Below are 57,671 nucleotides of genomic sequence, written 5' to 3'. Positions count from 1 at the left end.
CCAGGATGCGGAGCGGAACTATGCCGCGATCGCCCGGGAGCTGGAAGGCATCATCGCGGGTGCCGCCTCGGCCCTACTGGGCGAGGGAGAGACCATGTTCCTGCTCAATGCGGCGCCGCACGAGCGTACCGGCGTACCGGCGCTCGCCGCTGCAGAGGCGGTCCACGAGGATCGTCCAGTCAATGTCACAGAACGCGCCGGCGGCTATGTTCTGGACAACGGCATCATCCGCGCGGTGCTGGACGCCGACGGATTGCTGACCTCGCTCTCGGATTACGCAACCGGCCGCGAAGCGATTGCGCCCGGGATGTTCGGAAACCACCTTGAGCTCCACCGGGACACACCCAATGAATGGGATGCCTGGGACATCGACGAGTTTTACCGCCGGAACGTCGTCTCGGTAGTCGAGGCGCGATCGGTGACGCTGGAAAGCGCGGGCTGGGACGCCGTCGTCGTCGTGGAGCGGATTGTGGGCTCCTCCACCATCACGCAGCGCATTTCCCTCGAAGCGGGAGCGGAGTCCCTCGGCATTTCCACCACGGTGGACTGGCAGGAACACGAGAAACTCCTGAAGATCGGTTTCCCGCTGGATGTCCGTGCTGACCGTTCCGCCTCGGAGACCCAGTTCGGGCACGTGTTCCGGGCCACGCACACCAACACGTCCTGGGAAGCTGCCAAGTTCGAATTCTGCGCCCACCGCTGGATCCACGTGGCGGAGCCGGGTTACGGCGTCGCCATTTCCAATGCGTCAAGCTACGGGCATGACGTCACCCGGACCATCCGCGACGACGGCGGAACCACCACTAACGTGCGTGTGTCGCTGCTGCGGGCGCCCAAGTTCCCGGACCCCCGGGCCGACCTTGGTGTGCACGTCCTGGATCTGAGCATCCGGCCCGGCGCCAGCATCGGCGGCGCCGTGGAGGAGGGCTACCGGACCAACCTCAAACCGAGGCTGCTGGCGGGCGCGAATCCTGTGGAGCCGCTCTTCACCGTGTTCAACCAGGCGCTGGTCATCGAAGCCGTCAAGCTTGCCGAGGACGGCTCCGGAGATGTCATTGTGAGGCTTTATGAATCGCTGGGAGAACGCTCCACGGGCCTCATCACAGCCAACTTCGAATCCCGGATGGTGCAATCCGTGGACCTCCTGGAGCGCCCCGTTGAGGCTCCCGGAGTGACGCCCGGAGCGGGCGCCGCCGAATTGACCCTGCGCCCGTTCCAGTTGGTGACCTTGCGTTTCAGCCGCTGAGTTTTTGCACTCCGGTCCACCCAACTGACTCGCAGTTAACGTCGCTTAGAGTGCCCAAAACGACAACAAATGCGAGCTAGTTGGGCCTCAGACGTCGTGCTGGAGGCGCTTGACGAATTGCTTGGTGCGTTCCTCCCGCGGCTCCCGCAAGACCTCCGCGGCCGGCCCGCGTTCCACCACCACGCCGCCGTCCATGAAGATGACTTCATTGGCGACCTGGCGGGCGAAGGCGAGCTCGTGCGTCACGATCACCATGGTCCACCCTTCGTCGGCAAGTTCCTTGATGACACCCAGCACTTCACCCACGAGTTCCGGGTCCAGGGCAGAGGTGGGCTCGTCGAAGAGCAGCAGTTGGGGTTTGAGGGCCAAGGCGCGCACGATTCCCACGCGTTGTTGCTGGCCGCCCGACAATTCGAAGGGGTAGGCATCGCGTTTGTCCGCGAGGCCCACCCGGGCGAGGAGCCGCTCGGCCTCTGCCACTACTTCCGCCCGGGGGCGCTTCTGGACCTGAAGCGGTCCCTCGATGATGTTCTTGAGCACCGTCATGTGGGGGAACAGGTTGTAGTGCTGGAACACCATGGCGCTGCGGTCCCGGAGGGCGGCGATCTCGCGCTTGCCCACGGTGCCGGCGAAATCGAGGGTCAGTCCTGCGCCGGATCCGCGGACTGTACCGGCGTCGGCGTCCCCGAAGGTGACCGTGCCGGCGTCGGGCACTTCGAGACCGTTGAGCGAGCGCAGGACCGTCGTCTTTCCCGAACCGGAGGGCCCGACCAAGGCAACCACCTGGCCGCGCAGGACATCGATGTCGATGCCGCGCAGCACCTCGTTGCTGCCGAAGGCTTTGGCGAGGTCCCGGGCGGACAACACCAGCCCGGTGTTCCCCTGGGAGGCGTTGCTGGGCTCAGTGGGCGACATAGCGGTCCAATCTACGCTCCAGGGCGGACTGGCCCGTGGAGAGGACGAGGCAAATGACCCAGTAGACCAAAGCGGATTCGAGGTACAGGATCATGAATTCCTGGCTGAACGCGGCGATCTGCTGGGCGTTGCGGAAAAGCTCGGTGACCAGGATGAGTGAAGCCAGCGAGGTGTCCTTCACGAGGGAAATGAAGGTGTTGGACAGCGGGGGCACCGAGACCCTGGCCGCTTGCGGGAGGATGATCCGCACGAGTGTTTGCGCCCGCGACATTCCGATGGTGTGCCCGGCCTCCCATTGGCCCTTGGGCACGGACAGGATCGCGGCGCGGATGACCTCGGCCGCGTAGCCGCCCACATTGAGCGAAAACGCGATGATGGCGCTCGGCCATGGCTCCAGCTTCACGCCGAGGCTCGGGAGGCCATAGAAGATCACGAACAACTGCACCAGGAGGGGCGTCCCCCGGATCACGGAGACGTAGAAGCGCGCGACGGCCGAGAGCAGCCTGTTGGGGCTCAGGCGCAAGAGGGCAACGAGCAGCGCCAACGCCAGGCCAAAGGCAAATGAGGCCAGGGTCAGGGGGATGGTTCCTGTGACGGCGCCGCCGATGATTGGCCCGAAGGAACTCCAGACGAGGTCCCAGTTGAAGGTCATCTGTTTGGCCGCCGGCTACTTGGTGACGTCTGCGCCGAAGTACTTCTGGGAGATCTTGGCGAGGGTGCCGTCGGCTCGAAGGTCTGTGAGCGCTTTGTCGACTGAGGCCTTGAGTTCGGTGGATCCCTTGCGGAAGACCAGGGCGCTTTGCGTCTTGTCCGTCGTCTCCGCGGCGATCTTCAATCCGGAGTCCGGGGTGCTCTTGGCGTAGTCGAGGTAGGTCAGTTTGTCGTTGACGGTTGCGTCGACGCGGCCTTGGCGGACCAAGGTGGCGGCTTGCGCCCAGCCTTCGACGGACTGGACGTTGGCGCCTGCGTCAACTGCCATCTTGTAGAAGTTGCTGGTCAATGACTGGGCGGTGGTCTTGCCTTTGAGATCGGCGAAGCTGTTGATGGAGTTGTTGTCCGACTTGGTCACGACGACGCCATTGGAGATCGTGTACGGGGCCGAGAAGTCATACTTGGCCGTGCGCTCGGGGTTGATGGAGATCTGGTTGGCGATAGTGTCGAAGCGCTTGGAATCAAGGCCCGCGAAGATGCCATCGAACTGGGTTTCCTGGAAGGTTGCCTTTACTCCGAGCTTGCCGGCCACGGCCTGGGCGATTTCGACGTCGAAGCCCGTGAGGGGACCGGCCCCGTTCTCGTGGAAGCTGAACGGCCGGTACGTGCCTTCGGTGGCGATGACGATCTCGCCCTTGGACTTGATGGCGGACAGCGAAGTGTCTCCACCCGACGTCGACGACGGCGAGGAACCGCCGCCGCAAGCGGACAGTGCGAGCGCGACGGCGGCAAGTGTTGCGGACAGTGCGATGCGGCGAGTGGGCAGGCTCTTCATGAAAGCCATCTTAGTCACGGGACCGTACCCGGTTGCTGCGGTCGTACACGGAAGGACGCTTAAAAAGGCTGAGTGGGGGCGGTCCCCAACAGCCCGCCACCACTCATCCCCCCAAAAGTGCTCCCGCACGCGCCACGAACCTTGGAAACCCGTTCATTGATTCAAAGGTCAGGCTGCGTCGCCTTCACACATTCATAATTATGGCACGATATAATGGATTTATGAAAGAGGTTACGCGGTATGTTTTTACATTACCGTGCGCCGAGTCCGGCTGGCAACGATTTTGGACAGCCAGATGCCTCCCAATCCAATCGCAGTCGCCAAAGCGGCAGAGTAGTTGATGAGCGGCCGCAGCCACGTATTGGATAGCGGGATGAGCGGAAAGACCTGCGAAACGATCAGCAAACCGAGGCCCAGGAGCAATGTCGCGGAGGCGGCCCGGAGCAGAACCGGACCCGAGCCTCGAACGGACCGCCACATGCCCGGAATGAGGCATACGGCAACGTAGCCCGGGTAGAACCTGCCTAAGGCCGCATAAGTATCCAGGGCTGGCCCCGGGTCCAGGTCATTCAGGCCAACAGTGGAGTCCGAGGTATCCATCGAGAAGAAAAAGAAGGCTGTGAGGACCGCGGTTGCCCCCAAAACGGCCAAGCCGATGGGTCCCCGGATGGCATGTTCCCCGCCGGGTGATGCAAAGGCCCTCGCCACCTTGATGCCCATGAGCAGGAATGTTCCGTAGAGCATGAACCGAAGCAGCAGGTTACAGAGGTTGAAGTTGCCCAGCCAGGCGTCGATCAACATGTAAGGACCCTCGATGCTGAGCAGGATGTCGAGGGAAATCAGTGCGAACAGGACGAACATCATCCGGTTCTCGCCCCGGACGGCGCTGGGAATGCGAATGGCCGTCAAAATGAGGCAAATGAAGAGCGTGGCCCACGCCAACACGGTGGTCATCCCAGGTTCTCCCAGATTCTGTTGCTGTGGTCGAGCTCGTGCTCATGGCGGCGCAGGGCCTTGCCCAGGGCCTGCAGCCGCTCGCCGGCCAACAGGGCCAGTTCGCCTTCTGTCATCCTGTCCAAGGCCTCCCGCCGCGCTCCGGGGGACCATCCGGCCTCGGCCTCGGTGACAAGGCCGCTGGCCACGAGGCCTCCGGCCGGTCCGACGCCGGCCGCCCGGGACGTTGCCAAGGCCAGCTCCGGGGGCAGGCGGTTGGCTGTCAGGTGCGCCGAGAAGTTCTGCGGCGCGATCCCCGTGGCGCCGCTCACCCGGTGGCGCAGCTCGCCGTCGTCGATCGCGTCGACCCAGTTCCTGACTGAACCCGGGTGCGGGGTTTCCGCCAGGACCAAGGTCGGGACGCCGTCCCGGGGGTCTGAGCGCTCAACGACTGCACGCAGCAGATCCATGGTGGAGACCTGGCTGACGAGTTCCGCATCAGTGGGGGGAACCGGGGTCCCGCGAAGCGCCGCGTAGGCCTCGAATTGTGCCAACGCGTCGAAGGGATTCATGTCGAAGGCCCGGCTGATGCTCACGAGGGAACTCTCGGCCACCTTGCCGCGGACCAATTGCTGGGCCAGCGTGGTGCGTTTCACTCCCGAAAAGCGGCAGACATCGGCCGTGCTGGTGTTCGGGGCGATCCCGTGCAGCCAGCGTTGGAACGCCTTGGAAGGGAGGGACATGAACCACTTTCTGATAGACGGTTTCCTGCGGCAGGATTCTGGAAGACGGTTCCGGCAAGGACTGCGAGGTCGATTTTACGATGCGGGCACTTTGAATTATGCTTGATTCTCGAACCCGCTGGTCCGCACACCCCCCAAGTACGGACCAGCGGGTTCTTCCATGCCCCGGTCTTTTCGGTCAGGAGCGGAGCAGTGAGAGGATAGACCAATGACTGCAACGCTTGTCGCCAAAGAGCTCTCCGGCGGCCACGGTCACCGTACCTTGTTCTCGAAGCTCTCCCTCACCGTCGCGCCAGGAGATGTCGTGGGTGTCGTCGGTGCCAACGGCGCCGGGAAATCCACCCTGCTGCGCATCCTCGCAGGAGCTGACCGCCCCCAAGAGGGCACGGTCAGCCTCGCTCCCAGCGACGCCTTTGTGGGCTGGCTGCCCCAGGAACACGAGCGCACCCCCGGCGAAACTGTTGCCGCCTACATTGCCCGCCGCACGGGTTGCGCCCAGGCCACGGCCGAGATGGAAGCCGGCGCCGAGGGGCTCGCAGCCGGGACCGCGGATGCCGACGACGCCTACTCCTTGGCTTTTGACCGCTGGATGGCATCGGGTGCGGCGGACCTGGAGGACCGGATCCCCGCGGTGTTGGCGGAACTTGGCCTGGAATCCGGTCCGGATGCGCTCATGACGGGCCTGTCCGGCGGACAGGCCGCCCGCGTTGCCTTGGCGGCGCTCCTGCTGAGCCGCTTCGACGTCGTGCTCCTCGACGAACCCACCAACGACCTGGACCTCGACGGACTCGCCCGCCTTGAATCATTCGTCCAGGGCCTTCGCGGCGGCGCCGTGTTGGTCTCGCATGACCGCGAGTTCCTCGCACGCTGCATCACCAAGGTGCTGGAACTGGACCTGGCCCAGAACAGCGTGGCGGTCTACGACGGCGGTTACGATTCCTTCCTCGAAGAGCGGGCGGTGGCAAAGCGGCACGCGCGCGAACGCTATGAGGAATTCGCCAACACCAAGGCGGATCTCGTGTCCCGGGCCCGGACGCAGCGCGAATGGAGCTCACAGGGCGTCCGCAATGCCATGAAAAAGAGCCCGGACAACGACAAAATCCGCAGGGCGGCGAGCGTTGAGTCCTCGGAAAAGCAGGCCCAGAAAGTCCGGCAGATGGAGTCCCGCATCGCCCGGCTTGACGAAGTGGAAGAGCCGCGAAAGGAATGGCAGCTGCAGTTCAGCATCGGCCAGGCTCCGCGCTCGAGCTCCGTCGTCGCAACCTTGCGCGACGTCGTGGCCTATCAAGGCGACTTCACTCTGGGACCCGTCAATCTCCAGCTCAACGCCGGCGAACGCATTGGCATCACCGGACCCAACGGCGCAGGAAAGTCCACCCTCCTGCGGCTGCTGCTGGGGCTCCAACAGCCCGACGCCGGAGACGCCTCCATGGGTGCATCCGTGGCGATCGGCGAGATCGACCAAGCCCGCGGACTGCTGGCGGGGCACCTCACCCTGGCAGACGCCGTCGAATCCGTCCTGATCGAATGGAACTCCGCGGATGTCCGCACCCTGCTGGCCAAATTCGGCCTCAAGGCGGACCATACCTCCCGGACCGTGGATTCCTTGTCCCCGGGCGAACGCACCCGCGCGGCGCTCGCGCTGCTGCAGGCCCGCGGCGTTAACCTGCTGGTCCTGGACGAACCCACCAACCACCTCGACCTGCCGGCGATCGAGCAGCTTGAGGAAGCGCTCGACGGCTACGAAGGCGCGCTCCTGCTCGTCACGCACGACCGCCGCCTGCTCGAAAACGTCCGGCTCGATTCCCGCTGGCACCTTGACAACGGCACCGTGACCGAACTGCACCACACTTCCGGAATGGGGAATCACAAGCCATGAGCATGGATGGCGTCGCCTGGCGCTCGCTCTACAACATCACCCGCGCCAAGAGCGGCTCCCAGCCGTTCTCGCGGGAAACCATCAAGCGCGTGCTCGCTTTCGCGAAACCGTACCGCAACAAGCTGATCGCCTTCGTACTGGCCTCTATCGCCGGCGCGTTCCTTGCCGTGGCCACCCCGGTGCTGGCCGGCAAGGTGGTGAACGCGCTCATCGCCCATGCAGGCGTGGATGTCGTGATCGGGCTGGCCGCGCTCATCGCTGCGGTGGCCGTCGCCGACGCCGGGGTGGGACTGCTGACCCGGTGGCTGTCTTCCGTGATCGGCGAAGGCGTGATCGTTGATCTGCGGACGCGGGTGTTCGATCATGTGCAGCGCATGCCCATCGCCTTCTTCACCCGGACCCGTACGGGAGCCCTCGTCAGCCGGCTCAACAACGACGTCATCGGAGCCCAATCGGCCTTCGCGGGCACCCTCTCCGGAGTGGTCAGCAACGTCGTGTCCTTGGCCTTGACCCTCATTGTCATGCTCAACACCTCCTGGCTGGTCACCGTCCTGGCGATGGTTCTGCTGCCGATCTTCCTCATCCCCGCACGCAGCATGGGCTCCAAGCTGGCCGACCTCCGTCGTGAAGCCGCGTCCCACAACGCGGCCATGGGAACCCAAATGACGGAGCGTTTCTCCGCACCCGGCGCCACGCTCGTCAAACTGTTCGGCCGCCCGGACGAGGAATCCGCCGAGTTCGCCCTGCGGGCCGGCCGCGTGCGGGACATCGGTGTCCGCACCGCCATGTTGCAGTTCACGTTCATCACTGCGCTGACCCTCGTTTCCGCCCTCGCCCTCTCGCTCGTTTACGGACTGGGCGGTTGGCTTGCGCTGAGCGGGCAGCTGGCGGCGGGCGACGTCGTCGTGCTGGCGCTGCTGCTCACCCGCCTCTACGCGCCGCTCACCGCGCTGTCCAGTGCCCACGTTGAGGTCATGAGCGCGTTGGTCAGCTTCGAGCGGGTCTTCGAGATCCTGGACCTTAAGCCGCTCATCCAGGAGAAGCCAGACGCCGTCGCGGTGCCTTCGGGACCCGTTGCGGTGGAGTTCGACGACGTCCGCTTCGCCTATCCGTCCGCGGACAAGGTGTCCCTTGCGTCGCTCGAGGAAGTGGCGACGCTTGATACCCGCGGCGGTGAGGAGGTCCTGCACGGAATCAGCTTCCGTGTGGAGCCCGGTCAAACCGTGGCGCTCGTAGGGTCCTCGGGTGCGGGCAAGTCCACTGTGGCCCAGCTACTGTCCCGCCTGTACGACGTCGACTCCGGCGCCGTGCGCTTGGGCGGCCGCGATCAAGGTACCGGCCTCGATGTCCGGGACGTCACGTTCGATTCCCTCCGGGCGACCCTGGGCATGGTCACGCAGGACGGCCACCTCTTCCATGAAAGCATCGCCTCCAACTTGCGGCTGGCCCGGCCCGGAGCGACGGACGAGGAAATGTGGGACGTGCTCCGGCGAGCCAGGCTCGAAGCCATGGTCCGCTCCTTGCCGGATGGCCTGGAAACCGTGGTGGGGGAGCGCGGCTACCGCCTTTCCGGCGGGGAACGCCAACGGCTCACCATCGCACGCCTCCTCATCGCCCAACCGAGGGTCGTCATCCTCGACGAAGCCACGGCGGCCTTGGATTCCACGAGTGAAGCCGCCGTCCAGGCGGCCTTGGGCGAGGCACTCGAGGGACGCACCGCCGTCGTGATCGCCCACCGCCTCTCCACCATCAGGGCCGCCGATGTCATCCTGGTGGTGGAGGACGGATCGATCGTTGAGCGCGGCACGCACGCCGAGCTCCTCGCCGCGGACGGTCGCTACGCGGAGCTGTACAACACGCAGTTCGCGGAGGCGACGGCTGTGGCCCAGGAAGCTGTTCCGGAGCTGTAGACGCGGGGCGGGGTTTCAGCTCCGGGTGTGTTGACGAACTTCCGGCGCGACTTCCACGCGGTTCCGGCCGGCGGACTTGGCCGTGTACAACGCCATGTCGGCTTCTTTGAGGAGGCGTTCGCTGCTGACCCGGTGGTCGGGCACAAAGGCCGAGAGACCGGCGCTCAAGGTCAGGGTGCCCGAGGGGTTTCCGGAATGCGCAATGCCCAGGTCCCGCACGGCTTCCAGCGCCCTTGTGAGCCTTGTTTCAGCGCCGGATACCGTCTGGCCGGGCAGCAGGAAGAGGAACTCCTCCCCGCCGAAGCGGTAGATTCCGTCGCTTTCCCGCCCTTCGCCGGCAAGGGAGGCCGCAACCGACTGCAAGGCGAGGTCACCGGCCTGGTGGCCGTAAAGATCGTTGTATCTCTTGAAATTGTCCACGTCGCAGATCGCCAGGCTGTAGTCGGTTCCGTAGCGGGCGCTTGTGTGGTGCAGCTGTTCCAGGTCCTCCGAGAGCTTCAGCCGGTTATGGAGTTTTGTCAGGGGATCGGTCCGCGCTTGCTCCGCGAGCGCGGCACGGTAGCGCGCAAGATCCGTATGCAGCGAAGTCACCCTTTGCGCCACCAGCAGCCGGGTATGCAAAGCGAACGGGTCAAGCGGCTTAGCCACGTAGTCATCAGCACCGGCCTTCATGCCCGCGACGACGTCCTCACGTGAATCCTTCGAGGTGACAAGGACAAGATAGGTGTAGGAGTCTTCTTCCGCGCTGCGGATGGCGCGGCAGAGCTCCAGCCCGTTGAGCCCGGGCATCATCAGGTCAGTCACGACGACTTGCGGCCGGTGTCGCTTGTACAGCTCCCAGGCGGAGCTGCCGTCCGCGGCCACGATGCATTCGTGGCCGGACTGCTCTACTGCCGCCTTCGCCACCAGGCGCGAACCGAAGTCGTCGTCCGCCACCAGGACCTTCACGAGGCCACCGACAGGGCGTGGTCCAACGCTTTGTCAACGAGGGCAAGTTCGGCTTCAAGGTCGGCCAGGAGCGCGGGATCGACAGGTTTGCCGCTTGATGAGCTACGTTCCAATTCCTCGCACATCCTGGCCGCGCGGGCAGCTCCGATGTTGGCTGCGGCGCCTTTCAATTTGTGGGCCACTTGCCTGAAAGCGTCTCCGTTTCCGTTGTCCAGAGCCCGCCGGAGTGCCTCCAGGCTCGGTTGGATGTCTTGCCTGAAGGCTTGGGCCGCGGCGGGCAGCAACCCCAGTCCGTCTGCCGGGCCGAGGTCACGCAACGTTTCCAGCCTCGCGGGGTCGAGTGCGGGTCCGGCACTTTCCTTCGGTGTTTCGGGTATCCATCGCGAGAGAACCTGGTCCAATTTTTCCACGTCAACCGGTTTGGTCAGATAGTCGTCCATGCCGGCCGCAAGGCAGCGCTCACGGTCCTCATCCAGGGCGCCTGCGGTCATGGCAATGACGGGGAGCCTTCTGCGGCCATCGTGCCGGGCCCGGATGGCCTTGGTGGCCTCGAATCCGTCCATGACGGGCATATGGCAGTCCATCAGGACCGCGGCATACTCGGTTGCCGCAGTCGCGGCGACTGCTTCGCTGCCGTCAGCTACGACGTCGGCCTCGTACCCGAGCTTCGCAACCATGCTCCGGGCGACGAGCTGATTGACCTCGTTGTCCTCGACGACCAAAATCAGGCCGCGCGAAGGTTGGCTCATGGTCACTGGGATTGCAGCAGAAACCATGGGAGCCGCGATCGGGCGTGTCGCGACGAGACGCATGAGGCGGTCGTAGAACTCGGAGCTGCGCACGGGCTTCGTCAACCATTCTTGGACCCCGGCGGCCACGAGTTCGGCTTTGTCCACATTCATGGTGGACGTGAGCATGATGATCCGCGTGGATGCGAGCGCGACGTCGGTGCTCAGTTTGTATGCCAGCTCCAAGCCGTTCATGTCGGGCATGCACATGTCCAGCACCGCAATGTCGAAGGGACGTCCGGCGGCGGCTTCTTCGCGGCAGCGGTCCAAGCCCTGTTGGGCGTCTCCGACAGCCTCCGGATTCATCCGCCAGCCCGCCAATTGCGCCTGCAGCACCAGCCGGTTGGTCGAGTTGTCGTCCACCACGAGCACACGGAGTCCGGTGAGTTGCTCGGGCGAGATCGACGGCGGAGCAGCTGCAGACTCGCTCACTGCCAGGGGAAGGGTTGCCCAGAAAGTGCTGCCGTTGCCCAAAGAGCTGTCCACCCCTATCTCGCCGCCCATCACCTCGGTAAGCCTCCGCGAGATCGCCAGTCCAAGGCCGGTTCCACCGTACCGCCGGGTGGTTGAGGCATCGGCCTGCGAGAACGACTCGAAGAGCCTGAGATGGTCTGCCGCCTCGACCCCGATCCCGGTGTCACGGACTTCGAAGCGTACCCGCGCGTTCGCGGATTCCTGCTCCACGAGCTTCACGCTAATGACGACTTCCCCTGAGGGGGTGAACTTCACTGCGTTTGAGGCCAGATTGAGCAGGATCTGCCTGATGCGGCCGGCGTCGCCCACCAGCATCGCCGGAACCTCCGGCCGGCAGTATGCAATCAGCTCCAGGCCTTTGGCTTGGGCGGCTTCGGCCAGGAGGACTGCGAGTTCCTCCACCAGGGTGCGTGGATTGAAGGGCGCAGGGTCCAGATCGACCTTGCCCGCTTCGAGTTTCGAGAAGTCCAGAATGTCATTGATCAGGGTCAGCAGGGCTTCGCCCGCCCCCTTGACGCCCTCGGCATATTGGCGCTGGGTTTCCTCCAAGGGGGTGTCCAGCAACAGGCCGGTTAATCCAATGACGCCGTTCATCGGTGTGCGGATCTCATGGCTCATCGTCGCGAGGAACTCCGACTTCAAGCGGCTGGCTTCCTCGGCGGCTTCCCGGGCCGTGACCAGCTCAGCTTGCGCGAGCCGACGTTCTGTGATGTCACGGGATATCGTGGCAACTCCGTGGATGCCGCCAGCACCGCGGATGGGGGACATCGTCAGGGAGATGGGCACAATGGAGCCGTCGCCTCGTAGTCGTTCCGTCTCGTAGCTGCGAGTTTCTCCGCCGGCTCCGATAGCCGCCATGAGGCTTTCTTCCTCGACCCGGAGATGATCCGGAATCAGGAAGGAAACATGCCTGCCAATTGCCTCAGCGGCGCTGTACCCGTAGATCCGTTCAGCCCCGGGATTCCAGCTGGTGATGACGCCGTCCGGAGTCTTGCCCATGATGGCATCGGCCGATGAGTTGACAATGGCGCCCAGACCTTCGAGTTCGGCAGTCCGCTGGGCCACCTTGGATTCGAGGTCCCGAGTCAGGGTGATGTTTTCAAGAACCATCAGCACCTGACGCACAATGGCCAGAGCCAGCACTATGAGTCCCACGGTCTGAAGGAAAGGGTCGCTGGGGCGCCCGACGCGTATGGGGGCCACCATGACCGCACCGAAGACCGGGACATAGGGCAGTAGTTCCAAGGCCAGCGTATATATCCGGCGGTCCGTCTGGGGGCGCGCAGAGTGTGGGACCAACGGTGCGAGGGCGATCAGCAGGAACGCCGCGATCCAGCCGGCCGCCAGGGGTGTTCCGGTGAGCCCCGTGACGCCGTCGGAGGTCAGTTTCACGTAGGTACTGTCAGTGATCGCCAAGACGAGGAGCCCGCCACCCAGGCAGACCCACCTGAGGCGCTCACCTGGTGCCCTCCGCATGGTGAGCATGAGGACTATGGAGACCATCACGATGTCGGCAACAGGGTAGGCAAGGCCGGTGAGATAGACAAGGGTTTCCTGCCCTCCGGCCCTGTACATGGAACCGAGGACGGTGGCCCAGCTCATGAACAGCACGGCGGCGGCGATCACGGCCGCATCCAATAGTGCACGCACGAAGGCAACGCGGGATACCGGCGGGCGCGGAAACAAGAAGAGGGCGATGGCGGCCGGTATCGAATAACCGACGAAACCGGCGTCGGCTATCGAGGGGTAGGGATAGTCGTGGTCCAGGGTGAGTCCGAAGAACGTCCAGATTGATTGGGCCACGGCCCAGACGAGCGTGGCCAGGGCCATGAACCACCAGGCGCGGGCACTTTCGTCCTGCCGCAGGGCAGCGCCCGCGCAACTGGCTGAAGCGAGCAGCACGGCTGCCAGGATAGCGAAATCGCCGACGGTCTGTGCCGCCGACGACCCTTGGTTGGCTCCGAGGATCATCCCAAGGATGACCACTGCGATGCCGGCAGCGGCGATCATCCAAAGCAGCTTGGGCTTGCGCATTTTGTCTCCCCTCATGCCGACTCGCGGATTGCGATGGCGGGGACACTAGGGGGCAAGCCGGGCAGGGCGTCATCGGGAGTGTGGAACAGCCAGAGTGAGAGCCTGCGATACGCTTCCCAGTCCCGGTCGCGAACCCGCAGCGAAGCAGTGTGCTCTCCCTTCGAACTCGACCAGACCCGGACGATATCCAGGGGGATCTGTGCGGCTCCCGGGAGCTCCAAGAGGACGCGACCGGATTCCGGCAGCGCATCGGCCCCTACGCGAACAGCGGCGCCTCCCATGGAGATGTCCACCAGTTGGCCGGGGATCCCGGCAACCGTGACAGGCACCTTGACGGTGACCCTGTGGGCGCTCCTGCGTGATGAGGCGAATTCGGCGGCTCTGATCCGGAGCGTCCCCAGCACCAAGACAACCCCGGCAAGAACCAGCCAGACGCCGGCGGCAATCGTGGAGCCCGGACTTGTCCGCCAAGGCACCCAACCGAAGACTCCGGCGGTCGCATAGAGAATAATTGCGGCCACGATCACGATCAGCACAATGAGGATCCGCGGGGCCCGTCCGCGGAGCCGAAGTTCCGCAGCCCCTTTCGGGGTGACTTGAAACTCCGGGGACTTCCGGGAAACGAGCCACCAAAGGCAAGCCATCCCAACGGGAACCCGGAAAATCCGCAGGGCGAACGCCGTCGGCCAGTGGATCTGGTGGCGCATGAGTCTCTTTGCGCCCCACAACCTGACCCAGAACATGGCTGCGAAGGCTAGGGTGAACTCCACGGGCCCGGCGGTGGAGGTCTGGGCGCCTGAGACCATGACCGCCATGGGAATGATGAAGGCAATCAAAGTGGCAATTCCCTCCAGCCACCATAAAGTTCCGTTGATGTATTCGTGGAAGTTCCGCCAGGTCATCCAGCTCTTGGCGGCCCAAAGGCGCTCGTGGGTCAGGATCTGCATCGCGCCCATGCCCCAGCGTCGGCGCTGCAGCAGGTACTGATCCGCTGTCGCCGGGGCAAGTCCCACAGCCAGCGTCTGGTGGTGGTAGACGGTCTTCCATCCGCGCCGGATGAGTTTGAGGGTCGTGTGCATGTCCTCGGTGATCGTCTCGGTGGCCACTCCGCCTACCTCGCGAAGCGCCTTGATCCGGAGCAGCGAGGTTGAGCCGCACCAGAACGGCCCTGCGCCGGGAACGTTGCGCGAAGGCATCAGGACATTGAAGAACAAACCCTGTTCCCCTGAGATGCCGTCGTCGTCGAAGGCTCCGGAGTTGTAGAACGCCTGCGGCCCCTGGATGAGGGCGACTTCCTCGTCGGCGAACCATCCCAAGGTGGCTGTCAGGAATGTCGGAAGCGGTACGTGGTCGCAGTCCAGCACGGCAATGATGTCTATTGCGTCCTTGCCGGCCGCTTCCTCTGCGGCCATGAGCTCCAACGCGTGGTTCATGTTGCCCGCCTTGGCATGGTCATGCTCGGTGCGGGTGACCACTCGCGCACCGAAGGATGCGCACATCTCCGCAACCCACGGGCGGCTTCCGTCATCCAGCACCCACGTTTCGTGGCCCGGCTGAAGGGCGCAGGCCGCAGCGATGGTGGGGGCAAGGACCTCAACGGGTTCGTTGTACGTGGGGATCAACACTGCGACCCGATGTTCCACAGCGTGATGGATTTCAGAACCAGCCCCGTCAGAGGAAGGGCCTCAAACGTCACCAGCGTCCAAGCGATGACAAGATCGCCGCCTCCAAGCGGCATGGTGAATGCGATCCGCCACGTCAGGTAGAGCAACAACGCTGCGATCGCAGCTATCCCACCGGTCCTGGCCATTCTGCGGGAACGCGGAGCCTCGGGCGCGGGAGAACCCAGTTGCGCCGCCCAGCCGGCCATTCCCGCCGTCGAGTAGGCCTTGACCTCCATAGGAGTGTCACGGAACCGCGGCGGCTCCCGGCGGACTTCCACGCCGGATTCCGCGCCGACGTCTCCCCAGGCGCGTCGACGCTGTTCAAGAGATTGCATGCGATCCCCCAGCTGGATCTGACAATGCAGCCTGTATCAAATTAAAACAAACTGTGCGATCACTATAGCCAGTTCTCACCGGATTTTCATGGGAAAACCGGGAAGTTCAGGCACTGATACGCGCAGCATTGTCCCGGTGCGGGCAGGCCTACTTTTTCGCGAGCAGGGGCAGGACGTGATCCGTCAGGAGTGGAGCCAAATCGTCCGGAAGTTCAGCAGAGAGATCCAGCCACCGGATCTCTGCGATCTCGGCCGAAGGATGGGCCTCCCACGTGCCTGGTGCGGTGAAGACGGTAGCCTCGATATCCGTGGCGGCCTCGTTGGCGGCGACGGCGAGCCAACTCCCCAAGGGCTCCAGATCGGCCGGGTCGACGTCGATTCCGACTTCCTCGGCCAGCTCGCGGGATGCCGTCTCCGCCGCGGTTTCACCTGGTTCGGGCTTGCCCCCGGGGTGCATGAACTTGTCCGTGCCACGCTTGCGCACCGTCAGCAGCCGTCCGGCGTCGTCGTACACGCAGACCGCGCTGACGACGATCAGGTCCTTGGCTGGATTGTTGTGGGTCATTGCTCTCTCCTTAGCCGGGATTCGAGCAGCAAATCCTTGGCCGGTCCGTGGACGTCCCAGGCGTAGCTGAAAGCATCCGGCCCGTCCCAGAGGTAATTGACTTTGTAGTCATCGGGATCGCACCAGTGGCTGTCTTCGTTGGCGTGGTCGCGGAAGCTCATGCGATGGAACGGCTTCCCATCCGGGAAGTAGACGTCCATGGCGGCAGGGGAGTCAGAAGGGCGCAGGAGGTATTCGCGGAATGCCGGTCCCGTGTGGGTGGGCCAGGTCATGGTGCCGTTTTCGCGAAGGAGGAGCCCGCCGTCGGGGGTTCCTGAATAGCGCACGACGCCGGTGAACGTACCGCGGGTGCCGCTCGCCCGGTCCCACAGCGACCGTTCCACGGTCCAGCTGCCCAGCAGGTAGGCCCGCAGGTCTTGCGTCGGAGACGAATCGCGCAGCTGGTCTTTCAAGTGCCCTCGATTGGAATCGAACCAACGACACCGGCTTTAGGAGAGCCGTGCTCTATCCACTGAGCTACGAGGGCCTGTGCGAGTGCTGGAAGCTCCGGGGAGCCGCTGGCCGGGCACGCATACAAGCATACAAGCTGCCGGGGCAGCCCTCGAACACCGAGGCCGGCAACACAGGCGGCGGCGACAAAGAGGGCGCGGCACGTGGGTGCGCTGGCGCTAGGCTGGCCCCCATGAGAGAGCAGATGACGGCGCCGGCCGCCTTCGGCGACCACCTCCCGGACCTGGGCACGGTCCGCTCAAACATCGGCGGCTGGGCCCAGTTGAGCGTGGTGCAGTATTTCGTCGCCGAATCGGCGGTGATCGAAGCCTGGCGGGGTCCTGAGCCCTACGATCGCCGGACCGGGTTCATCAGCGATCTTGGCGCGTTCAAGTGCGGGATCTACGAGCACCGTGACGTCTGTTCGCCCCTGCATCTGCTCATGAATGCCTCCTTTGTGGTGCAGGGCCTCGGGATGCTTCTCGGGGCGTTGCTGCTCAGTTCGGCGCTCCTGTGCATTGCAGCCCGTCCCGGCGTGCGCATCCTGCAAGGTGCCGCCTACCGCAAAGCTCGGCCCACCGCCGTCGCGGTCCGGGTCCTGGCGGGTATCTCCGGGCTGGGAACTGTGGTTGTTGGTTTCGTGCCGGAAGACCTTGGATCTCCCTTCCACCTTGTGGGCGCCCTCATGTTCTTCATCGGTGGAGCATTCGCACTGTTGCTCCTCGGGGTGCTCTGGCTGCCGCATACCGCCATGAGCTGGTTCATCGTGGCGTGCGGGACGTTGACGCTGGGCGCCCTTGTGGTCGGTGGCCTGACAAGGATGGATGTCCCCGAGCCTGGAACCCTGGAACGCCTGATGGCTTATCCGGTCACGATCGGATTTTCCGCCGCTGGGCTAGTGGTGGCGCAAAGGGTTCGGGAAGTACGGCGAACGGCGGCGCGGCTTGCAAAACGCTGAGTTTTCGCGGGTAGCCTCATGTCAGCGGGAAGGCAATCTTTGCATTATCATGAGTGCACTCACCGGAATGGCGCCGGGCCGAGGGTTCCACGCAGTCTTGGCGCAGACCAGATTGACCGACACGGCAGAACATAGGACCCATGACTCATCAGCTTGTTCTGCGTCGTCCGGGACACGCAGGCGATATATTCCCCATAAGGGCAGCTTCCGAGCTCTCGGGTTGTGCCCTTCGGGACCCTCAGGGGCCGATCGTCCGACGTCGGCAGGCCACGTAGCGATGAGTGCCCAGACACTGCCCGCCCGGGACTCCCGGCTTCCCGATGATGCCCTGGATGCTTCATCCGAAGACACGACGGCCCCTGCCGCTCAGATCACCGTTGACTTGGCGGATGACGGGATTGTCGAGGTCACCTTGCCGCCCAACACTGTTGTCCGTTCGCGGGAAGCCCAGGCTGCCGCCGCGGCCGTCCGTGCTTTCGCGGATGGACGGAGGCTCCCGCTGCTGCTCACCGTGACCGGCGTACTGTCAGTCACGAACGACGCACGGCTGACCTACACGAATTCCGTGGTTGTCTCTGCATGTGCCTTGCTGGGGGAGAGTCCGGTGGATCGGGTGATCGCACATTACCTCCTGCGTGCAAGGTCGGACTCAGTTCCGGCACGGTTCTTCACCTCCGAGGCGGAAGCCCGCGAGTGGTTGAGAGAGCACCACCGTGAATCATGAGCCCCAGGACCCGCGGCTCCTTGCCCTTGTTGAAGGGGTGGTCCGGATTGCGGACGGCGACCTCAGCACGAGGATCCCGGTCTCCGGTCCGCGGGACGAAGTTGCTGCTGTCATTACCGGGATCAACCTCATGGCGGACGATCTTCAAGCCATCTACCAGGAGCTCGAGGAACGGGTCGAAAGCCGAACTGCCATGCTGCGCGAGGCCCAGATCGAACTCGAAAGGATGGCGCTCACTGATCCGCTGACCCAGTTGGCCAACCGCACGGCACTCGAAAGGGCGCTGAGCCATGAACTCGTCGAATCAGAGCGCGGTGAGCTCCCACCTGCGTTGCTCGTTTTGGACTTGAACTCATTCAAGGGGATCAACGACACCTTGGGGCACGGCGCAGGAGACACCGTCTTGAAGGTCACCGCCAGGCGCCTGCTCGCCGCGGTCCGGGACACTGACATGGTGGCGAGGCTCGGTGGGGACGAATTTGCCGTCATGATGCCCAAATCCAATGCGGCGCACGCGCGGGGCGTTGCCAAGCGGATCCTCCGGGCCGTCGGTGAGAGCATCGACATTGGCGAAGTCCGGATCATCTGTGGAACCAGCATCGGGCTCCGGGTCGCCGAGCCGGGACAGTCTGTGGACGACCTCGTGATGGAAGCGGATACGGCCATGTACGCGGCAAAGGCCGAGCAGGGGAGCAGTGTCAGGGTTTTCGAGCCGGCTTTGTTGTACGCGCGCCGGCTCCAAGGACTCATGATCTCGGAACTGCGTGAAGCCATCCGGACAGATCAGCTGGTCCTCCATTTCCAGCCTGTTGTCGAGTTGGCCTCGGGCCGGATTGAAGGCGCTGAAGCGCTGGTGCGGTGGAACCACCCCGACAGGGGATTGTTGATGCCGGATGCATTCATCCCCCTGGCCGAGGAAACCGGCATCATCATCGATCTCGGCTATTGGGTTCTTCGACGGGCGATGCAGCAATTGCGCGAGTGGCAGGACGGCCCGGGCGTGGACGAAGACTTCAGTATGCGAGTCAATATTTCGACAACCGAACTGCAAAGCCTGGAATTGATCGAGCATGTGCGGGAAGTGCTCGCCGAAACCGGGGTGGAGGCATCCAAACTGGTCATCGAGCTGACGGAGTCAATGGCGGTGAACGGCAGCGACATCGATAAATACTCTCTGACCGGGCTCCGGCGTCTGGGTATCCGCTTGGAAATCGACGACTTCGGCACCGGCTATTCATCCATCAGCTATCTGCGGAGCCTTCCCGTCAACGTGGTCAAGATTGACCGCTCCCTCATCCAAGGACTGGGCGCAGACGACAAGGAACGGAACTTTGTGGCGGCGGTTCTCCAGCTCATTCATGCGTGCGGAATGCAGGCCGTTGCCGAGGGCATCGAAACGGCAGAGCAGGCTGCTGAGCTTGCCCGCCTGGGCTGCGCCAGTGGCCAGGGGTATTACTTTGGCCGGCCCATGGCAGCAGAAAAATTCGCGGAACTGCTGCGCGGGACCTGAACGGAGTTCCGGAGGCAACAGAAAGGCACCGGACCGTGGCCCGGTGCCTTTCAGGTGTGGCTAGTTGGAAGGGGTGGAGTTGGTGGTGGAGTTCGGCCACCAACCAGTGGCCTGAGGCGAACCCTGAGTGGTGGAGTTCGGCCACCAGCCAGTGGCCTCTGCCGAGTTCTGGGCGAAGTTCGGCCACCAACCAGTGGCCTCTGCCGAGTTCTGGGCGAAGTTCGGCCACCAGCCAGTGGCCTCTGCCGAGTTCTGGGCGAAGTTCGGCCACCAGCCAGTGGCGATGGACGAGTCGTGTGAGGGGCTCTGGCTGCTGGCGGACACAGCTGCCGAGCCGGTAATTCCTGCGAGCAAGATTGCTGCTGCCGCGAGGAGGGCGGCGAGAGTTCTTTTCATGCGAAAGCTCCTGATGTTTTGGGACTGATGCGACTGGAGTGAACGAAGTGAAGCATGCTCATTATAAGAGCAGCGACACGCCGTGTCATCAGTGTTCGTCCACACGGTGCAGAAACATGCTAAACGCTCGCCTGAACCATCGGCGGAGTGTCTCAGAGACATAATGGAGCTATGGGAGAAAAGAAGGTTGCGCCGTCGTACGCCGTTGCGGAACTGCAGGCGAGAGGGCACCGGGCCAGCCACGACTTCGCCAAGGCTGCCGATGGTGCGCGCTCGGCCGCCGATATTGCCCTTGATGAGGGCGATTCCGCCGGATGGTGGAACATGACTTTCCTTCAAGCAGAGAATCTTCTCGACGCAGGTGATTTCGCTGCGGGCACTGCGCTGGCGAGGTCCCTTTCCGAGGCACCATTGGCTGTGGCTTCACCCCAACACCGGGCCCGCGCACTCATATTGATGGCGAACTCCCTGCGGGGTGAAGGGCTCCTGGAGATGGCCACCTCGGCTGCGGCGTCGGCAGTTGGATTGGTCGATGATGACGCAGACATGGAAATCGACGTCCATGCCCGGCAGGCACTGATTGCCGCGTTTGGCGAGTCCGGCAAGCTGGAGGAGGCCTGGGAGGAGTGTCTTTCCCTCTCGGCGAGAATCTCCGACGAAATGGATGACCAGCTGGCCGGCAAGGCGTACTGGGTCATCGGTAATGTGGCCTTCCTTTGCGACAAGGTCGATGAGGGCCTCCACTACCATGAGCTTGCAGCGGAGACCTTTTCCCCTTCACGGAACCTTGATGTCTGGGCCAAATTCAACAAGGCATCGGCAGCGATGAGGCTGGCGGCGGAAGTGGCAGATGCGGCCACCCTTCGGTGCATTGAACGGGCGGAGCTTGCCACGGATGTCGTCGGGGGCACCGAAGAGGAAATTCTCCTGCTTCGGCTCAACCGCGCGCATTGGAACTATCTGGCGGGAGACGCCGGGGCGGCGCTTGTGTTGCTGGACGAAATCGTGGGCCGCGCTGACCAGTTGCCCCCGCAGATGGCAGGCGAGGTCTACCTCTTGATGGCGCGGGCCCAAGCCGGTACCGGGAACAAGCAGGCAGCGAAGGAAAGCCTTGTCGAAGCGGCCGATCGCTTCGACAAAGCCGGTGCGCACCAGCGTGCCCTCCAAGCCCGGGAGATGCTTGAGCCGGGGGCCGGTTCGGAAGCCTGATTAGGACCAGGAGTGGCGCCGGCGGGCGGAATAGCGCCCGCGGGGGGAGGCCTTGCTAGGCGCTCTTGGAACGCCGCCGCCCCAGGAACACAGCCGCGCCGCCAGCCACAAGGCTCAGCAGGAACAGCACCCAGCCCACAACGGTGAGCGTGGAAGCCAAAGCCACCTGGCCGGCGTCGGGCGTTGCAGATCCCAGCGCGGCGTCAACCGCCACGTTGCTCCACAAGCGGACCACCGCGAACAGCAGGGGAGCAGCCCACAGTGCCCAGCGCAGTGCTTTTCCGGCCACGTTGGTGCCAATGAGCAAAAGCCAGGTGAAGCCGAAGATCAGCGGAAACAGGGTTCCGGCGGTCTTGTGGATATAGCTGAGCTGGCCGCGGGCGTCGTCCGTCATGGCGCCATGCAATTGATGGACATAGTCGGTGGAGAACCCGCCGATGAGGGAATCGGGCATGGCCATGCCGCCGGACAACTGGGTCATCTGGTTCAGGGTCAGCAGGTGCACGTACCAGAACAGGAAAAGGCTGGCCACGACCCCGGCGATCACTATGAGGCGGCCGTTGTTCTGCGCCTTCCCGGGGGACCGCTGGGTGGTGGGATTGATCGCCGACGGCAAGTGGTGCCGGGGGACGGCGGCATTGGCGCCATGCTTCTTGATGCGTTGGGCTGGGGTCTTGGCCATGTGATTCATTATCCCGCCACATAAGCTGGACCCATGACCACCGGCAGGCACTCCGCCACAGAACTTGATCCTTCGCTCGACGACTACGAACTCGCTGCGGCCCTGGTCCGGGAAGCTGGGCAGCTTGCCCTGCTGATGCGGATGGGCGGGTTGCAGGGAGAACGGAAGACCTCGGTTTCGGACGTGGTGACCGCCGCGGACCATGCGGCTGAGGCCTACGTCCTTGAGCAACTGCGCCGTTGCCGCCCGGACGACGGCATCCTGGGTGAAGAAGGAAGCTCGGTGGCGGGAAGCAGCGGCCGCACCTGGGTGATCGATCCCGTGGACGGTACCTACAATTTCCTGCACGGCTCCACGTATTGGTGCTCGGCGATTGCCTTGAAGCACGACCGTCCGGCCTCACATGGGGTCGCCTCGGATGCCGACGTGATCCTCGGGGCCATCTATCAACCGGAGCTGGACAAGCTCTGGACCGGCGGCGAAGGCCACCCCGCCACCCTCAACGACGAACGGATCCCGGGACCGTCGGGGGCTGCCCTCAGTCAACTCGGTGCCGCGACCTACATCCACCCAACCTGGCTTGCAGATCCCCGGGCCGCCATGCCCTGGCACGCTGCAGCGGTGTCCGCAGCGTCACTGCGAATGTTCGGTTCCGGCTCCTGCGATCTCGGCCGCGTGGCCGACGGCGAGCTGGGATGCTGGTTCCAACACAGCTGCCCCGAGTGGGACTGGCTCCCCGGCAAGGCGATCGTCCGCGCGGCAGGCGGGGACACCGACGTCGTGCGGGTCAACGGCCTGGACTGGTTCCTCGCGGGAGGCCCGACGGCGGTCCGCGAGTTGCGTGCGGCGCTCACCTCGGTGCCCCAACTCGCCTGAGCATGCGCTCTCCTTGGTGTGAGGGGTGGACATAGTGCTGTTATGTCCAGTGGTTCATGCAAGCAGGGGACATGTCCCTTGGGGGCCGCGCGGAGTTTGTGCTGCCGTGGTCATTTCACGCTGCGGTTCCTGTGAGCATGCGCTCTCCTTGGCGTGAGGAGTGGACATGGTGCTACGGTCCCCATGAGCATGCCCCTTCCTCGGCTCGGGGAGTGGACATAGTCCTGTTATGTCCAGTGGTACATGCAAGGAGGGGGCATGTCCCTTGGAGGGGGCATGTCCCTTGGAGGGGATTGACCCTATTGGGGAGTACCCCTCGCACGGCGCTGGGCAGTTGCTAATCTCCGGACGGCAGCTCAAGCCCAGGGGGGAAAATTTGGATAACCGCACTGTCCTGCTCGTTTACGGCACCCGTCCGGAGGCCATCAAAATGGCGCCGCTGGTCCATGCCTTGCGTGCAACCGGCCGTTACAAGGCGCCAGTAGCAGTGACCGGGCAGCACCGGGAAATGCTGGACCAGGTCAACGCGCTCTTCGGAATCCACCCGGAGCATGACCTGAACATCATCCAGCCCCGCCAGACCCTTGCCGGGATCACGGAAAAGACCTTGCAGGGAGTCACGGAAGTCCTCCACGACGTCAGGCCGGACGCGGTAGTGGTCCAGGGAGACACCACCACCGCCATGGCCGCAGGGCTTGCAGCGTTCTACCAGGGAATTCCGGTGGTCCACCTTGAGGCCGGACTACGCAGCGGCAATCTGAATTCACCATTTCCAGAGGAAGCGAACCGCCGCTTGCTCGGACAAATCACCACGCTGCATCTCGCGCCCACCTGCACAGGCAGGGACAATCTGCTGTCCGAGGGCATCCCAGCGGAGAACATCGCGGTCACCGGAAATACGGTCATCGACGCGCTGCTGGGGACAGTCAAACGGGACGTTGAGTTTGCGGAACCCGCACTCCGCACCGTCACCGATTCAGGCCGCAGAATCCTGTTGGTGACTCTCCACCGCCGTGAAAACCTGGGCCAGGCCATGGTGGGCGTAGGCAGGGCGCTCGCGCGGATCGCGGCCCGGTGCCCCGAAGTGGAGATCGTCCTTCCCTTGCACCGGAATCCAGCTGTGCGGGAGGCGCTCCTGCCGGAAGTCGCGGGCGTCCCGAACATCACCATCACGGAACCCCTCGGCTACGTGCACTTCACCAAGCTCCTGAGCCTGTGCCACGTGGTCCTCACGGACTCGGGCGGGGTCCAGGAAGAGGCGCCGGCTCTCGGGAAGCCCGTCCTGGTGATGCGTGACAACACCGAACGCCCTGAGGCCGTGGCGGCCGGCACGGCGCGGCTTATCGGGACGGATGAGCAAACCATCGTGGACGCCGTCAGCGCCCTGATGGGGAACGACGCGCTGTATTCGGCGATGGCCACGGCAGTGAACCCCTACGGCGACGGCGGCGCGGCCGACCGTGCCGTGGCGGCCATCGACTCCATGTTGGGGATGGGTCAGCGACGCCCGGACTTCGTCGCTTAACCCATTCGGGTACCTTCAGGAAGCGCTCGCCGAGGGCCTTGTTTACTTTCTCCACGGGGGGACGTGTGTCCTCCAAGGTTTCAGTTGCAGCGCGCCCGGCGTGATTGCAACTCTCCCGAGGGGGCAATACTTGAAAACGAGACACAGGACATGGTCCGCCGCGGTGGGTGTCAGCGCCGTCGTAGCGCTGAGTTTCGGCTTGGTTGCGGCACCAGCAGCCACGGCCGGACCCGCTGACGTTATTTCCTCGGGCAGCGGACAGATTATCGACGGCAGTCTCCTTGCGATGCCGAACTTTGCCGGTGTGGCATCAAATGGCGCGGCAACGGCCCAGCAGATCGGCACACCGCCGTCCGGCCCGGCGGTCATTGAAAACAGCAATCCGCTGGATCTTTCCGCCGCCTTTGTCGTCGTGAACGTCGGTGCGGGAAACATTCCGTTGCTGGGCAACAACGGCATCATCCAGCTGGGCGCCGTCAGCCAGTATGGCAAGGCCGTCAATGACGGGTCCTCGGCGGCGTTTTCCGGTACGGTTTCAGGCGCACCGGGCCTCGTCACGCTGCCCGGTGGCCTGCCGACGGCGGGAAGCCCCGGCATCCCGGCGGCTGAAATCAAAGCGGGCACGGCCAACATCCTTGGTGGCGCCGATCTCGTGAACCTGGATCTGAAGATCACTACGCTGGCCGCCGCCGCCAAGCAGGACCAGGGGGCAGCTCCCGCCGGCGCCTATTCCGTTGCCGGCGTATCGGCTGATCTTGGTGGAACGGTCATTGGCGGAGTCGCCGGCACGATTGGCACTGCCATCAACACCGCCAACCTTGTCCTGGGTCCCTTGGGCGTCACTGTGGCGAATCCTGTTGCAGCTGGCACGATCTCCATCACCGAGGCAGACCTCCTGGCCGTTGCCGGTGTGCCGAGCCTGAACGCCCTGCCCCCTGGCACGGACCTCGTTTCGTTCCTGCCGCAGGCTGTTGCCGCCAAGATCACCAGCCTGGTCAACTCCACGCTGGCCAGCGCGACTGCTGCGGTCAACGCCCTCGGACCGATTGCGCAGATCACGGCCGGCCCCGCACTGGCTGTCCTGACCACCGCCCTGAACGGCGTCGTCTCGGGAGTGTCGTCGACCATCGTGACCCCGTTGTCCAACGCTTTGACCGCACTGGTCTCGGCCAAGGTCAACGTACAGCAAACACGCGGGGGCATCTTCACCAAGCGTGCGCTCCAGGTGGGTGTAGCGGGCGGCAGCATCGCCACTGTCAACCTGGCCAACGCCTCCGTGGGTCCGAACTTGCTTGCAGCAGCAATCCCGCTGGTCAACAACGACATCTTGGCCATCAGCGGCGCAGCGGCATTGCTGGCATTTGTTTGCTGGTTGTTCTTCCGGGCACGCCGTCGGGCCGCGGTTCTGGCGGTCTGATTGCGCCAGCCCGCAACAGACAAGAACGACGGAAGGAACGTGCAACATGTACGGAAATAGCACGATGACAGGGGGAGCGGTGGCGGGCGGCGGAACGCTCGCTGTCACCGGAGCGCCGGCCCTTGGCTGGGTCATCCTTCTGGGTATTGCGTTGTTGATTGCCGGGTTCGTGGTCCTCCGCAACAGCAGGTTCAAGACCGCGAAGCGGGCTGCGGACCGCAAGGATTCCTGACCGCATCATCCGCGGGGCGGCCCTACCTCAGGGGGCCGCCCCGCTTCAACTTTTCTTGAAACGGCCATATACAGCCTCAAAGCACTATCGGGGAGACATGTCAGTACTCGAGTCCGCGCAAGCTCTGGCATTCGTGCTGTTGGTGGTGTTCCTGGCCTACATCTGCGTGATCCTGGTTCCGTTCCTGCGCAGGACTCCCGATCCGGAGGGAACACCGGGAGGCTTCAGCTGGCACGTGTTCATTCCGTGCCGCGACGAGGAAACAGTGATTGGGAATACCTTGGCGAAGCTGCGGGGACAATTTCCCGAGGCTCACGTTTGGGTTGTGGACGATGCCAGTGAAGACGCCACGGCCCACATCGTGCAGAGCGCATCCGGGGCCGACCCCTTGGTTCACCTTGTGCGCCGTTTTCTCCCGGACGCCCGTTCGGGCAAGGGTGATGCGCTGAACGCCGCGTACCGGGCACTGGACGATTGGCTGCCTTCCGGCGTCGACCGTGAAACGGTGATCGTCATGGTGCTCGACGCCGATGGGCTCATGTCCGAAAATGCGTTCCGGCAGGCCGCCGGTCCGCTTGCCTTCGGGGATCCTGAGGTGGGAGCCGCGCAGACCGCTGTGTGGATGTCCAATGTGGATGACCCGGCACTTAAGACGGCTACTGGACTCGGACGTGTGAAGCAAGGCTTCGCCCGGTACCTCATCCTCATGCAGGACATGGAGTTCCGCACCACCATCGCCGCCATGCAGTCGCTCCGCCGCCACACCTTGACCGTTGGCTTGGGCGGCAACGGGCAGTTCACCCGGCTTTCCGCCCTCGACACGATTGCCAGGACCTCCGGGCAACCGTGGCATGGAGCACTCCTGGAGGATTACGAGCTTGCGATCCACGTGATGCTGAGCGGCTACAAGACCGTATACATGCATGATGCCCACGTGTCCCAGGAGGCACTCCCGGGGCTTCGCCGACTGCTGACCCAGAGGACCCGCTGGTGCCACGGCGGAATGCAGTGCAGCAGTTACCTGGGGCGAATTTTCGAGTCTCCCTACTTCAGCAACATCGGGGCCATCGAATGCAGCTATTTCCTGGTCCAACCGTTCATCCAGATCCTGGGCCTGGTCTTGTGGCCCACGCTGTTCATCACGATGGTGGCCCAGGGCTCCCTGACGATGGGTGGCTTCCAGGCCTGGCTGGCAGCGTCCTGGTTCATCCTCCCGCTCATCATTGTCACAGGCATCGCGCCGTTCGCCTTGTGGGGTCCCGTCTACCGCAAGCAGGCAGCCCCGGACAAGAGCCGCCTGGTGGGAGTCCTGTGGGGCGTCGGTTACTGGCTCTACATGTACCAGAACTACGTGTCCGTGTTGAGGGCAACATACCGCTTGGTCACGGGACGCCGCGGCTGGGCGAAAACCCGGCGCAACAATGAGAACGACGCCCAGCTGTTAGCGAAGGAAGCCTAGTGTCCGCAAGTGTCGAGTACTCCGCAGGCCCACAAAGGCCACCCGGTCCACGCACCGCATCGATCCGCACGGGCCAGGGCGGGCTTCTCCCCGGCCTGGCATGTTTGGCGGCGGCTGTCCTGGCCATGCTGCAACAGGAAAGCGTCCGCAGTTTCGAGGCCTGGGCCATGGCCTGGGTGTTCGATCGGGTGCTCGGAGGCTCGTCCTACAGCGTCCGCGACATCATTTTCCACAACATCGGCGGTGGGCAACCCTTCGGCCTGATGGTGACCGGATTGTGCTCCAGCGCGGTACTGATCGCCCCCGTCCTGGCCTTGTCCGGTGTTTTGTTCCTCATGGGCCGCATCGCGGTGCCACGATTGGCCCGCGCCGCCGCTTCGGCATTGCTGATTGTCGTTGCCAGCAACGGCTTGAGGTTCTTCATGATTGCGGGCGCACAGCAAGCCTGGGGCGAGCAGGGTTTCAGCATCATGCACCATTTCCTCGGCTCTTTCGTGGTGATCACCGGTTTTGCGGCGGCCATCATTGTCCTGGTCCGCGCAGGCAGGACCAGCCGGGGTCGGCGTGCCGCGTAGCTTGGCGAAATGGGCGACATCGGGGGCTGCAGCGTTGCTGCTTGCAGGGATCCTGAGTGGATGCAACCAGACCCTTCCCGGGGCGTCCACCGGCAACCCGGCAGTGGGCGAGTGCCGCCTGATTGTCTCGCCGGAACAATTCGACGCCGTCAGCGAACCGAGCCCGCCGGTTGCCTGCACGGAGGAGCACACAACCCAGACCTACAAGGTCACGCAGGTTCCGGTTCCTTTTGTCGGGGCAGCCAACAAGGCCTGGACAACAGCAGGTCAAGGCCCTCACCGCCCGCTTGTGCGACGTTGCCTCGCTCCGGACGTATCTCGGCGCCGGTGAACGCGACGGCACAACAGGGCTGGCCATCGCTGCTTACGCCCCGAGCCGGGACGACTGGGAACGCGGCGCCCGGGCCGTGCGTTGCGACGTGCTCCTGACCGCGAATGACGGCGCACCCCGGACTACCGCTCTGGATCTCAGGGGCGTGCTGGCTGGCTCTGACTCGGCCGCCTTGCGGCTCTGCTATCGACAGGAACTCGCGGACGGCCAGTTGAGCGACGACGGCGCCGATGTTCCGTGTACCGAACCCCACACCGCGGAGGACATCAGCGCGTGGTTCAACCTGGAGAGCAGTGTGGCCACTCCCGCCGCGCGAAACGAGCGGTGCCTGCCTTATGCCTTGCAGTTCCTCGGCGCTGACGCACTCCCCGCCGGAATCACGCTGCGTCCGATCATCCGGACGGTGAACGGCGCGCACACGGTGCGGTGCGCCGTCGCGCCCTTGCATTCCAATGTGCAGTCCAGTCCAGGCACCATCACCGGCACGCTCGCGCCGGCGGGAGGGCAGAGGCGTGGTTGACGCACGGCCGGATGTCCCGGAATCCGAACCGCCAACAAGGTTCGCCCCGGAACCGCTCCGTCGGAAGAGCGAGCCCGCGAGCCCGCTGCGCTCCGCGGTCGCCTACCTGGCCAGGACGTTCGGGCCGGGGGAGGTGGGGTTGGGCGAGGTGAGGTCGGGCGCGCCGGGGTCACCCCGCCTCCGCGGCGTTGCCCTGTTGTCCGGGACCCTTGCCTCGCTCGTCATGATCCTCCGCTTGTTCGTGCCCCAAACCGTTGGCATGGCCGAGCAAGGGGCCGGTCAACAACTGCTTTGTTCGCTGGGCGTTCGGAACCTCAGGCCGTGGGGCTACACGGACTTCACGAATTTCATCCATCCGAGCTGGGTGCCGCACCAGTACTTCGGTGAGGCTTGCGGCTTCACTGGATCCGGAGAGCCCGTCTATTCCTCACAATTGCTGCTCTTGTGGCTCGGCAAATGGCTCACGCCGGTGCTGGGTTGGGGACCGGGCCTGGATACGCGGGCGGTGGGGATTGTCTGCTGTGTTGTCTTCGGCGCCCTCGTCGCCGGACTCGTGGCGGCGTTGCCGGGCCGGAAACCGTTCCGGGTGCTGATCGCTGCGCTCGTCACGCTGGTCACGGCGGACGGGGTCTTCGCGGATTTCTTCGTGTCGCCCTACAGCGAACCCGCCGCGATACTCGGGACACTTGCCTTGGCGGTGGCGCTGCTTCGCTACTGGAACAGCGGAAGGCCACGCTGGGCGTCGGTGCTGATGGTGGTCTTCGCGGCCGCGTTCACGGTCTCGGCCATGCCGCAAATGGTGTCGTGGTTGCCGGCGGTTGCCCTGGCTCTCCTGTGGTTACCTGTGGGCGCGCGACGGCGGGCGAGCTCCGCGCGTCGTCGGTGGCAGGCGTTCGTGATGCCCGCGGCAGCCGTGGTCGCCATTGCGGGGGTTGCCGTGGCGTTCCTCGCGGTTGAGCCGAAGCGCGCTACCGAAATGAATCTCTACAACGCCGTCTTCGCGTCGATCCTGCCCGACAGCCCGGATCCCGTCGCGGATTTGAAATGGCTGGGACTGGACCGGAGTTTCGTGACGGCCGTGGGCAGCACCATGGACTCCATCAATTCAGCGGTGTACAACCCGCATTATCCGCAGTTCGGGGAACAGATCAATCCTGGCAAGATCGCCACGTTCTTTGCCACCCACCCGGAACGCCTGATCGGCCTGGGGGAGCGGGGGATCAGCGCCCTGCTCACGCCCGAACTCAGTGATGCGGGATCGTACATGGCGGATTCGGGCCAAGGTCCCGGCGTCAAGGAACGCAGGGTGCCTGTTGTCCTGGGCCTGTACACGGCGATGAAAGCAGCACCGGTTGCGTTGCTTGGCCTCCACCTGTTGACACTACTATTGGGCTTCGCTGTTGCCGCTCGACGGAAGTCCGGAATAGGGCGCCTTGCCGTGGTGATGGTCCTCGGCTGCTGGGCGCAGTTCTGGGTTGTCCTGATTTTGGAGGGGCAGCCGGAGATCCACCGCCAGATGATTGTGGCCGGGTTCGTGTCGGCGTTGTGCGTTCCGCTCTTGGTGGCGTTGGTGAGCATTCTTGCGTCGAAATCGACCCAGCCACAGTCGCAGCCGCACGTCGTTTAGCTCAGCCAGCCGTCTTTTCGAAGCTGTTCCTGAAGGCTGATGATGTTTCCCACGTTGAAGCCCGCGGCTGCATAGCGTTGACGGACCCGGTGCAGGTGGGACTTGACCGTCTGCTCGCTGATCGCCAAAAGCTCCGCCACCTCCCTGATGCTTCGAGGCGTGGGTCCAAGGTACAGCTCCACTAGCCGCCGTTCCCTGACTGACAACTCGACCCTCGTGCTGGCTGTTGACTCAAGCATGCCCTTGATATCCGGATGAAGGTATCGCCGGCCGGATGCCGCCGCGCGGATCGCATCCGCGGTATGGCCAGGATCGGCGGACTTGGGCACAATGGCCAGCGCGCCGGCGTCGAGGGCTGAATTGATGGCCATCACAGGCTGCCGGTCCGCCAGCAGGACCACCTGCATCCCCGACGCCCTCAGCGAGGAGACGATACCGGAAAGATTCGGGGCTTCGCTTCCGTGAAGTTCACCGACGACGGCGGCATCGGCCTTGGCCGCCCCGTCACCTTGGGCTATGCCGCCTTCGGGAGGCCAGGAAGAGGCCCCGGCCAGGACGCGGATTTCCGGAGCATTCATGAGAAGCCACTGCGAGAAAGAGTCGATCAAGAGCTGGTGGCGGTCGATGAGCAGGACGCGGGTCAACGTCGCCACCCCGCTGTGTCAACCACGATGCTGCACCCTTCCCGGTCATTGCTCGCTTTTGCACGGCCCAGAGAATCCAGCTCGGTCCACAACAAAGGTGAGAGCTGATTCTTGTGGACTCCGCCAATGCGCCATGTCAGGCGTATGCGGTCCTTGCCGGACTTCTCGGCAAAGAGGTGGATGTGGTGTGCCTCCCCTGGCCTTGGAGCGGCGCCGCCCCTGTGCGTGCCCCGCAACGTGGCGCCCACAGCCATCAGCATGGTGGCAGCCAGGACGGCCGGGCGTGAGCTCTCCGGCAGCTCTTCCACCACGTCAGTGGGCTGGGAAATGATGACGCTGCCGCCCAGGCCTTCCAGTTCCAACGCCTCTGCAAGCCAATTATCGGACCATTCCTCCAGCAACAACTGGCGCAAATGACCCGCAAGCTCCCTCGCTTCCCGTGCCACCGCGGGGTCCAAGGGCACGGACGGTGCCTGCGCCACCTTGGCAAACAATTCATCGATCTGGGTCTTGGTGATCGCCAGTTCGAGCTCCCGTGCGGACGTTTTGGCGTTGATGGCCCGGGTCAGGGCGTCGAGCCGTCCGCTCAGGCCGCTCGCCCCCTTCCGCTGGATGGCTTCCCTGCGCAGCAAAACGCTCACAGTTCCGACCACACCGGGAAGGAGCGAAAGGAACAGGATGTTCGACACTGTTCGTGGGTCGGCTCCAGGAGTGAAGGCGTAGGGGGCTGAATTGACCGCCGCGGTCGCGAGCGCGAGGGCGACGAATCCACGAAGATTCCATCGGTGGCACACAAGGAGGACCGCGACGGCGGAGAGCAGGGCATTCGATCCGACCAGGGCGAGCCCCGGTTCCTGCACGGTGGCCAATGCCGCGCAGCAAGTGGAAGCCGTGGCCAGGACCAGCCACGTGGCACGCAGATTTGCCAGCCGGCCCCCGGGCGTAGCGGCATCGGATGCCTGGACGGCGACGAGGAGTCCCAACAAGTCCAGGCCGGTAGCCAGGACGTGCCAGGGGGCAGCCCCCGTCTTGCTGCCTGCTTCAAAAGCGAGATAGGAATTGAGGATCCACAGCACGACGCAGGCTGTCGCCAGAATTCCACGGGACACGAAGAGGGGTCCCTCCACGCTGGTCCGCGAGATAGCCGGCATTGTCATGAGTTCACCGCTTCGAGCAGGATCGTGGTGCCTCGTCCAGGCGCGGAAAAGACCTGCGCGTGTCCACCGGCATCGCGCATCCGGGCGAGGACGGATTCTTTGACGCCCAGCCTGTCGGCGGGGAGCTTCGAAGGATCAAATCCACAACCGGAATCGCTGACTACTACTGATACGTGATCCGAGGTCCTGGAGAGAAGGACATCCACATGTCCTGCGCCGGCGTGCCTGTCGGCGTTCAGGATGCATTCATCCACTGCCGCCAGCAAGGCGGCCTGGACAGGCTCGGTCAGCGGTCCGGACATCCCGTGGATCTCCACGCTGAAGCCGTCCCGTGCCCGTTTCTCGGCGATCCGCCGCAGCCGAACGGCAAGCTCGCCGGGTTCCGGTGCCTCGGGGGGTGGCGAAGCGCCAAAGTCGACGCCGGTCCATCCTGGCAGCGGGGGTCCCGGTCGGGCTGTCGTTCCCGAGGAGGTGTCGGCGTCGAGCATTTCGCCCAGTTCCTTCGAGGAGAGCCCGGCGCCTTGGCGGCCGATCACGGTGAGGGTGCGCAAGGCGGTGTCGTGCAAATGCCTCGTGTTCCAGGCCACGGAGCTGCGCCGGTTCTGTGCCACGATGTTGGCTGCCACGGATTCCTGACGCACTGCGAAATCTGCCCAATACAGGGCCAAAGCCCGCGGTCCGCCAAGCCGCATCGCCAAGGTGATGATCCAGGTCGCCGCCAGTATGAAAGCGCTCGCGGGACGGACGCCCACCGCCGAAGCGGAGATAAGCGCGTAGCCCAGGACGAGAAGGAACGCCAAGGATGTGAACAGGATCGAGCGCCAGGTTTTGCGCATCGAGAGGACGAGGACGGAACTTGCCGAAAGGACCAGGGCGTAAGGGAGGAAAACGGGATTGAACTCGTCGCGTTGTTCGGAGCCCAACAGTTCCGCGAGCAGGATCAGCCCGAGCAGAACCGCCAGGCGCTGTGGCCACGCATCCGAGTGGAGCATCAGTGCGAAGCAGGCGAGGACCGCGGCAAGGAGCGGCAAGGACAAGGTAGGCGCCCACGAATTCCCACGGCTCGAGCCGCTTGGCCGCAGCCAGGAAGAAGCTTGAGGACGTGGTGATGCACAACCCCAGGAGGGTTCCGTATTTCGACACCACGCCGGGGCGGCGCGTAGTCCAAACCCCTCGTTTTCCCCGCATGCCGTTCCTTCGGATGTGTCCCTGAGCCAGCGAACTTGTAGCTTCCAAGAAGCATAATTGGGAGAGAGCTTCGCTACCGCGGTATTTCCCGGCTGAGCCGGTATTTGACGGATACCGAGGAAGATCATGCGGGTCCTCCGGTGTCAGGGGCACCGCCTAGACTGGTAAACACCATGGATATGTTGTTTGACCCGTACGCGGATGGCCCCTTCAAAGCTGCAAGCACAGCTGCCACCAAGGCCGCTCCGGCCATGCTTTCACGCGCCGGAAGCGGCGCTGCGCCCGGTGGCTCTGCGCCCGGTGGGGGTGCGCCTAGCGACTCTGCGCCCGGTGGGGGTGCGTCCTGGGGTGGCACGCCCGGCGGTGGGCAAGACCGGGGCCACTCGGGCTTGCCGTCTGCGGAGGCATTGCTCGAAGGGTTGAACCCCCAGCAGGAGGAAGCAGTCAAACATGCCGGCGGCCCCTTGCTGATCGTGGCCGGAGCGGGTTCGGGCAAAACGCGCGTGCTGTCAAACCGCATTGCGTACCTGATTGCCACCAGACGGGCCCACCACGGCGAGATCCTGGCCATCACCTTCACCAACAAGGCGGCCGCGGAAATGCGGGAACGCATCGAGGCCCTGGTGGGTGCCCGCGCCAAGTCCATGTGGATCTCCACGTTCCACTCCTCCTGCGTGCGCATCCTGCGGCGCGAAGCCACAAACGTGGGGTTGAAGTCCAACTTCTCCATCTACGACTCCGCGGACTCCTTGCGGCTCATCACTCTCGTAGCGAAGAACCTGGACCTGGACCCCAAGAAGTTTGCGCCCAAAGCCATCCAGCACAAGATCTCGGCCCTCAAGAACGAACTCATCGACGACGACGCGTTTGCGTCGAGCGCCAACTACAACGAACCCTTCGAGCAGGCCGTCGCCGAGGTCTTCAAGGGCTACACGCAGCGCTTGCGCCAGGCCAATGCCATGGACTTCGATGACCTCATCGCGCAGACCGTCTACATGTTCCGGGCCTTCCCCGCGCTCGCAGAGTCCTACCGGCGTCGATTCCGTCACGTCCTCGTGGACGAATACCAGGACACCAACCACGCCCAGTACGCATTGGTCCGCGAAATCGTCGGCGAGGGTCCCCAGGCGAGCGAGCTGACCGTCGTCGGCGACTCCGACCAATCCATCTACGCCTTCCGTGGTGCGGACATCCGCAACATTGTCGAATTCGAGAAGGACTACCCGGAGGCCCGCACCATCAAGTTGGAGCAGAACTACCGTTCCACCCAGAACATCCTGAGCGCGGCGAACTCCGTTATTTCGCGCAACCCCAACCGCCCGGACAAGAAACTCTGGACGGCCGAGGGCGACGGCGAGAAGATCATCGGCTACGTGGGGGAGAACGAGCACGACGAAGCCCAGTTCATCGCCAAGGAAATCGACCGGCTCCAGGACGAGGAAGGCCTGCGTCCCGGCGACGTCGCCATTTTCTACCGCACCAACGCCCAGTCCCGCTCCATTGAAGACGTCCTCGTCCGCGTCGGCCTGCCGTACAAAGTGGTGGGTGGCACCCGCTTCTACGAGCGCAAGGAAATCAAGGACGCCCTCGCGTACCTTCGCGTCCTGGTGAACCCGGACGACGACGTCAATTTGCGTCGCGTCCTCAACGAACCCAAGCGGGGAATCGGCGATCGTGCCGAAGGTGCCGTGGCGGCGCTCGCCGAACGCGAACGGACGTCGTTCATGACTGCGGCACGCAAAGCCGACCAGGCTCCCGGGATGGCCACCCGCTCCGTGAACGCGGTCCTGGGCTTCGTGAAACTCCTGGATGACCTGGCCGAAGTGGCCTCGGGTTCCGGGGCCGCAGCAGCTTTGGAAGCTGTCCTGGAACAGACCGGTTACCTTGCCGGGCTCCGCGCCAGCACCGATCCGCAAGACGAATCCCGCGTGGAAAACCTCGCCGAATTGGTGGCGGTGGTCCGGGAATACGAGCGCGACAACCCCGAAGGCTCGCTGGGTGAGTTCCTGGAGCAAGTCTCCCTCGTAGCCGACGCCGACCAGATCCCGGACGCTCCGGAGGGAACCTCCGAGGACGCTGCCGCCGCCGTGGCAGAAGCCAAGCGGATGGGCGTGGTCACCCTCATGACCCTCCACACGGCAAAGGGCCTGGAATTCCCCGTTGTCTTCCTGACCGGCATGGAACACGGGCTTTTCCCGCATCAGCGTTCCGCAACGGATCCAAAGGAACTGGCAGAAGAGCGTCGCCTGGCCTATGTGGGCCTCACCCGTGCACGGAAGCGCCTCTACGTGACCCGTTCGGAGGTCCGCAGCATGTGGGGCCAGAGCCAATACAACCCCGCCAGCCAATTCCTTGAGGAAATCCCCACGGGTCTCGTGGAGTGGAAGCGCGAAGGCACCTCCCGCCAAGTGAGCGGCTGGGGCAACGCCCCTATCGGTTCCGGGCGTTACGGCGGATCCTTCTGGGGCGCCGGAACGTCGCGCGGGGCTGCCGCCAGCGCGACGGCGGGCTTCAACGCCGACGTGCCGGCCGCCGTCGTACGCAACCGTGTCCAGCCGCAAAAGGAAGTGGTCGCCGTCGTCGTGGGGGACAAAGTGAACCACACGAGCTTCGGCAACGGCACCGTGATCGGCATCGAAGGCGCCGGTGACAAGACCGTGGCGAAGGTGAAGTTCGACGTCGGGGAGAAACGGCTGCTGTTGCGTTACGCGCCGCTGACCAAACTGGATTCCTAGCGGCTCCCGGCGGCTTGTCGGCCTGGCACGACGGTGCCCGGACACGCCGGAAAACCGCGTCATATAGCGGTTTTTCTACGGTCGATAGAAGTGTGTGCTTACTCACTTAACAGGTACTGTAGAACAGGCTGGCCTCCCCGGGGGGCTAAAGTTCGAGAGGAACTTGCGCAATGTGACCGGCTGCCTGGCGGCCGTTCGATGCGCACCTATCCGCAGCCGGTTTTCGCGGTCACCGTGGTTTCCGGCTGTACAGAAACTACTTCGACGTAGAAGGACACTAAACCGTGGACCTGTTTGAATATCAGGCGCGCGATATGTTCGAAGCGCACGGTGTACCCGTGCTCGCCGGCATCGTGGCGCACACTCCTGAAGAAGCAAAGGCTGCTGCCGAGAACATCGGCGGCGTGACCGTCGTCAAGGCGCAGGTAAAGGTCGGTGGCCGTGGCAAGGCTGGCGGTGTCAAGGTCGCAAAGTCCGCTGACGAAGCGCTTGAGCACGCCACCAACATCCTTGGCATGGACATCAAGGGCCACACCGTCAACAAGGTCATGATCGCCCAAGGCGCCGACATTGCTGAGGAATACTACTTCTCCGTCCTGCTGGACCGGGCCAACCGCAACTACCTGGCCATGTGCTCGGTTGAAGGTGGCATGGAAATCGAGCAGCTTGCTGTTGAGCGCCCCGAGGCACTCGCCAAGGTCGCCATCGATCCCGCCGTCGGAATCGACCAGGCCAAGGCCGACGAAATCGTTGCGGCTGCTGGTTTCCCCGAGGAACTGCGCGGCAAGGTTGCTTCCGTCATCCTGAAGCTCTGGGACGTCTTCAAGAAGGAAGACGCAACCCTTGTTGAGGTCAACCCCTTGGTCAAGACCGGCGCTGGCGACATCGTTGCCCTTGACGGCAAGGTCTCGCTGGACGAGAACGCCGGCTTCCGCCACCCCAAGCACGCTCACCTTGAGGACAAGGACGCGGCTGACCCGCTCGAGGCCAAGGCCAAGGCGCAGGACCTCAACTACGTGAAGCTTGACGGCTCGGTTGGCATCATCGGCAACGGCGCCGGTCTTGTGATGTCCACCCTCGACGTCGTGGCTTACGCAGGCGAAAACCACGGCAACGTCAAGCCGGCCAACTTCCTGGACATCGGCGGTGGAGCCTCCGCTGAGGTCATGGCCGCCGGCCTCGACGTCATCCTCGGTGACGAGCAGGTCAAGAGCGTTTTCGTGAACGTCTTCGGCGGCATCACCGCGTGTGACGCCGTGGCAAAGGGCATCGTCGGTGCACTGGCCGAGCTTGGTGTCCATGCCAACAAGCCGTTGGTTGTCCGTCTCGATGGCAACAATGTCGAAGAGGGCCGCCGCATCCTGGCCGAGGCCAACCACCCGCTGGTTACCCTGGCAGCCACCATGGACGAGGGCGCCGACAAGGCCGCCGAGCTCGCCAACGCAGCGAAGTAAAGGGACCTCACAATGTCTATTTATCTGAACAAGGACTCCAAGGTCATCGTCCAGGGCATCACCGGCGGCGAAGGCACCAAGCACACCGCCCTGATGCTCAAGGCCGGCACCAACATCGTCGGTGGCGTCAACGCCCGTAAGGCCGGCACCACCGTGCTGCACGGCGACAAAGAAATCACCGTCTTCGGCACTGTCAAGGAAGCCATTGCGGAGACCGGCGCCGACGTCTCGATCGTCTTCGTTCCGCCGGCATTCACCAAGTCCGCCGTCGTCGAAGCCATCGAAGCAGGCATCGGCCTGGTTGTTGTCATCACCGAAGGCGTGCCGGTTCAGGACTCCGCCGAGTTCTGGGCACTCGCACAGGCCACGGTGGACGCTGACGGCAAGCAGATCACCCGCATCATCGGGCCGAACTGCCCCGGCATCATCACCCCGGGCGAAGCCCTGGTTGGCATCACCCCGGCAAACATCACGGGCAAGGGCCCCATCGGCTTGGTCTCCAAGTCCGGTACGTTGACCTACCAGATGATGTACGAACTGCGCGACCTCGGCTTCTCCACCGCCATCGGCATCGGTGGCGACCCCGTCATCGGTACCACGCACATCGACGCCCTGGCTGCGTTCGAAGCTGACCCGGAGACCAAGGCCATCGTCATGATCGGCGAAATCGGTGGCGACGCCGAAGAGCGCGCAGCCGACTTCATCAAGGCCAACGTCACCAAGCCGGTTGTCGGCTACGTTGCAGGCTTCACCGCCCCCGAGGGCAAGACCATGGGCCACGCAGGCGCCATCGTCTCCGGCTCCGCGGGTACGGCACAGGCCAAGAAAGAAGCTCTCGAAGCTGCAGGCGTGAAGGTCGGCAAGACGCCGTCCGAGACCGCCAAGCTCCTCCGCGAGGTCTTCGCAACCCTCTAGGACACACACCAAATCAGGGCCCACGGACGCGAGGGACCCGCCGCGAGCTTGCGAGCGGTGGGAGCGTCTGGGGACGGCGCCCGTCACCTTCCACGCGAAGGTGACGGGCGCCGTCGTCGTTTAACTGTCGAACAGCCGGGCGGGCGTTGCCACGACAAACGCTCGCTCACCTTTGGCGGCTTTTGGCCCGACGCTCGCTCACATCTTGTGAGCGAGCGTTGGTGGTTAAGGCCGGATAGGTGAGCGAGCGTTGGCGGTTAAGGCCATATATGTGAGCGAGCGTTGGCGGTTAAGGCCGGATATGTGAGCGAGCGTCGATGTGGGAGGGGCGTCAGGGCCGCCCTCTTGTGACGCGATTCGATAGTTTGTTAGTATGTCAGGACAAACTATTCAAGGAGAGCAGATGCCCCTCGTCCGCATTGATGTCAACGAAGGCCGCACACCAGAGCAGCTTGGTGACCTTAGCAAGCGAATCCACGATGCCATCCTCGCCGAGTACGGCATTCCCGAGCGCGACTACTTCCACATCATCACGGAGCATCCCGCGGGCCAGATTGTTGCGCAGGATGCCGGCCTCGGTTTCGAACGAAGTACCGGCGTGGTCATGATCCAGATATTCACCCAGGGCGGGCGGAGTCGCGAAGCCAAGCAGTCCCTGTTCGCCGCCATCGCCGCCGGGCTCGGCGAGATAGGTGTCGCCGGTGAGGATGTCTTCCTGGGGTACGTCGAAAACAGTGCCGATGACTGGTCCTTCGGCTTTGGCCGCGCCCAGTATGTCACTGGCGAGCTTTCCGTTCCCGCGCGGTAACTCCGGCGTTTCGGGGCGGATTCAAGGCCAACTCACCGCGTGGTTTAGGCCATTACGTTTCGTTGTAAATATGTCAGTACAAACCTTTGACAGGACATGAATTCTGGTGCAAAGTAGTGGTTGTGGCCCCGCTCACTGCGGGCCGGCAAAAGCACCGGAGCTCTCACCGTCCCGCAAGAAGAGTTCACTACAGAAAGGTCCGCGATCACCGTGACCCACGAACTGCTCACCATCGGGCGCATCAGCGTTGATATCTACCCGAACGACATCGGTGTGGGACTGGAGGACGTGCAGTCCTTCGGCAAGTATCTTGGCGGCTCGCCGTCCAACGTGGCTGTTGCCGCCGCCCGCCACGGCCGCCGTTCCGGCGTGATTACGCGAACGGGTGATGACCCCTTCGGCATCTACCTGCACCGCGAGCTGCGCAAGTTCAAGGTCGACGACGCATTCGTCACCCCGGTGCCGGGCCTTCAGACCCCGGCCACGTTCTGCGCTATCCAGCCTCCGCACGACTTCCCGTTGTACTTCTACGGCCGTTTCCCGACGGCGCCGGACCTGCAGATCAAGGCTGAGGAACTCGACCTGGAGGCCATCAAGGACGCCGGTATCTTCTGGTCCACCGTGACCGGCCTCTGCCAGGAGCCCAGCCGTTCCGCCCACCTCGCGGCGCACGAAGCCCGGCCCCGCACCGGACTGGGCGAGGGCCAGTACACCATCCTGGACCTGGACTACCGCCCCATGTTCTGGGCGTCCGAGGATGAGGCCCGGGCAGAGGTCGCCAAGATCCTCCCGCACGTCACGGTGGCCATCGGCAATGACAAGGAATGTGCCGTCGCAGTGGGCGAGGGAACCCCGGACGAGCAGGCCGACCGCCTCCTGGCCGCCGGCGTCGAGATCGCCGTCGTCAAGCTCGGCCCCGAAGGCGTCATGGCCAAAACCCGCACCGAACGCGTTGTCTCCGCTCCCGTTCCCGTCGAGACCGTCAACGGCCTGGGCGCCGGCGACTCCTTCGGCGGCGCCTTCTGCCACGGCCTGCTGTCCGGCTGGCCTTTGGCCCGGATCCTGGACTACGCCAATGCCGCAGGCGCGATCGTCGCCTCCCGCCTCTCGTGCGCCGACGCGATGCCGACGCCGGAGGAAGTCACCTCGTTGCTCGCCGAACGCGGCCGCCTGACCCCGGCCGGCGCCGCCGGCACCGACGCAGCAGCTTCCCACGCAGCAGTTTCCGAAGGAGCAACACGTTGAGCTTCAATGATGACCCCCGCCGTTACGAGCACCTCAGTGCCATCCGGCTTGAAGATCCCGACGCCGTTGCCCGCGCCGCTGCCGCACGTCGCCGCCACCCGGGCCTGAAGTACGGGACCCAGAACTTCATCGTGGCCGCCGACCACCCGGCCCGCGGCGCCCTGAGCGTCGGTTCGGACCCGGTGGCCATGGCGGACCGCCGCGACCTTTTGGACCGGCTGCAGATCGCTTTGGCGAATCCCGCCGTCGACGGTGTCCTGGCCTCGCCGGACATCATGGACGATCTGCTCCTGCTCGGCGCCCTCGAGGGCAAGCTTGTTTTCGGCTCGATGAACCGCGGCGGCCTCGCCGGGCTGGTCAACGAAATCGATGACCGCTTCACGGGCCACACCGCAGCCGCCCTGGACGCCCTCGGTGCCGATGGCGGGAAGATGCTCACCCGGATCTGCCTCGGGGACCCGGACACGGCGTCGATCCTGGAAGCCACAGCCAAAGCCGTAGACTCCCTCGCCGCGCGCAAGCTCATCGCGATGGTGGAGCCTTTCCTGTCCGTCCGTGAGGCGAACGGCAAGGTCCGCAACGATCTTTCCCCGGACGCCGTGATCAAGTCGGTCGCGATTGCGCAGGGCCTGGGTTCCACGAGCGCCTACACCTGGATGAAGCTCCCGGTCGTGGCGGAGATGGAACGCGTCATGGCCGCCACCACGCTGCCCACAGTCTTGTTGGGCGGAGATCCGGATGCGGGCCAGGATGAGGTCTTCGCCAGCTGGCAGGCAGCGCTTGCCCTGCCCGGAGTCCAAGGATTGACTGTGGGACGGACCCTTCTGTATCCGGCCGACGGGGATGTTGCCGGAGCCGTGGCCACCGCCGCCTCGCTCTTGAAGACGACAGAGCTGCTGAAGACACCTGCGAAAGTATCGGAGTAAGAGTAATGTCAACGCGCAGAATGACGGTCGCCCAGGCGGTTGTCGAGTTCCTGTCCAAGCAGTACACGGTGGACACCATCGGCGGGAGCGAGTACCGGGAGCGCCTGATCCCGGGCACCTTCGGGATCTTCGGACACGGCAACGTCGCCGGCGTCGGCCAGGCCCTCAAGCAGTACCAGCAGCTTGATCCGGCGATCATGCCGTACTACCAAGGCCGCAACGAGCAGGCCCAGGCGCACCAGGCTGTCGGCTACGCCCGGCACACCCGCCGCCGGCAGACCTTCGCGATCAGCACCTCGATCGGCCCGGGTTCCTCGAACTTGCTGACGGGTGCGGCCCTGGCCACCACCAACCGGCTGCCGGTGCTGCTGCTGCCGAGCGACACCTTCGCCACCCGCGCGGCCGACCCGGTGCTGCAGCAGCTCGAGCTGCCCTACGCTTACGACATCACGGTCAACGACGCCTTCCGTCCGCTGTCCAAGTTCTTCGACCGGGTGTCCCGTCCGGAGCAATTGTTCTCGGCGTTCCACCACGGCTTGCGCGTCCTGACGGACCCGGCCGAGACCGGCGCCGTGACCATTTCGCTGCCGCAGGATGTCCAGGCCGAGGCCTTGGATGTCCCGGAAGAATTCCTGGCCGAGCGTGAGTGGCGGATCCGCCGCCCCGAAGCCGACGACGACGACATCCGCCGCGCCGCCGAAGCCATCCGTGCCGCGAAGCGGCCGCTCATCATCGCCGGGGGCGGCGTCCTCTACGCCTTCGCCAACGAGGAACTCGCCAAGTTCGTCGAACTGACCGGCATCCCGGTGGGCAACACCCAGGCCGGCGTCGGCGTCCTGCCGTGGGACCACCAGTTCTCGCTCGGAGCCATCGGCTCCACGGGCACGACGGCGGCGAACGCGATCGCTGCCGAAGCTGACTTGATCATCGGCATCGGTACCCGTTACGAGGACTTCACGACGGCGTCGCGGACTGCCTTCCAGAACCCCGACGTGAAGTTCGTGAACATCAACGTGGCGGCGATCGACGCGTACAAGCACGGCACGGTGCTGCCGATCGTCGCCGACGCCCGCAAGGCCCTCGTCAAGCTGAACCAGGTGCTCAGCGGCTACCGTGTCGGCGCGGACCTCGAGCAGAAGATCGCGGACGAGAAGAAGCGCTGGGACGGCATCGTGGACGAAGCCTTCGACACCCGCCACACCCCGCTCCCGGCCCAGAACGAGATCATCGGCGCCACCAACCGGGCCATGGATGAGCAGGACGTTGTCATCTGCGCCGCCGGTTCCCTGCCGGGTGACCTGCACAAGATGTGGCGCGTCCGGGATCCGTTCGGCTACCACGTGGAATATGCCTACTCCTGCATGGGCTACGAAATCCCCGGTGGCCTGGGTGTCAAGCGCGCCGCGTTGGCCGAGGCCGCCGCGGGCGGCAAGGACCGCGACGTCGTGGTCATGGTGGGGGACGGCTCCTACCTGATGATGCACACCGAACTGGTCACCGCCGTCGCCGAACGCATCAAACTGATCGTCGTCCTGATCCAGAACCACGGTTACGCCTCCATCGGTTCGCTCTCCGAATCCCTGGGCTCGCAGCGCTTCGGCACCCAGTACCGGGTCCTGGACAAGGAACAGCACTCCTTCGACGCCGGCGAGAACCTGCCCATCGACCTGGCCCTCAACGCCGAGTCCCTCGGCGCGAAGGTGATCCGGATCGAACCGGGCGAGAAGGTCATCGCCGAACTCGAACAAGCCATCCGCGACGCGAAAGCGGCACCGGAAGACAGTGGACCGATCGTCATCCACGTCGAATCGGATCCCCTGCTGGACGCCCCGAGCTCCGAATCCTGGTGGGACGTTCCTGTCTCGCAGGTCTCCGAACTCGAATCCACCCAGCAGGCCTACCAGACGTACACAGACCACAAAAACCGCCAGCGCAAGCTGCTCGGCTAACCCCCTCAAGCTTCAGACCTCTTCAAAGCCACAGACAAGGAAGTCCGCACATGTCGACGACGACCACCATGACCCCCATCAAGCATTTCATCAACGGTGTTGAAACCGCCGGCTCCGGCGACCGCAGCCAGCCGGTCTACAACCCGGCGACCGGCGCCGTGACCGCAACGCTGCGGCTCGCGAACCGGGCCGATCTGGACGCGACGGTCGCCGCGGCGAAGGCCGCGGCGGAAAAGTGGGGCGATTTCTCCCTGGCCAGGCGCACCGCTGTGCTGTTCAAGTTCCGCGAGCTGGTCGCCGCGCACGTGGACGAACTCGCGGCCCTGGTCACGGCCGAGCACGGCAAGGTCATTTCCGACGCCAAGGGCGAGATCGGCCGCGGCCTGGAAGTCATCGAGTTCGCCTGCGGCATCCCGACCCTGCTCAAGGGCGACTACTCGGACCAGGTCTCCACCGGCATCGACGTGTTCTCCTTCCGCGAGCCGCTCGGCGTCGTCGCCGGCATCACGCCGTTCAACTTCCCCGTCATGGTGCCGTTGTGGATGGCGCCGATGGCGATCGCGACCGGCAACGCGTTCATCCTCAAGCCCTCCGAACGCGACCCTTCCGCCTCGATGCTGCTGGCCAGGCTGTGGAAGCAGGCCGGCCTGCCCGACGGCGTGTTCCAGGTCCTGCACGGCGACAAGGAAACCGTCGAAGGGCTCCTGACCCACCCGGACGTGGACGGCATCTCCTTCGTCGGCTCCACCCCGATCGCCAGGTACGTCCACGAAACCGCCACCCGGCACGGCAAGCGGGTCCAGGCCCTGGGCGGGGCGAAGAACCACGCGATCATCATGCCCGACGCCGACCTGGACAACGCCGCCGACCACCTGGCCGCGGCCGCGTTCGGGTCCGCCGGGGAACGCTGCATGGCCATCTCCGTCGCGGTCGCGGTCGGGGAGGCCGCCGAGCTGCTGGTCAAGAAGGTCGAGGAACGCGCCCTCGCGGTGAAGGTCAAGAACGGCGCCGAGCCCGACGCCGAAATGGGTCCGGTCATCACCCCGGCCTCCAAGGAACGCATCGTGCGGATCGTCACCGAAGCCGAAGCCGCCGGAGCGGCGATGGTCGTGGACGGCCGCGACCTCGTGGTCCCCGGCCACGAGGAAGGCTTCTGGGTCGGCCCCACCGTGATCGACCACGTCAAGACCGGAATGACCGCCTACACCGAGGAAATCTTCGGACCCGTCCTCGTCGTCGTGCGGGTGGAGGACCTGGACGAAGGCATCAGGCTGATCAACGCCAACCCCTACGGCAACGGCACCGCCATCTTCACCTCCTCCGGCGCCAACGCCCGCAAGTTCCAGCGCTCCGTCACCGTGGGCATGGTAGGCATCAACGTGCCCCTGCCGGTCCCGGTGGCCTACCACTCCTTCGGCGGCTGGAAGGCCTCGCTGTTCGGCGACAAGCACATCTACGGCCCCGAAGGCGTCTCCTTCTACACCCGCGGCAAGGTCGTCACCTCCCGCTGGCCCGAACCCACCCACGCCTCCGGCGCCTCCTACAACTTCCCCTCCAACTGAGGATCCCGCAATGACAGAGAACAAACTCATCATCGGCACGGCCCCGGACTCCTGGGGCGTCTGGTTCGCGGATGACCCCAAGCAAACCCCTTGGGAGCGCTTCCTGGACGAAGTGGCCGAGTCCGGCTACAAGTGGATCGAACTTGGCCCCTATGGTTACTTGCCGAACGATCCCGCCCGCCTCGCCGAGGAACTGAAGCAGCGCGACCTCAAGGTCACGGCAGGAACGGTCTTCACGGCCTTCCACCGCGGGCTGGACCAATGGGAGACCGCCTGGGAACCTGCCCGTAAGGTAGCCGAGCTCACGGCCGCCATGGGCGGCGAGCACATCGTGGTCATCCCGGCCATGTGGCGCGACGACGTCACCGGGGAAGCAGTGGAGAGCGGGGAGCTCACCGAGAAAGCCTGGAGCGACCTGTTCTCCGGCCACAACCGTCTGGGCAAAACCCTGCTGGAAGACTTCGGCCTCAAGCAGCAGTTCCACTCGCACGCCGATTCACATGTCGGGGCGCAGGCGGACATCGAAACGCTCCTGGCGTCCACCGATCCCCAGTACCTGAACCTGTGCCTGGACACCGGACACGCGGAATACTGCGGAGCCTCCAGCCTGGAACTGATCAAGAACTACCCGGACCGCATCGGCTACCTGCACCTGAAGCAGATCAACCCGGACATCCTGAGACAGGTCAACGAGGAAAACATGACCTGGGCGGCAGCCAACCTGGCCGGTGTCATGACCGAACCGCCGAACGGCCTCCCGGACCTGCGTGCAGTCATCGAAGCCGTTGAAGGACTCAACCGCCCGATCTTTGGCATCGTGGAACAGGACATGTACCCCGTGTCTTTCGACGTCCCCATGCCCATCGCCAAGCGCACCCGCAACTACCTGCTCTCGTGCGGCTCCCGCACTACTGTGCAGTAGCACAGCAGCCCAGATACCTAAGGACAGAACATTGACTGACATTCTCCGCGTGGCCGTCATCGGCGCAGGCCGCATGGGCGCCGACCACATCAAGCGGCTCAGCACCCGCATCCACGGCGCCGAAGTGGCCGCCGTCGTCGACGTCGACCTCGCCCGCGCGCAGGCCGCCATCGCAGGGATCGACGGCGCCGTCGCCCTCGCCAGCGCCGAAGAGGCCCTCAACAACGGCGACGTCAACGCCGTGCTGATCGCCACCCCGGGCTTCCTGCACGAGGAAATCCTCTACAAGTCGCTGGAGAAGGGCTTCCCTATCCTCTGCGAAAAGCCGCTGACTCCGGATGCCGAGAGTGCCTGGAAGGTTGTCCAGGCCGAAACGGCACTCGGCCACAAGCGCATCCAGGTGGGCTTCATGCGCCGCTTCGACGCCGAGTACGCCGCTTTGGGTTCCGTGATCCGCGACCGTGAACTCGGCGAGCTGCTCATGCTGCACCACCAGCACCGCAACCCGACCACCCCGCCGGGCTTCACCAACGAGATGCTCATCAACGACTCCGTGGTCCACGAATTCGACGCCATCCGCTTCTTCACCGGCGAGGAAATCACCTCCGTGCAGGTCCGCCTGGGCAAGGCCACGCGCAACGCCCCCAACGGCCAGCACGATCCCCAGCACGTCCTGATCGAGACCGAATCCGGTGTCCTGGCCGACGTCGAAATCTACGTGAACGCCAAGTTCGGCTACGAAGTCGCCACCCAGGCGTCCTTCGAGGACGGCATTGTGAGCATCGGCGGCGACGGCGGTCCTTACGTCCGCAGCGCCGGCCGCTGGGGCGGCAAGGTCACCCCTGGTTTCGAAGAGCGCTTCGGTGCCGCGTACGACGTCGAGGTCCAGGCTTGGGTTGACGCGGCACACCGCGGCGAAATCGGCGGTCCCACCGCCTGGGATGGCTACGCCACCGCTGCTTGCTGCGAAGCCGGCGTCGATGCCCAGAAGTCGGGCGAAAAGGTCGCGGTACAGCTCAACACCAAGCCTGAACTGTACAAGTAGGAGTGACGATGAAGATTGCCCTCGATCCCACCCCGTTCCACCACAGCCACAATCTGCTGGAATTTCCGCGGCTAGCCGCCGATCTCGGCTACAAATACCTCCAGCTGACCCCGCACGCTGACTTCATCCCGTTCTTCAACCACCCCAAGGCCGACGACGAACTGGTCGGCCAGCTGAAGAAGGCCTGCAAGGGCGCCGACGTCGAGATCGCCTCGGTGCTTCCCGTGCTGCGCTGGTCCGGGCCGGATGAAGACGCACGCGAGGCTGCCGTTCGCTATTGGAAGCGTGCCATTCAGATCACGGTCGATCTTGGCGTGCAGACCATGAACACCGAATTCAGCGGCCGGCCGGAGAAGGCTGAGGAGTCCGAAAGGGCCTTCTACCGCTCCATGGAAGAGCTTCTTCCGATCATCGAGCGTGAGGGCCTGGACGTCCTCATCGATCCGCACCCGGACGACTTCGTGGAGGACGGACTCGCCGCCCTGCGCGTCATCCGTGGCGTCAACTCGCCCAACATCGGCATGGTCTACGTTGCCTCCCACACTTTCCACATGGGCAACAAGCCGCTCGACATCATGCGGGCGGCGGGGGACAAGCTGCGCCTGGTCCACGTGTCCGACACCATGGATCACCACGGCTCCCACGGGCTGCGCTACATCACCAACCCACCCGGCAACGCCGTCCGCGTGCACCAGCACCTCAAGATCGGCGACGGCGACGTCAACTGGGACGAGTTCTTCGCCGGACTCAAGGAAATCGGCTTCCTGGACAGGGAGAACACCGTCATGGTGTCCAGCGTCTTCGCCGAGGACGATAACGCCAACGAGGTGTCCCGCTACCAGCTGGAAACCATGGGCAAGTACATCGCCAAGGCCCAGTAGGGGCGCCTGAAAGGGAGGCGGCGATTCCTTGCCACCTCCCTTTGTCCCGGCTACCGAAGCAGGGATGCCAGGCAGGTGTTGTATTCGGCCATAACTTCCTCGAAGCTGAGCAGTCGCGGCCTGCCGTAAACGGTGGTTGTTTTGGGAAATGCGGGGAGTTCTCCCGGGGAGGACACCAGCGGTTCGCAGCTGCGCCCGGCGGTTTCCAGGGTGGCGATGCCCCAAGGGTGAACGGCCGGTGTGACGGCAATATCGATGGCGTTTAGCGTGTCGGTGAGGAGGTTGCGAGCGACCGACTTCCAGGCGGCAAGGAAGGATTCGCGGAGCATCTCGATCTTGTCGATGTCTTTGAGATCGTAGGCCCGGAGCAACTCTTTGGAGAGGGTGTCCCACTCTTCGGTGGACCGCACGAGCAGGTGGGCGGCCCGGATACGGGCGCTGGTTTCGTTCAAGGAAGGCATTAGTCTTCTTTCAAGGTTGGCGTCTGTGGGGTCGCCTGCGGCTGGACCGGTTGCGGGTTCTTGCCGGGGTTGCGGGCGGTGCGTGCGCGGGCGACGTGGCTTCGGGCGTGTTCCACGGCGGGGGCTAGTTCGGTGAAGAGGTGTTTGTGGTGGCGAAGGGAGTCCAGGACCCCCACCTGGGTGACGAGTCGGAGGTGGCGCTCCTGGATTCCTTTGATCAGCACGGTGATTCCGCGGCGTTCCAGGGCCTGGACGATGTCGGTGATGGTTCTGGCCCCGGTTGCGTCCAGGATCTGCAGTTGTGACATGCGGATGATCACGACGTCGACGTTCCGGATGGCGCTGACCCTCTCCAGGACGCGTTCGGCGGCGGCGAAGAACAGGGCGCCGTCGAGCCGGAACACGGCGATGTGCTCGTCGCCTTCGTGGACCGGGCCGGGGATTTCCTCCCGGTGCACCCCGCTGGACCGGACCAGGGCACGCAGGGCGAAGAAGGCGGCGGCCGCGATCCCGATTTCCACGGCCTCGATCAGGTCGAAGGACACGGTGATCAGTGCGGTGACGAAGAACACGACCGTGTCGGCGCGGGTTGATCCGATCACGCTGCGCAGCGTTTTGAGGGAGACCATGCGTGTAGCGGTGACCATCAGCACCCCGGCCAACGCGGCAAGGGGGATGCGGGAAACCGGGCCGGTGGCCAGGTACACCACGGCCAGCAGGACCAGCGCATGGGTGATGGCGGCGAGGCGTGTCCGGCCGCCCGAGCGAATGTTCACCGCGGTGCGGGCGATGGCACCCGTGGCCGGCATGCCGCCGAAGAATCCGGACGCGACGGACGCCAGGCCCTGGCCCAGGAGCTCACGGTCCGCGTCGTAGGGGCCGGTATCGGAGATCGACGCCCCGACCCGTGCCGAGAGCAGCGACTCGATCGCGGCCAGGGCCGCGATCGTGGCCGCGGACCCGGCCAGCGCGGTGATCGTCGCCAGGTCCAGGGAAGGCATCATGGGGGCCGGCAGGGAATCGGGCAGGGCGCCGATCCGGGTCACGGGCAGGTCGAGGAGCTGCGCGGCCACGGTGGCGATGATGATCGCGATGAGCGAGCCCGGGATCCGGGGATGGATCCGCGGTGAGGCAACCATGATCACCGCCACCAGAGCTACCAGGGCAAGCGGAGCAAGAACCGAGGCTGGTGACACGGTGCCGATGGCCTGGATGGCCGAGATGACGGCGTTGCTGCTGGGCCCGGGCTTGGTGCCGAACGCAGCAGGGACCTGCTGCAGGAAAATGATGACTGCGATTCCGACGGTGAAGCCCTCGATCACCGGCCAGGGCAGGAGCGTCACGACCCGCCCGAGTTTGAGCAGCCCGGCGGCGACCACTATCACCCCGGCAAGGACCGAGACAGCGGCCAGTGCACCGAGCCCGTGGGCGGCGATGACCGGGCCTAGAACCACGACCATGGCGCCGGTAGGTCCGGAGACCTGGATATTGGAACCGCCGAAAACGGCCGCGATCACGCCGGCGATTACGGCGGTGATCAGTCCGCTGGCCGCACCCGCGCCGGAGCTGACACCGAACGCGAGGGCCAGCGGCAGTGCGACGATGCCGACGGTGACCCCGGCAACCAGGTCTCCTTTCCAGGTACGCGGCAACAGCGCGTAATCCTGCCGCGCGGGCAGGAAGGCCCGGGCCGCGACCAGGATCTTCATCGGGTGCCGGCCGCTGCGGCTGACGCGGGTGCAGTCGCTTCTGAGGACTCAAGCTGCGCCCGGGTGGTGTGCAGCATGTCGTTGAGCAGCAGTCTCGCCACGGAGAGGAGTTCCGCGACCTGCGGGTACGCCAAGGTGTAGAACATCTGCAGCGCCCGTCGCTCTCCCTTGACGAGCTGATATCGGCGCAGCACCGACAGATGCTGGGACAGGTGCGACGCCTCCAGGCCCGTTGCGGCCAGAAGCTCTGTCACTGAGACTTCGGGCGCCGCCGACAGCAGCTCCAGTACCCGGATCCTGACCGGGTGGGCCAGCCCCTTGAACAGATTGGCCTTCACCTCGTACAGCGGTGCCCGGAAATCCGCGAACTCTTCCATGACTGCTCCCTGCCCGCCAGCACAAACCGTTGCTTGACTATTTTATGGATTCATCATCCAGTGTAGCAAGGGCGGGAACAGAAAGCCCTGCGTGCCAACACAAGGAGGGCCTCTCCGAATCTCGGATGAGGCTCTCTCGTTACGCTGGCTTGTTGCAGGTTCCAGCGTCGTCGCCTTCAGCGCCCTGAGAAGCGATGCTACCCGTTGGTCAATATTCCATAGTTGGGATTGGCGTTGAAGAATGCCTGGACTGGAGCGGTGATGACCGTTGCGCTGCACTTCCGTGTTTCGGTCGCAGGCGCGCCTTGGCAGTTGTTGCCACCGCTGCGAATTCCGCTAATGATGCCTGCAGAATATGCGTAACCGTTACGTGCAGCGACCGCGGGCCCTCCGGAGTCGCCGTTGCCGGCCGCGGAAATGCCGTCCTGCTGGACAGAGATTGCCATCTGGCCATAGCAAGGCCCACGTCCAGCGAAGCCGTAACAGACGCTCTTGTTGATTTCCGTGACCTTATTGTTGCAAATCATCCCCGACTGGGACCCGGAATAGCACCAATAGTCATTCAGGATTGGGGGTACCGCTCCCTTGACTCCCAAGCCTGTGTTGCTGTTGGTGGGTCCGTCATAGATAACACCGCCGAATGACGTTGCGCTGCCAGCAAGAGTGCTGATCAGCTTTAAGTCGGATCCACCGCTATTGGTGTCTGCGAAGGCTCCAAGTATTGATGAATCCGAGTAGTTGCCGGTGCGCCAAACGGCTCCCGTAGGTCCGCAATGGTCGGCAGTCAGATTCTTGGTGACCAGTGTCGTCCCGCTCATGTAGCCGACACCGAATCCAGTGGTGCAGATGCTTGCTTTTCCCGGACTTGTCGGTCGACTCATGAGAGCGCCGCCCCAGTGCGGTGGAGATGGGTCGTATTGGCGGTCAATCGGTTCTGCCCGCGGGCCTTCCTCAACGATGAGAGGGTAGACAGACTCGACAGACGAGTCTGCCGGGGTCTCTAACAGCCGTTGTGGTCCCGATTGAGTTTGGATAACGATACCGTCGGCGTTCTTCGTCGGACCGGCCGAGACCACGGCGGCACCATCGACTGTTGGATACGCAGCGACGATCCTGTCGGCTTCCGCCCGTAGTTCCCTAACTGAATACTTGTCCTCGGCAAGAGCGAAATCCCTTGTTGGCATTGCGCTGCTCAAGGTCTTGGCAATCTTGTCCGCTCCTCCGCGGTGGTGTACAACCAGTCGAGCCGCTGACTCATCCCATTCGTAGTGGTTGAACTCAGTCAGGGAGTTGATTTCCCTCTGCACTGACTTGAGCGCGTCGTAGATTGTGGTCGGAACTCCGAGTTTTTCCTTTTTCGATGCCGGTACAATTGTCTTGTCCCCGGAATGTGATTGAACAGTGATGTTGGCGTTCGCCGGGATGGCAGCAGCTGCAGCCAAAATTATGGTCCCAAGCGTTACGGCAAAAAGACGAGTTTGATTGCGTAGTCTCAAATTTCCCCCCGAAATTTAGAGGGCGTGGATGCCCTCGGACGCTCAGAGGATAGCCACGAGAGATGTCAAGTAGGTGGCCCCCAAGGGCAAATAATACGAACGAAGAAGAAACTCCAGGAGATGCCCGCACATGGTCGAACAGAACGGTTTTTCCATCAGTGAGCTACGGCGCCGTCCCATCACGGCGCTTACGGCATTGCTGGGCATGCTAATTATTGTGATCGCGATAGCGCTGCCTGCCCTGTGGACAGACAGCTACCCGGTTCGTAAAGCCTCAGCGAGCATGACCGCAGCAGGCGCTGGCCTCCTGGTGCTCGGGCTTTCACTGAGCACGTTCCTGAAGCCAGGTACCCGCGCCAAAGAATTCACCTTCGTAGGTTCTGGAGGGATTGGAATGGCAATGATGGTCATCGGCGCACTGACTCTCGTGGAAATCGACCGCCCGGTGTGAATCGGTGTGAAAATTGAGAGGGAGGGCCGGGAAACCCGACCCTCCCTCTCAATTTCCGTGGTGTCGCGACTAGTTCCTAAGCCGTCACGTTCAGCGACGCCGTGAGCGCTGCGTCGGCGTCCCGCAGGACCTTGGCGGCGACCTCGAGCCCTTCGATCCGGCCCAAGGAAGTGTCTTCGTGCTCGATGTTGACCAGCATGTTCGGGTCCACTTCATGCAGGGCACGCAGGAACTCGGTCCAGTAGGCGGTATCGTGCCCGCGGCCGAGCGCCACGAAGTCCCACGCGGAGTTCTTGGGCCACTCGTTGGCCCACTCATCTCCGCCGAGGTTGGTGCGGCTTTCGTCCGGCGAGAGGCGACGGAAGCTGTTGTCGAGGACGCCGTAGAGGGCGGCGTTCTCGGTATTGACGCGGACGTCTTTCGCGGCTGCCTGGAAAACCAGCGGGCCGAGTTCGCGGACCACGGCTACCGGATCCATCTGCTGCCAGAACAGGTGCGAAGCATCCAGTTCAACGCCCACATGGGTAGCTCCCGTGAGCTCGATGAGCTTGTGCACGTCGGCGGTGTTGAACGCGATGTTCTGCGGGTGCAGTTCGAGGGCCATCTTGACGCCATGGTCAGCGGCCAAGCGGTCGGTCTCGCGCCAGAACTTCGCCGCGACGTCCCATTGGTAGTCCAGCACATCCAAAGCCGCCGAGTTCCAGGCGTTGACGATCCAGTTCGTCACGGTGGCTCCAGGCTCACCCCCAGGCAGGCCGGACATGGTCACTACCCGGTTCTGGCCGAGACGCTCTGCAAGCCGGATGGAGCGGCGGATGTCCTCGGCATGCTTCTCGCCGATCTCGCGATTCGGGTGCAAGGGGTTGCCGTTGCAGTTCAGTCCTGCGATCGCGACGCCGGTCCCCTCGAAGATGCCCAGGTAGTCGTCCCGCGCGGCATCCGAAACCAGGATGTCGTCCATGGTGGGCACGTGGACGGCAGGCAGGAACCCGCCTGTGTTGATCTCGATGCCCGTCAGACCCAGATCCGCGATGACCTTGAGGGCTTCAGGAAGCGGCCTGTCGTGCAGGATTGCGTTGTAGACGCCGAGTTTCATAGCGTGATGGTCTTTCCGTTGTTGAGTGCGGATTCCGTGACAGCGCCGAGCAGCTCCATGTTTCGCACGCCTTCGTCGAACGTGGCGCAGCGGGGGAGCGACTCGGATTCCGGCAAACCGGCAACCTCTTCGAGGAACGCGCGGGCCTGGTAGCCGAATGCGTCGTTCTGGCCGAAGCCAACCTCGGGGGCGTCCATTGCGAGGCCGCCGGCGATGTAGGGGTGGCCCGGGCCGAGGATGACCTGGCGGTAGCCGTTCTCGTTGCCGGAGCCATCGTTGAGGAACAGCTGGATTTCGGAGGGGCGGCGCTGGTCGAACTTGGCTGCACCGTTCTCGCAGAACACTTCGAAGTTGAGGCTGTTGGCGTGGCCGGCGGCAACGCGGGAAACTTCGAAGCTGCCGGCGCCGTTCTCGAACTCTGCGTTGAAGGCGGCGTAGTCGTCGTTCTCCACGGCCTCAAAGGTGTCGCTGACAGCGGCGTGGTCGTGGCCAATCACGGCGGCGAGCGGCAGGGGGCGCTTGTCGATGACGGTGCTGAGGCGCCCGCCGCTGATGGACTTGATGTCGCCGCACAGGAACTCGGAGACGTAGGCCAGGTGGCTTCCGACGTCGGCCAGCGCGCCGGAACCGGGGCCGCCCTTGTAGCGCCAGCTCATGGGAGCCGACGGGCTGAAGCCGTAGTCGGTCCAGTAGCGTCCGCTGAAGTGCAGCACCTTGCCGAGGACGCCGGTGCGGATCAAGTCGCGGATGTAGGCAATGCCGGGCGTGCGGCGGAACGTAAAGCCGATGCGCGCGATGCTGGAAGCGTTGCGGGCGGCTTCCGCCATGGCGCGGGCGTCCTCGATCGAGTCGCTCAGCGGCTTCTCGCAGAGGACATGCTTTCCTGCGGCCAGGAGTCCCTTGACCACCTCGCGGTGGTGGGAATTCGCGATGACGACACTCACGACGTCGATGTCGTCGGCTTCCGCGATCGCCTGCCATGAGGTGTCATTGCGTTCGTAGCCAAAACGTCGGGCGGCGAGGGACCCGAACTCTGCGTTCACATCGCCGATGGACACGAGGCGCACCGGCGGAAGCACCGGGCTGTAAAGGGCGGACGCTGCGCGGTAGGCCGCCGCGTGGGCCTTGCCGGCCATTCCTGCGCCGATGACGGCGACCCCTAGGCTCTCAGCCATTGATTTCTCCTTCGAAATTAAGCCTGGGTGCCGAACACCCCTTGCGGCATTTTGGAGCGCTACAATTTAGCACTGGACTCAAATCCTAATCATGTGAGTATGTCCTGTCAATGTCCTCCGAATACCCTTGACAACAGAGTGGAAAGGTTCCCCGAATCGTGAGTGCGACAAGTCCTAAATCCCGCCGCCCGACCATCTATGACGTTGCCAAACATGCCGGCGTCTCGCCGTCGTTGGTGTCCTTGGTCCTCCAGTCGCCGGAAAGGGTCAGTGACAAGCGCCGCCAAGCTGTCCAGTCGGCCATGTCTGAGCTCGGCTACCGTCCCAGCAGGGCCGCCACCACGCTGGCGAGCAATCGGACCAAGAGTATTGGCCTGCTCATTGACGACTACAGGAACCTTTGGTTCGTCGATCTCCTCAGGGGAATGGAGTCGGTACTTTCGGAGCTCGGCTACCACGTCACGCTGGCCGACTCCCGGCCCGGCGAGAACCGCATCAAGGAAGCAGCCGACGGACTTCTTGCCATGCATGTTGACGCGCTTGTCATCGCCGCAGAACCGAGCGAGTCCATGCTGGACCGGACATGGGTGCCCACGGTGGTGGCCGGGTGGCGCAAGGGGGTGCCGGCCGGTGCCGACCTCATAACGAACGACGACGACGGCGGAGGCGGCATGGCCGCTAACCACTTGTTGGGGCTCGGTCATACCCGCATCGGCCATCTCTCAGGGTCCGACGGCGCGTCAGCCCACCGGCGTGCCGGTTTCCGGCGGCAGATCCAGGCGGCCGGCGTCGAACTCCTGATAGCCGAGTCCGAAGGTACTTCGGAGGAAGACGGCTACGCCGCCGCTTCTTGGCTCCTGGACCACCATCCGGACGCGACGGCGATCTTCGCGGCCAACGACACCATGGCCGTGGGCGCCTTCGCCGTCCTCAAGGCCAGGGGCCTTCGCGTGCCCGGCGACATTTCGGTGATCGGCTATGACAATTCCCCGCTGGCCAAGTCGAGGTACTTGGACATCACTTCCGTCGACAACCGAAGCGACCTCGTCGGCATCGACGCTGCGCACAGGCTGCTCGCGAGGATTGAAGACCCCGCAATCAAGCCCGAGCGCACCTTGATTGATCCCGTCCTGGTTGTGCGAAGTACCACGGCCCGACCGGCTCCCTAGCCCCGATCTGACGGTGTTCGCACGGGATCACGTAACCGTCTCACGTAAAAACATCCTAATGTCAGGACAAAGTATTGACATCTGTGAGGCTAGTCACCATGATCTGTGTAGAGGGCTTTGAGCTCCTGCAGAGTAGCAGGCGCCGTAACCCCTATCAAAGGAGATAAATCGTGAAGAAGTTTTCCTGGCGGAAGGCGGCACTTGTGGCGGCCGTCGTTCCGATGATGGCTCTCAGTGCTTGTTCCAGCCAAGGCGGGAAGCCAGCTGACAGTGCCAATGCCGCCGGAGGCGGACAAGCCGTAAGCACTCCGCGCATGAAGGTGGCGCTCATCACCCACGCAGCGGCCGGCGACACATTCTGGGACATCGTCCGCAAGGGTGCTGAGGAAGCATCCGCGAAGGACAACGTCGACCTCCTTTACACAAGCGACCCCGAGGCTGGGCGCCAGGCCCAGCTCGTCCAGCAGGCCATCGACCAGAAGGTTGACGGCATCGCCGTCACACTTGCCACTCCGGATGCCCTCAAGGACGTCCTCAAGAAGGCCACCGACGCCGGCATCCCCGTGGTGAGCCTCAACGCGGGCGAGAGCGTCTCGGCGCAACTCGGGGCGTTTACCCACTTCGGCTCGAACGAGAAGCTCGCAGGCGAGGCCGTTGGAACCAAGCTCGCATCGCAAGGCTTCAAGCACCCGGTCTGCGTGATCCAGCAGCAAGGCCACGTTGGCCTTGAGGCACGGTGTGCCGGTGTCAAGGCGAAAGTGCCCGGAACGGAAATCCTTTACGTCGACGGCAAGGACATGACGTCGGTCCAATCCACCGCGACTGCGAAGCTCCAAGCAGCCAAGGACGCTGATGTCATCATCGGCCTGGGCGCACCGATCACCCTCACGCTCCTCAAGTCGGTCACGGACGCCAGCAGCTCGGCAAAGGTTGCCAGCTTCGACCTGAACGCGGACCTTGCCCAGAAGATCGTTGATGGCTCCGTGATCTTCACCGTGGACCAGCAGCCGTGGCTCCAGGGCTACATGTCCGTTGACTCCCTGTGGCAGGCCAAGCGCGGCGGCTTCAAGCTCGGTGGCGGCCAGCCCGTTCTGACCGGTCCCACCATCGTGGACAAGTCCAACGCTTCCGACGTCCTCAAATTCGCCCAGCAGGGCGTCCGCTAGATCCAGGATTCTGGCTGCGCGGCGGGCGACCGCCGCGCAGCCTGACCAACAAGGAGTTCTTCCTATGGCAAACACAGCAACCCTGCCGCCGGCGCCGGCTTCGGCCCCTGGCGATGAGCGGATCGGACGTCGGAGCCCGGTCCAGAAGTTTTTGGGGAGGCCCGAAGTCGGCGCCCTCGTGGGGGCCGTTGTCCTCTTCATCTTCTTCGCTTCGGTGTCGCAGACGTTCACCCAGCCGAACGCGCTCGCCACCGTCCTGTATGGTTCCTCGACGATCGGGATCATGGCGGTAGGGGTGTCCCTGCTGATGATCGGCGGCGAGTTCGACCTCTCCACCGGTGTCGCCGTGATTTCCTCGGCGCTCACCGCTTCCCTCTTCAGCTGGTATTTCTCAATGAACGCCTGGGTCGGTGTCGTGCTGGCGCTCGTCGTTTCGCTCGGCATCGGTTTCATCAACGGCTGGATCCTGGTCAAGACGAAACTGCCGTCCTTCATCGTGACCCTGGCGACGTTCCTGATGCTCACGGGCCTGAACCTGGCCCTGACCCGCCTGATCGGGGGGTCCGTGTCTTCCCCGTCGATTTCCAAGCTGGACGGGTTCGACTCGGCCCATGCGGTGTTCGCGTCCTCGATCAGCATCGGCGGGGTCGAGGTGAAGATCACGGTGTTCTTCTGGATCATCCTGGTCGC

The 57,671-nt window shown here is 64.1% G+C and carries 52 protein-coding genes and 1 tRNA gene (1 of these 53 running past the window's edge); 30 read left to right on the top strand and 23 right to left on the bottom strand.

Annotation, left to right across the window (positions count from 1 at the left end):
- On the top strand, window positions 1–1,246 hold the 3' portion of the coding sequence (locus ABH924_RS03935) for an alpha-mannosidase (protein ID WP_404497063.1). The gene continues 1,781 nt to the left of window position 1, outside the view; the window shows 1,246 of its 3,027 coding nt (coding positions 1,782–3,027); its start codon lies off the left edge, out of view; the stop codon is at window positions 1,244–1,246.
- An 87-nt stretch (window positions 1,247–1,333) separates the two neighbouring features.
- On the opposite strand, the gene ABH924_RS03930 is transcribed toward ABH924_RS03935, so the two are convergent.
- From ABH924_RS03930 to ABH924_RS03910, 5 genes are all read right to left on the bottom strand, one after another.
- Window positions 1,334–2,161, bottom strand: a complete 828-nt coding sequence (locus ABH924_RS03930) for an amino acid ABC transporter ATP-binding protein (protein WP_404497061.1) — start codon at window positions 2,159–2,161, stop codon at window positions 1,334–1,336.
- A complete protein-coding gene (locus tag ABH924_RS03925; protein ID WP_234751571.1) occupies window positions 2,148–2,813 on the bottom strand; it encodes an amino acid ABC transporter permease in 666 nt (221 codons plus the stop codon). Before ABH924_RS03925 ends, ABH924_RS03930 begins: the two co-directional genes overlap by 14 nt.
- Before the next feature lie 15 nt (window positions 2,814–2,828).
- Window positions 2,829–3,647: an amino acid ABC transporter substrate-binding protein gene (locus ABH924_RS03920; protein WP_404497059.1), complete on the bottom strand. Its 819-nt coding sequence runs from the start codon at window positions 3,645–3,647 to the stop codon at window positions 2,829–2,831.
- Between the two features lie 246 nt (window positions 3,648–3,893).
- On the bottom strand, window positions 3,894–4,601 hold the full coding sequence (locus ABH924_RS03915; protein WP_404497057.1) for a hypothetical protein: 708 nt from the start codon (window positions 4,599–4,601) through the stop codon (window positions 3,894–3,896).
- Window positions 4,598–5,323 (bottom strand): hypothetical protein, encoded by a 726-nt coding sequence (locus ABH924_RS03910; protein WP_404497056.1) that lies wholly within the window; start codon window positions 5,321–5,323, stop codon window positions 4,598–4,600. The genes ABH924_RS03915 and ABH924_RS03910 overlap by 4 nt, the downstream gene beginning before the upstream one ends.
- A 208-nt stretch (window positions 5,324–5,531) precedes the next feature.
- Here ABH924_RS03910 and ABH924_RS03905 point away from each other — a divergent pair, with 208 nt between their 5' ends.
- Together ABH924_RS03905 and ABH924_RS03900 are read left to right on the top strand one after the other, a co-directional pair.
- A complete protein-coding gene (locus ABH924_RS03905) occupies window positions 5,532–7,202 on the top strand; it encodes an ABC-F family ATP-binding cassette domain-containing protein (protein WP_404497054.1) in 1,671 nt (556 codons plus the stop codon).
- Complete coding sequence (locus ABH924_RS03900; protein WP_404497052.1) at window positions 7,199–9,112, top strand: ABC transporter ATP-binding protein; 1,914 nt, start codon at window positions 7,199–7,201, stop codon at window positions 9,110–9,112. The genes ABH924_RS03905 and ABH924_RS03900 overlap by 4 nt, the downstream gene beginning before the upstream one ends.
- 15 nt (window positions 9,113–9,127) lie before the next feature.
- Here ABH924_RS03900 and ABH924_RS03895 read toward each other — a convergent pair whose 3' ends face one another.
- The 7 genes from ABH924_RS03895 to ABH924_RS03865 form a co-directional block, all read right to left on the bottom strand.
- The gene (locus ABH924_RS03895) at window positions 9,128–10,060 is read right to left on the bottom strand and encodes a diguanylate cyclase (RefSeq protein WP_404497050.1); all 933 of its coding nucleotides are present in this window, start codon (window positions 10,058–10,060) and stop codon (window positions 9,128–9,130) included.
- Complete coding sequence (locus ABH924_RS03890; protein WP_404497048.1) at window positions 10,057–13,356, bottom strand: response regulator; 3,300 nt, start codon at window positions 13,354–13,356, stop codon at window positions 10,057–10,059. Before ABH924_RS03890 ends, ABH924_RS03895 begins: the two co-directional genes overlap by 4 nt.
- Window positions 13,357–13,367: 11 nt before the next feature.
- Complete coding sequence (locus ABH924_RS03885; protein ID WP_404497046.1) at window positions 13,368–14,981, bottom strand: glycosyltransferase family 2 protein; 1,614 nt, start codon at window positions 14,979–14,981, stop codon at window positions 13,368–13,370.
- On the bottom strand, window positions 14,975–15,355 hold the full coding sequence (locus ABH924_RS03880; protein ID WP_404497044.1) for a hypothetical protein: 381 nt from the start codon (window positions 15,353–15,355) through the stop codon (window positions 14,975–14,977). The genes ABH924_RS03885 and ABH924_RS03880 overlap by 7 nt, the downstream gene beginning before the upstream one ends.
- Before the next feature lie 148 nt (window positions 15,356–15,503).
- Window positions 15,504–15,920, bottom strand: coding sequence for an NUDIX domain-containing protein (locus ABH924_RS03875; protein ID WP_404497042.1), 417 nt, complete (start codon window positions 15,918–15,920; stop codon window positions 15,504–15,506).
- Window positions 15,917–16,372, bottom strand: a complete 456-nt coding sequence (locus ABH924_RS03870) for a DUF6314 family protein (RefSeq protein ID WP_404497040.1) — start codon at window positions 16,370–16,372, stop codon at window positions 15,917–15,919. The genes ABH924_RS03875 and ABH924_RS03870 overlap by 4 nt, the downstream gene beginning before the upstream one ends.
- Window position 16,373: 1 nt before the next feature.
- Window positions 16,374–16,446 (bottom strand) — tRNA-Arg (locus ABH924_RS03865).
- A gap of 156 nt (window positions 16,447–16,602) precedes the next feature.
- Between ABH924_RS03865 and ABH924_RS03860 the strand changes: the two genes are divergently transcribed.
- From ABH924_RS03860 to ABH924_RS03850, 3 genes are all read left to right on the top strand, one after another.
- A complete protein-coding gene (locus ABH924_RS03860; RefSeq protein ID WP_404497038.1) occupies window positions 16,603–17,367 on the top strand; it encodes a hypothetical protein in 765 nt (254 codons plus the stop codon).
- Between the two features lie 277 nt (window positions 17,368–17,644).
- Window positions 17,645–18,091, top strand: a complete 447-nt coding sequence (locus ABH924_RS03855; RefSeq protein WP_404497036.1) for a hypothetical protein — start codon at window positions 17,645–17,647, stop codon at window positions 18,089–18,091.
- On the top strand, window positions 18,081–19,601 hold the full coding sequence (locus ABH924_RS03850; protein WP_404497034.1) for a putative bifunctional diguanylate cyclase/phosphodiesterase: 1,521 nt from the start codon (window positions 18,081–18,083) through the stop codon (window positions 19,599–19,601). Before ABH924_RS03855 ends, ABH924_RS03850 begins: the two co-directional genes overlap by 11 nt.
- Window positions 19,602–19,661: 60 nt before the next feature.
- Here the strand turns inward: ABH924_RS03850 and ABH924_RS03845 are convergent, their stop codons facing one another.
- A complete protein-coding gene (locus tag ABH924_RS03845) occupies window positions 19,662–19,997 on the bottom strand; it encodes a hypothetical protein (RefSeq protein ID WP_404497032.1) in 336 nt (111 codons plus the stop codon).
- A gap of 171 nt (window positions 19,998–20,168) precedes the next feature.
- On the opposite strand from ABH924_RS03845, the gene ABH924_RS03840 reads away from it, so the two are divergent.
- Complete coding sequence (locus ABH924_RS03840; protein WP_404497031.1) at window positions 20,169–21,206, top strand: hypothetical protein; 1,038 nt, start codon at window positions 20,169–20,171, stop codon at window positions 21,204–21,206.
- A gap of 55 nt (window positions 21,207–21,261) precedes the next feature.
- On the opposite strand, the gene ABH924_RS03835 is transcribed toward ABH924_RS03840, so the two are convergent.
- Window positions 21,262–21,888 carry a hypothetical protein gene (locus tag ABH924_RS03835; RefSeq protein WP_404497029.1) on the bottom strand — a complete coding sequence of 209 codons (627 nt, stop codon included), beginning with the start codon at window positions 21,886–21,888 and terminating at the stop codon, window positions 21,262–21,264.
- Window positions 21,889–21,921: 33 nt separating this feature from the next.
- On the opposite strand from ABH924_RS03835, the gene ABH924_RS03830 reads away from it, so the two are divergent.
- From ABH924_RS03830 to ABH924_RS03795, 8 genes are all read left to right on the top strand, one after another.
- Window positions 21,922–22,764, top strand: coding sequence for an inositol monophosphatase family protein (locus ABH924_RS03830; protein ID WP_404497028.1), 843 nt, complete (start codon window positions 21,922–21,924; stop codon window positions 22,762–22,764).
- 376 nt (window positions 22,765–23,140) lie between these two features.
- Entirely contained in the window at window positions 23,141–24,289 is a 1,149-nt protein-coding gene (gene wecB / locus ABH924_RS03825) for a non-hydrolyzing UDP-N-acetylglucosamine 2-epimerase (protein WP_404497026.1), read from the top strand.
- A gap of 130 nt (window positions 24,290–24,419) precedes the next feature.
- Complete coding sequence (locus tag ABH924_RS03820; RefSeq protein WP_404497024.1) at window positions 24,420–25,706, top strand: choice-of-anchor G family protein; 1,287 nt, start codon at window positions 24,420–24,422, stop codon at window positions 25,704–25,706.
- Between the two features lie 46 nt (window positions 25,707–25,752).
- The gene (locus tag ABH924_RS03815; protein ID WP_404497023.1) at window positions 25,753–25,938 is read left to right on the top strand and encodes a hypothetical protein; all 186 of its coding nucleotides are present in this window, start codon (window positions 25,753–25,755) and stop codon (window positions 25,936–25,938) included.
- 97 nt (window positions 25,939–26,035) lie between these two features.
- Entirely contained in the window at window positions 26,036–27,397 is a 1,362-nt protein-coding gene (locus tag ABH924_RS03810) for a glycosyltransferase family 2 protein (protein WP_404497021.1), read from the top strand.
- Complete coding sequence (gene xrtS / locus ABH924_RS03805) at window positions 27,397–27,972, top strand: exosortase S (protein ID WP_404497019.1); 576 nt, start codon at window positions 27,397–27,399, stop codon at window positions 27,970–27,972. Before ABH924_RS03810 ends, xrtS begins: the two co-directional genes overlap by 1 nt.
- 230 nt (window positions 27,973–28,202) lie before the next feature.
- Window positions 28,203–28,823, top strand: coding sequence for a septum formation family protein (locus ABH924_RS03800; protein WP_404497017.1), 621 nt, complete (start codon window positions 28,203–28,205; stop codon window positions 28,821–28,823).
- Window positions 28,816–30,450 carry a hypothetical protein gene (locus tag ABH924_RS03795; protein ID WP_404497016.1) on the top strand — a complete coding sequence of 545 codons (1,635 nt, stop codon included), beginning with the start codon at window positions 28,816–28,818 and terminating at the stop codon, window positions 30,448–30,450. Before ABH924_RS03800 ends, ABH924_RS03795 begins: the two co-directional genes overlap by 8 nt.
- Here the strand turns inward: ABH924_RS03795 and ABH924_RS03790 are convergent.
- Genes ABH924_RS03790 through ABH924_RS03780 form a run of 3 tightly spaced genes read right to left on the bottom strand, consistent with a single transcriptional unit; the run spans window position 30,447 to window position 33,288 of the window.
- A complete protein-coding gene (locus tag ABH924_RS03790; protein ID WP_404497014.1) occupies window positions 30,447–31,103 on the bottom strand; it encodes a sigma factor-like helix-turn-helix DNA-binding protein in 657 nt (218 codons plus the stop codon). The two genes, ABH924_RS03795 and ABH924_RS03790, sit on opposite strands and share 4 nt — an antisense overlap.
- On the bottom strand, window positions 31,091–32,251 hold the full coding sequence (locus ABH924_RS03785) for a hypothetical protein (RefSeq protein ID WP_404497012.1): 1,161 nt from the start codon (window positions 32,249–32,251) through the stop codon (window positions 31,091–31,093). The genes ABH924_RS03790 and ABH924_RS03785 overlap by 13 nt, the downstream gene beginning before the upstream one ends.
- Complete coding sequence (locus ABH924_RS03780; RefSeq protein WP_404497010.1) at window positions 32,248–33,288, bottom strand: sensor histidine kinase; 1,041 nt, start codon at window positions 33,286–33,288, stop codon at window positions 32,248–32,250. Before ABH924_RS03780 ends, ABH924_RS03785 begins: the two co-directional genes overlap by 4 nt.
- 324 nt (window positions 33,289–33,612) lie before the next feature.
- Between ABH924_RS03780 and pcrA the strand changes: the two genes are divergently transcribed.
- The 11 genes from pcrA to ABH924_RS03725 all read left to right on the top strand — a co-directional run bounded on the left by pcrA (window position 33,613) and on the right by ABH924_RS03725 (window position 47,881).
- Window positions 33,613–36,174, top strand: coding sequence for a DNA helicase PcrA (gene pcrA / locus ABH924_RS03775; RefSeq protein WP_404497008.1), 2,562 nt, complete (start codon window positions 33,613–33,615; stop codon window positions 36,172–36,174).
- Window positions 36,175–36,458: 284 nt separating this feature from the next.
- Window positions 36,459–37,628, top strand: a complete 1,170-nt coding sequence (sucC, locus tag ABH924_RS03770) for an ADP-forming succinate--CoA ligase subunit beta (protein WP_234751598.1) — start codon at window positions 36,459–36,461, stop codon at window positions 37,626–37,628.
- Window positions 37,629–37,640: 12 nt separating this feature from the next.
- A complete protein-coding gene (gene sucD, locus ABH924_RS03765; RefSeq protein ID WP_404497006.1) occupies window positions 37,641–38,543 on the top strand; it encodes a succinate--CoA ligase subunit alpha in 903 nt (300 codons plus the stop codon).
- 403 nt (window positions 38,544–38,946) lie between these two features.
- Window positions 38,947–39,351 (top strand): tautomerase family protein, encoded by a 405-nt coding sequence (locus ABH924_RS03760; protein ID WP_404497004.1) that lies wholly within the window; start codon window positions 38,947–38,949, stop codon window positions 39,349–39,351.
- A gap of 210 nt (window positions 39,352–39,561) precedes the next feature.
- On the top strand, window positions 39,562–40,596 hold the full coding sequence (iolC, locus tag ABH924_RS03755; protein WP_404497002.1) for a 5-dehydro-2-deoxygluconokinase: 1,035 nt from the start codon (window positions 39,562–39,564) through the stop codon (window positions 40,594–40,596).
- Entirely contained in the window at window positions 40,593–41,522 is a 930-nt protein-coding gene (locus ABH924_RS03750) for a deoxyribose-phosphate aldolase (protein WP_404497000.1), read from the top strand. Before iolC ends, ABH924_RS03750 begins: the two co-directional genes overlap by 4 nt.
- Window positions 41,523–41,542: 20 nt before the next feature.
- On the top strand, window positions 41,543–43,471 hold the full coding sequence (gene iolD, locus ABH924_RS03745) for a 3D-(3,5/4)-trihydroxycyclohexane-1,2-dione acylhydrolase (decyclizing) (RefSeq protein ID WP_404497390.1): 1,929 nt from the start codon (window positions 41,543–41,545) through the stop codon (window positions 43,469–43,471).
- 50 nt (window positions 43,472–43,521) lie between these two features.
- The gene (locus ABH924_RS03740) at window positions 43,522–45,033 is read left to right on the top strand and encodes a CoA-acylating methylmalonate-semialdehyde dehydrogenase (RefSeq protein ID WP_404496999.1); all 1,512 of its coding nucleotides are present in this window, start codon (window positions 43,522–43,524) and stop codon (window positions 45,031–45,033) included.
- A gap of 10 nt (window positions 45,034–45,043) precedes the next feature.
- Window positions 45,044–45,955 carry a sugar phosphate isomerase/epimerase family protein gene (locus ABH924_RS03735; RefSeq protein WP_404496997.1) on the top strand — a complete coding sequence of 304 codons (912 nt, stop codon included), beginning with the start codon at window positions 45,044–45,046 and terminating at the stop codon, window positions 45,953–45,955.
- 31 nt (window positions 45,956–45,986) lie between these two features.
- The gene (locus ABH924_RS03730) at window positions 45,987–47,000 is read left to right on the top strand and encodes a Gfo/Idh/MocA family protein (protein ID WP_404496995.1); all 1,014 of its coding nucleotides are present in this window, start codon (window positions 45,987–45,989) and stop codon (window positions 46,998–47,000) included.
- 8 nt (window positions 47,001–47,008) lie between these two features.
- Window positions 47,009–47,881, top strand: a complete 873-nt coding sequence (locus ABH924_RS03725) for a sugar phosphate isomerase/epimerase family protein (protein WP_404496993.1) — start codon at window positions 47,009–47,011, stop codon at window positions 47,879–47,881.
- Window positions 47,882–47,931: 50 nt separating this feature from the next.
- Here the strand turns inward: ABH924_RS03725 and ABH924_RS03720 are convergent, their stop codons facing one another.
- The 4 genes from ABH924_RS03720 to ABH924_RS03705 all read right to left on the bottom strand — a co-directional run bounded on the left by ABH924_RS03720 (window position 47,932) and on the right by ABH924_RS03705 (window position 51,870).
- Complete coding sequence (locus ABH924_RS03720) at window positions 47,932–48,342, bottom strand: hypothetical protein (RefSeq protein ID WP_404496991.1); 411 nt, start codon at window positions 48,340–48,342, stop codon at window positions 47,932–47,934.
- Window positions 48,342–50,051: a SulP family inorganic anion transporter gene (locus tag ABH924_RS03715; RefSeq protein WP_404496989.1), complete on the bottom strand. Its 1,710-nt coding sequence runs from the start codon at window positions 50,049–50,051 to the stop codon at window positions 48,342–48,344. Before ABH924_RS03715 ends, ABH924_RS03720 begins: the two co-directional genes overlap by 1 nt.
- On the bottom strand, window positions 50,048–50,428 hold the full coding sequence (locus ABH924_RS03710) for a metalloregulator ArsR/SmtB family transcription factor (RefSeq protein WP_234753186.1): 381 nt from the start codon (window positions 50,426–50,428) through the stop codon (window positions 50,048–50,050). Before ABH924_RS03710 ends, ABH924_RS03715 begins: the two co-directional genes overlap by 4 nt.
- Window positions 50,429–50,625: 197 nt before the next feature.
- Window positions 50,626–51,870 carry a hypothetical protein gene (locus ABH924_RS03705; RefSeq protein WP_404496987.1) on the bottom strand — a complete coding sequence of 415 codons (1,245 nt, stop codon included), beginning with the start codon at window positions 51,868–51,870 and terminating at the stop codon, window positions 50,626–50,628.
- A 184-nt stretch (window positions 51,871–52,054) separates the two neighbouring features.
- On the opposite strand from ABH924_RS03705, the gene ABH924_RS03700 reads away from it, so the two are divergent.
- Window positions 52,055–52,375, top strand: a complete 321-nt coding sequence (locus ABH924_RS03700) for a hypothetical protein (protein WP_404496985.1) — start codon at window positions 52,055–52,057, stop codon at window positions 52,373–52,375.
- 76 nt (window positions 52,376–52,451) lie between these two features.
- On the opposite strand, the gene ABH924_RS03695 is transcribed toward ABH924_RS03700, so the two are convergent.
- Entirely contained in the window at window positions 52,452–53,471 is a 1,020-nt protein-coding gene (locus ABH924_RS03695) for a sugar phosphate isomerase/epimerase family protein (RefSeq protein WP_404496983.1), read from the bottom strand.
- Complete coding sequence (locus tag ABH924_RS03690; RefSeq protein ID WP_404496981.1) at window positions 53,468–54,646, bottom strand: Gfo/Idh/MocA family protein; 1,179 nt, start codon at window positions 54,644–54,646, stop codon at window positions 53,468–53,470. Before ABH924_RS03690 ends, ABH924_RS03695 begins: the two co-directional genes overlap by 4 nt.
- A 158-nt stretch (window positions 54,647–54,804) precedes the next feature.
- On the opposite strand from ABH924_RS03690, the gene ABH924_RS03685 reads away from it, so the two are divergent.
- From ABH924_RS03685 to ABH924_RS03675, 3 genes are all read left to right on the top strand, one after another.
- Window positions 54,805–55,815: a LacI family DNA-binding transcriptional regulator gene (locus tag ABH924_RS03685; protein ID WP_404496979.1), complete on the top strand. Its 1,011-nt coding sequence runs from the start codon at window positions 54,805–54,807 to the stop codon at window positions 55,813–55,815.
- A gap of 170 nt (window positions 55,816–55,985) precedes the next feature.
- Window positions 55,986–56,981 (top strand): substrate-binding domain-containing protein, encoded by a 996-nt coding sequence (locus ABH924_RS03680; protein WP_234753190.1) that lies wholly within the window; start codon window positions 55,986–55,988, stop codon window positions 56,979–56,981.
- A gap of 64 nt (window positions 56,982–57,045) precedes the next feature.
- Window positions 57,046–57,671, top strand: a 626-nt coding sequence (locus tag ABH924_RS03675; RefSeq protein WP_404496977.1) for an ABC transporter permease, incomplete at its 3' end; no start/stop codon positions are given.

This window comes from Arthrobacter sp. GAS37 (assembly GCF_044908325.1).
GTDB classification, from domain to species: domain Bacteria; phylum Actinomycetota; class Actinomycetes; order Actinomycetales; family Micrococcaceae; genus Arthrobacter; species Arthrobacter ramosus.
This window is presented reverse-complemented; position numbering and strand designations above follow the sequence as displayed.

What these genes read in the sequence shown, in the direction of transcription:
- ABH924_RS03930 (WP_404497061.1), bottom strand. Translation starts at nt 2,161, where the DNA reads ATGTCGCCCACTGAGCCCAGCAACGCCTCCCAGGGGAACACCGGGCTG.
- ABH924_RS03925 (WP_234751571.1), bottom strand. Translation starts at nt 2,813, where the DNA reads ATGACCTTCAACTGGGACCTCGTCTGGAGTTCCTTCGGGCCAATCATC.
- ABH924_RS03920 (WP_404497059.1), bottom strand. Translation starts at nt 3,647, where the DNA reads ATGAAGAGCCTGCCCACTCGCCGCATCGCACTGTCCGCAACACTTGCC.
- ABH924_RS03915 (WP_404497057.1), bottom strand. Translation starts at nt 4,601, where the DNA reads ATGACCACCGTGTTGGCGTGGGCCACGCTCTTCATTTGCCTCATTTTG.
- ABH924_RS03910 (WP_404497056.1), bottom strand. Translation starts at nt 5,323, where the DNA reads ATGTCCCTCCCTTCCAAGGCGTTCCAACGCTGGCTGCACGGGATCGCC.
- ABH924_RS03905 (WP_404497054.1), top strand. Translation starts at nt 5,532, where the DNA reads ATGACTGCAACGCTTGTCGCCAAAGAGCTCTCCGGCGGCCACGGTCAC.
- ABH924_RS03900 (WP_404497052.1), top strand. Translation starts at nt 7,199, where the DNA reads ATGAGCATGGATGGCGTCGCCTGGCGCTCGCTCTACAACATCACCCGC.
- ABH924_RS03890 (WP_404497048.1), bottom strand. Translation starts at nt 13,356, where the DNA reads ATGCGCAAGCCCAAGCTGCTTTGGATGATCGCCGCTGCCGGCATCGCA.
- ABH924_RS03880 (WP_404497044.1), bottom strand. Translation starts at nt 15,355, where the DNA reads ATGCAATCTCTTGAACAGCGTCGACGCGCCTGGGGAGACGTCGGCGCG.
- ABH924_RS03875 (WP_404497042.1), bottom strand. Translation starts at nt 15,920, where the DNA reads ATGACCCACAACAATCCAGCCAAGGACCTGATCGTCGTCAGCGCGGTC.
- ABH924_RS03860 (WP_404497038.1), top strand. Translation starts at nt 16,603, where the DNA reads ATGAGAGAGCAGATGACGGCGCCGGCCGCCTTCGGCGACCACCTCCCG.
- ABH924_RS03855 (WP_404497036.1), top strand. Translation starts at nt 17,645, where the DNA reads ATGAGTGCCCAGACACTGCCCGCCCGGGACTCCCGGCTTCCCGATGAT.
- ABH924_RS03845 (WP_404497032.1), bottom strand. Translation starts at nt 19,997, where the DNA reads ATGAAAAGAACTCTCGCCGCCCTCCTCGCGGCAGCAGCAATCTTGCTC.
- ABH924_RS03840 (WP_404497031.1), top strand. Translation starts at nt 20,169, where the DNA reads ATGGGAGAAAAGAAGGTTGCGCCGTCGTACGCCGTTGCGGAACTGCAG.
- ABH924_RS03835 (WP_404497029.1), bottom strand. Translation starts at nt 21,888, where the DNA reads ATGGCCAAGACCCCAGCCCAACGCATCAAGAAGCATGGCGCCAATGCC.
- ABH924_RS03830 (WP_404497028.1), top strand. Translation starts at nt 21,922, where the DNA reads ATGACCACCGGCAGGCACTCCGCCACAGAACTTGATCCTTCGCTCGAC.
- ABH924_RS03815 (WP_404497023.1), top strand. Translation starts at nt 25,753, where the DNA reads ATGTACGGAAATAGCACGATGACAGGGGGAGCGGTGGCGGGCGGCGGA.
- ABH924_RS03810 (WP_404497021.1), top strand. Translation starts at nt 26,036, where the DNA reads ATGTCAGTACTCGAGTCCGCGCAAGCTCTGGCATTCGTGCTGTTGGTG.
- ABH924_RS03785 (WP_404497012.1), bottom strand. Translation starts at nt 32,251, where the DNA reads ATGACAATGCCGGCTATCTCGCGGACCAGCGTGGAGGGACCCCTCTTC.
- pcrA (WP_404497008.1), top strand. Translation starts at nt 33,613, where the DNA reads ATGGATATGTTGTTTGACCCGTACGCGGATGGCCCCTTCAAAGCTGCA.
- sucD (WP_404497006.1), top strand. Translation starts at nt 37,641, where the DNA reads ATGTCTATTTATCTGAACAAGGACTCCAAGGTCATCGTCCAGGGCATC.
- ABH924_RS03760 (WP_404497004.1), top strand. Translation starts at nt 38,947, where the DNA reads ATGCCCCTCGTCCGCATTGATGTCAACGAAGGCCGCACACCAGAGCAG.
- iolD (WP_404497390.1), top strand. Translation starts at nt 41,543, where the DNA reads ATGACGGTCGCCCAGGCGGTTGTCGAGTTCCTGTCCAAGCAGTACACG.
- ABH924_RS03740 (WP_404496999.1), top strand. Translation starts at nt 43,522, where the DNA reads ATGTCGACGACGACCACCATGACCCCCATCAAGCATTTCATCAACGGT.
- ABH924_RS03735 (WP_404496997.1), top strand. Translation starts at nt 45,044, where the DNA reads ATGACAGAGAACAAACTCATCATCGGCACGGCCCCGGACTCCTGGGGC.
- ABH924_RS03725 (WP_404496993.1), top strand. Translation starts at nt 47,009, where the DNA reads ATGAAGATTGCCCTCGATCCCACCCCGTTCCACCACAGCCACAATCTG.
- ABH924_RS03720 (WP_404496991.1), bottom strand. Translation starts at nt 48,342, where the DNA reads ATGCCTTCCTTGAACGAAACCAGCGCCCGTATCCGGGCCGCCCACCTG.
- ABH924_RS03715 (WP_404496989.1), bottom strand. Translation starts at nt 50,051, where the DNA reads ATGAAGATCCTGGTCGCGGCCCGGGCCTTCCTGCCCGCGCGGCAGGAT.
- ABH924_RS03710 (WP_234753186.1), bottom strand. Translation starts at nt 50,428, where the DNA reads ATGGAAGAGTTCGCGGATTTCCGGGCACCGCTGTACGAGGTGAAGGCC.
- ABH924_RS03700 (WP_404496985.1), top strand. Translation starts at nt 52,055, where the DNA reads ATGGTCGAACAGAACGGTTTTTCCATCAGTGAGCTACGGCGCCGTCCC.
- ABH924_RS03695 (WP_404496983.1), bottom strand. Translation starts at nt 53,471, where the DNA reads ATGAAACTCGGCGTCTACAACGCAATCCTGCACGACAGGCCGCTTCCT.
- ABH924_RS03690 (WP_404496981.1), bottom strand. Translation starts at nt 54,646, where the DNA reads ATGGCTGAGAGCCTAGGGGTCGCCGTCATCGGCGCAGGAATGGCCGGC.